This window comes from Oceanibaculum sp. (genome assembly GCF_022449305.1).
Taxonomy (GTDB): Bacteria; Pseudomonadota; Alphaproteobacteria; order Oceanibaculales; family Oceanibaculaceae; genus Oceanibaculum; species Oceanibaculum indicum.
Genome location: NZ_JAKUSO010000006.1, coordinates 1 through 56,549 on the forward strand (window position 1 = coordinate 1; position 56,549 = coordinate 56,549).

50 protein-coding genes and 1 riboswitch (1 of these 51 running past the window's edge) are annotated in these 56,549 nt (G+C 65.8%); of the genes, 25 read left to right on the top strand and 25 right to left on the bottom strand.

The genetic code is table 11. From position 1 onward, the window contains the following. Positions 1-14: 14 nt before the first annotated feature. Together MK313_RS03635 and MK313_RS03640 are read right to left on the bottom strand one after the other, a co-directional pair. Complete coding sequence (locus tag MK313_RS03635; RefSeq protein WP_287780152.1) at positions 15-893, bottom strand: pyridoxal phosphate-dependent aminotransferase; 879 nt, start codon at positions 891-893, stop codon at positions 15-17. A 76-nt stretch (positions 894-969) separates the two neighbouring features. Beyond that, the gene (locus tag MK313_RS03640) at positions 970-1,797 is read right to left on the bottom strand and encodes a chorismate mutase (RefSeq protein WP_287780153.1); all 828 of its coding nucleotides are present in this window, start codon (positions 1,795-1,797) and stop codon (positions 970-972) included. Positions 1,798-1,959: 162 nt separating this feature from the next. Between MK313_RS03640 and metX the strand changes: the two genes are divergently transcribed. From metX to MK313_RS03670, 6 genes are all read left to right on the top strand, one after another. Beyond that, entirely contained in the window at positions 1,960-3,153 is a 1,194-nt protein-coding gene (gene metX, locus MK313_RS03645; RefSeq protein ID WP_287780154.1) for a homoserine O-acetyltransferase MetX, read from the top strand. Next, the gene (gene metW, locus MK313_RS03650) at positions 3,153-3,785 is read left to right on the top strand and encodes a methionine biosynthesis protein MetW (RefSeq protein WP_287780202.1); all 633 of its coding nucleotides are present in this window, start codon (positions 3,153-3,155) and stop codon (positions 3,783-3,785) included. The genes metX and metW overlap by 1 nt, the downstream gene beginning before the upstream one ends. A gap of 78 nt (positions 3,786-3,863) precedes the next feature. Further along, positions 3,864-5,360, top strand: coding sequence for a M10 family metallopeptidase (locus tag MK313_RS03655; RefSeq protein WP_287780155.1), 1,497 nt, complete (start codon positions 3,864-3,866; stop codon positions 5,358-5,360). 240 nt (positions 5,361-5,600) lie between these two features. Further along, positions 5,601-6,584, top strand: coding sequence for a thioredoxin-disulfide reductase (gene trxB / locus MK313_RS03660; RefSeq protein WP_008942829.1), 984 nt, complete (start codon positions 5,601-5,603; stop codon positions 6,582-6,584). Between the two features lie 87 nt (positions 6,585-6,671). Then, positions 6,672-7,565: a LysR family transcriptional regulator gene (locus MK313_RS03665; protein ID WP_008942828.1), complete on the top strand. Its 894-nt coding sequence runs from the start codon at positions 6,672-6,674 to the stop codon at positions 7,563-7,565. 369 nt (positions 7,566-7,934) lie between these two features. Beyond that, positions 7,935-8,513, top strand: coding sequence for a HEPN domain-containing protein (locus MK313_RS03670; protein WP_287780156.1), 579 nt, complete (start codon positions 7,935-7,937; stop codon positions 8,511-8,513). 212 nt (positions 8,514-8,725) lie between these two features. Here the strand turns inward: MK313_RS03670 and MK313_RS03675 are convergent, their stop codons facing one another. Then, a complete protein-coding gene (locus MK313_RS03675; protein ID WP_287780157.1) occupies positions 8,726-9,991 on the bottom strand; it encodes an amidohydrolase/deacetylase family metallohydrolase in 1,266 nt (421 codons plus the stop codon). Between the two features lie 250 nt (positions 9,992-10,241). Here MK313_RS03675 and MK313_RS03680 point away from each other — a divergent pair, with 250 nt between their 5' ends. Genes MK313_RS03680 through MK313_RS03700 form a run of 5 tightly spaced genes read left to right on the top strand, consistent with a single transcriptional unit; the run spans position 10,242 to position 16,289 of the window. Next, a complete protein-coding gene (locus tag MK313_RS03680; RefSeq protein ID WP_287780158.1) occupies positions 10,242-12,608 on the top strand; it encodes a xanthine dehydrogenase family protein molybdopterin-binding subunit in 2,367 nt (788 codons plus the stop codon). Beyond that, positions 12,605-13,408 (top strand): FAD binding domain-containing protein, encoded by an 804-nt coding sequence (locus MK313_RS03685; protein ID WP_008942824.1) that lies wholly within the window; start codon positions 12,605-12,607, stop codon positions 13,406-13,408. The genes MK313_RS03680 and MK313_RS03685 overlap by 4 nt, the downstream gene beginning before the upstream one ends. Before the next feature lies 1 nt (position 13,409). After that, positions 13,410-14,543: a xanthine dehydrogenase family Fe-S subunit gene (locus tag MK313_RS03690; RefSeq protein ID WP_008942823.1), complete on the top strand. Its 1,134-nt coding sequence runs from the start codon at positions 13,410-13,412 to the stop codon at positions 14,541-14,543. A gap of 48 nt (positions 14,544-14,591) precedes the next feature. Next, positions 14,592-15,128 carry a MarR family winged helix-turn-helix transcriptional regulator gene (locus MK313_RS03695; protein WP_008942822.1) on the top strand — a complete coding sequence of 179 codons (537 nt, stop codon included), beginning with the start codon at positions 14,592-14,594 and terminating at the stop codon, positions 15,126-15,128. A 24-nt stretch (positions 15,129-15,152) separates the two neighbouring features. After that, a complete protein-coding gene (locus MK313_RS03700; protein ID WP_287780159.1) occupies positions 15,153-16,289 on the top strand; it encodes a DUF1116 domain-containing protein in 1,137 nt (378 codons plus the stop codon). A gap of 11 nt (positions 16,290-16,300) precedes the next feature. On the opposite strand, the gene MK313_RS03705 is transcribed toward MK313_RS03700, so the two are convergent. After that, positions 16,301-16,636 carry a Rieske (2Fe-2S) protein gene (locus tag MK313_RS03705; protein WP_008942820.1) on the bottom strand — a complete coding sequence of 112 codons (336 nt, stop codon included), beginning with the start codon at positions 16,634-16,636 and terminating at the stop codon, positions 16,301-16,303. 29 nt (positions 16,637-16,665) lie between these two features. On the opposite strand from MK313_RS03705, the gene MK313_RS03710 reads away from it, so the two are divergent. Further along, the gene (locus MK313_RS03710; protein WP_008942819.1) at positions 16,666-17,400 is read left to right on the top strand and encodes a phosphoribosyltransferase; all 735 of its coding nucleotides are present in this window, start codon (positions 16,666-16,668) and stop codon (positions 17,398-17,400) included. Between the two features lie 7 nt (positions 17,401-17,407). On the opposite strand, the gene MK313_RS03715 is transcribed toward MK313_RS03710, so the two are convergent. From MK313_RS03715 to MK313_RS03745, 7 genes are all read right to left on the bottom strand, one after another. Next, positions 17,408-18,235, bottom strand: coding sequence for a phytanoyl-CoA dioxygenase family protein (locus MK313_RS03715; protein ID WP_287780160.1), 828 nt, complete (start codon positions 18,233-18,235; stop codon positions 17,408-17,410). Positions 18,236-18,255: 20 nt separating this feature from the next. Further along, complete coding sequence (locus tag MK313_RS03720) at positions 18,256-19,377, bottom strand: amino acid ABC transporter substrate-binding protein (RefSeq protein ID WP_244922187.1); 1,122 nt, start codon at positions 19,375-19,377, stop codon at positions 18,256-18,258. Positions 19,378-19,671: 294 nt separating this feature from the next. After that, positions 19,672-20,388, bottom strand: coding sequence for an ABC transporter ATP-binding protein (locus MK313_RS03725; RefSeq protein ID WP_287780161.1), 717 nt, complete (start codon positions 20,386-20,388; stop codon positions 19,672-19,674). After that, complete coding sequence (locus MK313_RS03730) at positions 20,381-21,151, bottom strand: ABC transporter ATP-binding protein (RefSeq protein ID WP_287780162.1); 771 nt, start codon at positions 21,149-21,151, stop codon at positions 20,381-20,383. The genes MK313_RS03725 and MK313_RS03730 overlap by 8 nt, the downstream gene beginning before the upstream one ends. Beyond that, positions 21,148-22,113: a branched-chain amino acid ABC transporter permease gene (locus MK313_RS03735; RefSeq protein WP_121216839.1), complete on the bottom strand. Its 966-nt coding sequence runs from the start codon at positions 22,111-22,113 to the stop codon at positions 21,148-21,150. Before MK313_RS03735 ends, MK313_RS03730 begins: the two co-directional genes overlap by 4 nt. Then, positions 22,110-22,961 (bottom strand): branched-chain amino acid ABC transporter permease, encoded by an 852-nt coding sequence (locus MK313_RS03740; protein WP_040706158.1) that lies wholly within the window; start codon positions 22,959-22,961, stop codon positions 22,110-22,112. Before MK313_RS03740 ends, MK313_RS03735 begins: the two co-directional genes overlap by 4 nt. Positions 22,962-23,051: 90 nt before the next feature. After that, the gene (locus tag MK313_RS03745; RefSeq protein WP_287780163.1) at positions 23,052-24,266 is read right to left on the bottom strand and encodes an amino acid ABC transporter substrate-binding protein; all 1,215 of its coding nucleotides are present in this window, start codon (positions 24,264-24,266) and stop codon (positions 23,052-23,054) included. A 434-nt stretch (positions 24,267-24,700) separates the two neighbouring features. Between MK313_RS03745 and MK313_RS03750 the strand changes: the two genes are divergently transcribed. The 3 genes from MK313_RS03750 (at position 24,701) to MK313_RS03760 (ending at position 28,408) form a co-directional block, all read left to right on the top strand. Beyond that, entirely contained in the window at positions 24,701-25,678 is a 978-nt protein-coding gene (locus tag MK313_RS03750) for a TAXI family TRAP transporter solute-binding subunit (protein WP_287780164.1), read from the top strand. A gap of 92 nt (positions 25,679-25,770) precedes the next feature. Next, on the top strand, positions 25,771-26,160 hold the full coding sequence (locus tag MK313_RS03755) for a DUF1850 domain-containing protein (RefSeq protein WP_287780165.1): 390 nt from the start codon (positions 25,771-25,773) through the stop codon (positions 26,158-26,160). A gap of 22 nt (positions 26,161-26,182) precedes the next feature. After that, the gene (locus MK313_RS03760; RefSeq protein WP_287780166.1) at positions 26,183-28,408 is read left to right on the top strand and encodes a TRAP transporter permease; all 2,226 of its coding nucleotides are present in this window, start codon (positions 26,183-26,185) and stop codon (positions 28,406-28,408) included. Here the strand turns inward: MK313_RS03760 and MK313_RS03765 are convergent. Further along, complete coding sequence (locus tag MK313_RS03765) at positions 28,405-29,592, bottom strand: NAD(P)/FAD-dependent oxidoreductase (protein WP_287780167.1); 1,188 nt, start codon at positions 29,590-29,592, stop codon at positions 28,405-28,407. The two genes, MK313_RS03760 and MK313_RS03765, sit on opposite strands and share 4 nt — an antisense overlap. Beyond that, positions 29,589-30,425, bottom strand: a complete 837-nt coding sequence (hutG, locus tag MK313_RS03770) for an N-formylglutamate deformylase (RefSeq protein WP_287780168.1) — start codon at positions 30,423-30,425, stop codon at positions 29,589-29,591. Before hutG ends, MK313_RS03765 begins: the two co-directional genes overlap by 4 nt. A gap of 145 nt (positions 30,426-30,570) precedes the next feature. On the opposite strand from hutG, the gene MK313_RS03775 reads away from it, so the two are divergent. Then, positions 30,571-31,929 carry a formimidoylglutamate deiminase gene (locus tag MK313_RS03775; RefSeq protein WP_287780169.1) on the top strand — a complete coding sequence of 453 codons (1,359 nt, stop codon included), beginning with the start codon at positions 30,571-30,573 and terminating at the stop codon, positions 31,927-31,929. Positions 31,930-31,999: 70 nt separating this feature from the next. On the opposite strand, the gene MK313_RS03780 is transcribed toward MK313_RS03775, so the two are convergent. After that, entirely contained in the window at positions 32,000-33,628 is a 1,629-nt protein-coding gene (locus tag MK313_RS03780; protein ID WP_183077824.1) for a Calx-beta domain-containing protein, read from the bottom strand. Between the two features lie 140 nt (positions 33,629-33,768). Then, complete coding sequence (locus tag MK313_RS03785; RefSeq protein WP_287780170.1) at positions 33,769-34,977, bottom strand: MFS transporter; 1,209 nt, start codon at positions 34,975-34,977, stop codon at positions 33,769-33,771. 325 nt (positions 34,978-35,302) lie between these two features. On the opposite strand from MK313_RS03785, the gene MK313_RS03790 reads away from it, so the two are divergent. Then, positions 35,303-36,046 carry an AraC family transcriptional regulator gene (locus MK313_RS03790; protein ID WP_287780171.1) on the top strand — a complete coding sequence of 248 codons (744 nt, stop codon included), beginning with the start codon at positions 35,303-35,305 and terminating at the stop codon, positions 36,044-36,046. Between the two features lie 83 nt (positions 36,047-36,129). Then, positions 36,130-36,930 carry an enoyl-CoA hydratase gene (locus MK313_RS03795; RefSeq protein ID WP_287780172.1) on the top strand — a complete coding sequence of 267 codons (801 nt, stop codon included), beginning with the start codon at positions 36,130-36,132 and terminating at the stop codon, positions 36,928-36,930. Between the two features lie 154 nt (positions 36,931-37,084). Here MK313_RS03795 and MK313_RS03800 read toward each other — a convergent pair whose 3' ends face one another. From MK313_RS03800 to MK313_RS03815, 4 genes are all read right to left on the bottom strand, one after another. Beyond that, positions 37,085-37,873, bottom strand: a complete 789-nt coding sequence (locus MK313_RS03800) for a MetQ/NlpA family ABC transporter substrate-binding protein (protein ID WP_287780173.1) — start codon at positions 37,871-37,873, stop codon at positions 37,085-37,087. Positions 37,874-37,905: 32 nt separating this feature from the next. Further along, positions 37,906-38,571 (bottom strand): methionine ABC transporter permease, encoded by a 666-nt coding sequence (locus tag MK313_RS03805; protein ID WP_287780174.1) that lies wholly within the window; start codon positions 38,569-38,571, stop codon positions 37,906-37,908. After that, the gene (locus MK313_RS03810; protein WP_287780175.1) at positions 38,540-39,601 is read right to left on the bottom strand and encodes a methionine ABC transporter ATP-binding protein; all 1,062 of its coding nucleotides are present in this window, start codon (positions 39,599-39,601) and stop codon (positions 38,540-38,542) included. Before MK313_RS03810 ends, MK313_RS03805 begins: the two co-directional genes overlap by 32 nt. Before the next feature lie 234 nt (positions 39,602-39,835). Next, a riboswitch (SAM riboswitch) is annotated at positions 39,836-39,910 on the bottom strand. Positions 39,911-40,156: 246 nt separating this feature from the next. Then, entirely contained in the window at positions 40,157-40,879 is a 723-nt protein-coding gene (locus MK313_RS03815; RefSeq protein ID WP_287780176.1) for an SDR family oxidoreductase, read from the bottom strand. A 174-nt stretch (positions 40,880-41,053) separates the two neighbouring features. Here MK313_RS03815 and MK313_RS03820 point away from each other — a divergent pair, with 174 nt between their 5' ends. From MK313_RS03820 to MK313_RS03830, 3 genes are all read left to right on the top strand, one after another. Beyond that, positions 41,054-42,550 carry a M81 family metallopeptidase gene (locus tag MK313_RS03820; protein WP_287780177.1) on the top strand — a complete coding sequence of 499 codons (1,497 nt, stop codon included), beginning with the start codon at positions 41,054-41,056 and terminating at the stop codon, positions 42,548-42,550. A 31-nt stretch (positions 42,551-42,581) separates the two neighbouring features. Next, positions 42,582-43,373, top strand: coding sequence for an alpha/beta fold hydrolase (locus MK313_RS03825; RefSeq protein WP_287780178.1), 792 nt, complete (start codon positions 42,582-42,584; stop codon positions 43,371-43,373). A 122-nt stretch (positions 43,374-43,495) separates the two neighbouring features. Continuing rightward, positions 43,496-44,062 carry a YgdI/YgdR family lipoprotein gene (locus tag MK313_RS03830; protein WP_220660201.1) on the top strand — a complete coding sequence of 189 codons (567 nt, stop codon included), beginning with the start codon at positions 43,496-43,498 and terminating at the stop codon, positions 44,060-44,062. Between the two features lie 11 nt (positions 44,063-44,073). On the opposite strand, the gene MK313_RS03835 is transcribed toward MK313_RS03830, so the two are convergent. The 5 genes from MK313_RS03835 to MK313_RS03855 all read right to left on the bottom strand — a co-directional run bounded on the left by MK313_RS03835 (position 44,074) and on the right by MK313_RS03855 (position 52,239). Further along, positions 44,074-45,243, bottom strand: coding sequence for an osmoprotectant NAGGN system M42 family peptidase (locus MK313_RS03835; RefSeq protein WP_008942795.1), 1,170 nt, complete (start codon positions 45,241-45,243; stop codon positions 44,074-44,076). Between the two features lie 67 nt (positions 45,244-45,310). Continuing rightward, positions 45,311-47,110: an N-acetylglutaminylglutamine synthetase gene (gene ngg, locus MK313_RS03840; RefSeq protein WP_416054107.1), complete on the bottom strand. Its 1,800-nt coding sequence runs from the start codon at positions 47,108-47,110 to the stop codon at positions 45,311-45,313. 38 nt (positions 47,111-47,148) lie between these two features. Next, complete coding sequence (locus tag MK313_RS03845; protein WP_287780180.1) at positions 47,149-48,936, bottom strand: N-acetylglutaminylglutamine amidotransferase; 1,788 nt, start codon at positions 48,934-48,936, stop codon at positions 47,149-47,151. Between the two features lie 489 nt (positions 48,937-49,425). Then, positions 49,426-50,691 carry a tyrosine--tRNA ligase gene (gene tyrS, locus MK313_RS03850; RefSeq protein ID WP_287780181.1) on the bottom strand — a complete coding sequence of 422 codons (1,266 nt, stop codon included), beginning with the start codon at positions 50,689-50,691 and terminating at the stop codon, positions 49,426-49,428. Between the two features lie 225 nt (positions 50,692-50,916). Next, positions 50,917-52,239, bottom strand: a complete 1,323-nt coding sequence (locus MK313_RS03855) for an NAD(P)/FAD-dependent oxidoreductase (protein ID WP_202802334.1) — start codon at positions 52,237-52,239, stop codon at positions 50,917-50,919. A 56-nt stretch (positions 52,240-52,295) separates the two neighbouring features. Here MK313_RS03855 and MK313_RS03860 point away from each other — a divergent pair, with 56 nt between their 5' ends. Continuing rightward, positions 52,296-53,384: an anhydro-N-acetylmuramic acid kinase gene (locus MK313_RS03860; RefSeq protein WP_287780182.1), complete on the top strand. Its 1,089-nt coding sequence runs from the start codon at positions 52,296-52,298 to the stop codon at positions 53,382-53,384. Positions 53,385-53,390: 6 nt separating this feature from the next. Here the strand turns inward: MK313_RS03860 and MK313_RS03865 are convergent, their stop codons facing one another. Continuing rightward, a complete protein-coding gene (locus MK313_RS03865; protein ID WP_008942789.1) occupies positions 53,391-54,041 on the bottom strand; it encodes an alpha/beta hydrolase in 651 nt (216 codons plus the stop codon). 213 nt (positions 54,042-54,254) lie between these two features. On the opposite strand from MK313_RS03865, the gene cysE reads away from it, so the two are divergent. The 3 genes in view from cysE to MK313_RS03880 are tightly spaced (at most 12 nt apart) and all read left to right on the top strand, a layout consistent with a single transcriptional unit that may run on beyond the window. Further along, on the top strand, positions 54,255-54,968 hold the full coding sequence (gene cysE / locus MK313_RS03870; protein ID WP_121219088.1) for a serine O-acetyltransferase: 714 nt from the start codon (positions 54,255-54,257) through the stop codon (positions 54,966-54,968). 12 nt (positions 54,969-54,980) lie between these two features. Next, a complete protein-coding gene (locus MK313_RS03875) occupies positions 54,981-55,454 on the top strand; it encodes an Rrf2 family transcriptional regulator (RefSeq protein WP_121216882.1) in 474 nt (157 codons plus the stop codon). Between the two features lie 8 nt (positions 55,455-55,462). After that, a protein-coding gene (locus MK313_RS03880) for a cysteine desulfurase family protein (RefSeq protein ID WP_287780183.1) crosses the window boundary here: on the top strand, positions 55,463-56,549 show its 5' portion. Its footprint extends 29 nt past the window's final position; only the first 1,087 of its 1,116 coding nucleotides appear in the window; its start codon is at positions 55,463-55,465; the stop codon falls past the right edge of the window.

Below are 56,549 nucleotides of genomic sequence, written 5' to 3' on the forward strand. Positions count from 1 at the left end.
GCGACCGTCGGCACTCATTCGATCCCCAGCTTGGCAAAGGCATCGAGCGTCCAGGGCACCATCTTCTCGTTATGCGCGCGGGCCTTCTCCTGGAAGGCCGTGTCCTCCAGCGCCGCGATGCCGGCGGCCTGCGCCGCCAGGTTCACGTTGAAGGGGCCGCGCACCCGGTTGAGGATGTCGATCAGATAGGCCGAGCCATAGCACCAGCCGAGCCGCAGGCCGGCCAGCGCATAAAGCTTGGAGAAGGTACGCAGCATGATGACGTTCTGCGCGCCTTCCACAATGTCGATGCCGGCGGAATAATCGTTCTTGCTGACGAACTCGGCATAGGCCGCGTCCAGCACCAGCACGATGTTCTCCGGCAGCCTTGCGTGCAGGCTGCGGATTTCCTCGATTGAGTTATAGCTGCCGGTCGGGTTGTTCGGGTTCGCCAGGAACACGATCCTCGTGCGCTCCGTCACCTTTTCCAGGATCGCGTCGATATCGACCTTGAAGTCCTTCTCCGGCGCCATCACCGGGGTTGCCCCCAGCGACTGGGTGGTGATCGGGAACATGCGGAAGCCGTACTGGGTGTAGATCACCTCGTCGCCAACACCGGCGAAGGCCTTCACGATGACCTCGATCAGCTCGTCCGAGCCATTGCCGCAGATGACGCGCGCCTCATCGAGGCCGTGCTTCTTCGCGATGGCATGGGCGAGGGTGCCGGAACCGCCCTCGGGATATCGGTGCAGGTTTCCCGCCATCGCCTTATAGGCCTCGACAGCCTTCGGGCTGGGGCCGAGCGCGCCTTCGTTCGCCGACAGCTTGATGACGCGCTGCTGCGTCGTCTTGCCGTGCGTGGCGACGTAGGGCTTCAGGGTAAGGACACCGGGACGCGGCTGAGGCAGCGACATGGGACACCTGATGGTTGCTGGTTGAGGTAACGAACGGGACGTAAGGAAAGAAAATCTCTAGGCGCGAAGGTGCGTATCAGCCCCTATAGGGCGCCGCGTAGCAGCCGAGATGGTAATATCGATGGAGGGAGGCAGGCAGGGAAAGGCTGGCGTCAGGCGAGAGGAAGCGGTCGATCTCGACCAGTCGCCATCGCCCGTCCTGCGTATTGGCGGCGGCCAGCACACGGCCTTCGCCGCCAAGGGCGGCCAGAAGCGCGCCCTCATCCGCATCGCCCAGCACGGCCAGCAGCGTGCAATCGTCGCCGGTCTCCTCCGCGTCCAGGCGGGCCAGGGCAAAGGCATCGCCGCCCTGCGAATCGCGGCGGTTCGGCGTGTCGAACAGCGGCAGCCGGGCGACCGCGCGGAGGCCGTCCTGCTTCGTGAGAGCCAGCCACCAGGGCGACGCCTCACCCTCCCGCGGCGCCGGAACCACGGCAACCGACAGATCGCCGGCGGCTAGGGCACCGACCAGCGCCTCCGTGCTGTCCTGCTCGCTCATGGCGATGTAGCTGCCGAAATGGTCGCGCGCCAGGTTCCACAGCTCGCCCGCCTTGTCGGCGAAGATACCGACCGAGAAGCTGCCCTGCAGCGCCAGCGAAGCACCCATGATCTCTTGCCAGACACGCACCAGTGCCGCATCCGGGCAGCTGCCATTATGCCGGCTGACCAGCGCCCGCAGCAGCTGCGCCTGCCGGCCCGGCCGCCAGTTGTTGGCGCTCTGCTGGCTGCGCTTCAGCGCCGCGACACGGCCCGTCACCTCGAACCGGCGCATCAGCAGCGTGTGCATCTCGCGGTCGAGCGCATCGATCTCGCGGCGCAGCGATTCCAGCTCGTTCTGGTCGATGGTCGGGGCGGTGACGGTCATTATAACTCGCGGGGCGACTCACAGGGTGATAGGGCTGCTTGCGACAAGCGGCTAGATTTAGTCCGCAGCTTACCCAAAATCAAAGAAAACATTGACAGAGAGTGCCGGCGGTCCGTAGCAATCGGCACTTTTGTTTCGCAAGGCTCGCGGGTGCAGCGGATCATGGCCAACGCCACCAATGCCGAAACTTCCCCTGATACGCTGGCCGGTCCGGTCAGCGCCGAGGGCCGCGCCTTGCCGGGGCACAGCTTCGTCATCGGTCCTGACGCACCGCTGAAGCTGGAGTGCGGCGTCGATCTCGCCCCCGTCACCATCGCCTACCAGAGCTATGGCACGCTGAACGCCGACCGGTCCAACGCGGTGTTGGTCTGCCATGCGCTGACCGGGGACCAGTTCTGTGCCGAGCCGCATCCGGTGACCGGCAAGGAAGGCTGGTGGACCAGCATGATCGGGCCGGGCAAGCCGCTCGACCCCGCGCGCCATTTCATCATCTGCTCCAACGTGCTGGGCGGTTGCATGGGTTCGACCGGCCCGGCCTCCATCGATCCGGCGACCGGCAAGGCCTATGGCCTGACCCTGCCGGTCATCACCGTGGGCGACATGGTGCGCGCGCAGGCCCGGCTGATCGACCATCTGGGCATCGATACGCTGTTCTGCGTCATCGGCGGCTCGATGGGCGCGATGCAGGTGCTGGAATGGACGTCGAGCTATTCGGAGCGGGTGTTCTGCGCCATCCCGATTGCCGGTGCGGCGCGTCATTCGGCGCAGAATATCGCCTTCCACGAGGTCGGCCGGCAGGCGATCATCGCCGACCCCGACTGGCGCGGCGGCGACTATACCAGCCATCAGGTGAAGCCGGTCCGTGGGCTGGCGGTGGCGCGCATGGCGGCGCACATCACCTACCTGTCGGAACCGGCGCTGCACCGCAAGTTCGGCCGCAATCTGCAGGACCGGCAGGCCATCACCTACGGCTTCGATGCCGATTTCCAGGTGGAGAGTTATCTGCGCTACCAGGGCTCCAGCTTCGTGGACCGGTTCGACGCCAACTCCTACCTCTACCTGACCCGGGCGATGGATTATTTCGATCTCGCCTATGAGCATGGCGGCGTGCTGGGCAACGCCTTCAAGAACACGAAGACACGCTTCTGCATCGTCTCCTTCACCTCCGACTGGCTGTTCCCGACGGCGGAGAGCCGCGCCGTGGTGCACGCGCTGAACGCGGTGGCCGCCAATGTCAGCTTCTGCGAAATCGAGAGCGACAAGGGCCATGACGCCTTCCTGCTGGACGAGCCCGAGATGTTCGCCGTGCTGGGCGGCTTCCTGAAGGGCTGCGCCGAGCATAGAGGTTTAGCATGATGCAGGCGCCCGCCCGGACCGCGCCCCTGCGCGTCGATCTGCAACTTATCGCCGACATGGTGGTGCCGCACAGCCGCGTGCTGGATATCGGCTGCGGCGATGGAGATCTGCTGGATTTCCTGTGGCGCGAGAAGCAGGTGGATGGTCGCGGCATCGAGATCAGCCAGGCCGGCGTGAATGCCTGCGTGACGCGCGGCCTGTCGGTGATCCAGGGCAATGCCGATACTGACCTTGCTGACTATCCGGCCGGCATCTTCGACTATGCGATCCTCAGCCAGACGCTGCAGGCGACCTACAATCCCCGGCATGTGCTGTCGGAGCTGGTGCGCATCGGCAAGCATGCCATCGTCTCCTTCCCGAATTTCGGGCACTGGCGGGTGCGCCGCCACCTGCTGACGCATGGCCGCATGCCGGTGACCGGTGCGCTGTCGCATGCCTGGTTCGACACGCCGAACATCCATCTGTGCACCATCGGCGATTTCGTTGAGCTGTGCGGGGACCTCGGCATCCGCATCGAACGCGGGCTGGCGCTCGATATCGGCGGCCGTCCGCTGCCCGGCATCTCCGGCACCGGCTGGCGCGCCAACCTGTTCGGCGAGCAGGGGCTTTTCCTGCTCAGCAAGGAAGGCTGAGGGCTTCTTCCCTATCGTTACGATTCCCGGCTTGGTGTATAGGCTTATTCAGGGATTCGTTTTCTCAGGGGGGCGATCATGCCGGCACCAAGCGAAGGCACAACAAGCGCGACAGTTGCGTTCAGCGACGATTACCGCATAAACAGCCTGCTCGAAGGGCCGGTCTGGGGCAGCGGCACAAGCACCGGCACGATCACCATCAGCTACTCCTTTCCGTTTTCGAACCAGGCGGCCTATTGGTCAACCAGTACCAATGGGGGCTACGGGCCTGCCACCGGGGCTGACTCGCCTTGGGATGCCGAATTCGCGGAGCTGAACGACCAGCAGAAAGCCGCCGTGCGTGACGCGCTGGAATTGTGGGGCAATGTTGCCAACATCGCGTTCGTAGAGGTCACCGAGACCACCAGCAATGTCGGCACGCTGCGCTTCGCCTTTACCAGCTACGAAATGGAAAACTCGGCCGCCTACGCCTACCTGCCGAGTGATGCGCCGATTGGCGGTGATGTCTGGATCAGTTCCAACGATGTGACGAGCACCGAATGGTCGCCGGGCAGCTTCAATTTCCAGACGCTGGTGCATGAGATCGGCCATGCGCTGGGGCTGAAGCATCCCTTCGACGATAGTGGCAGCGGCACGGTGCTGGCGGCGGGGGAGGATTATTACGGCAATAGCGTAATGTCCTACAGTGCCTGGAATGGCGATCAGAGCAGCCAGATCGATTTCGAAGCCACGACGCCGATGTATTACGACATTCTGGCGATCCAGTATCTCTACGGCGCGAACACGTCGTTCAATGCTGGCGCCACGACCTACAGCTATGCGGCGGGTCAGAATTATTACGAAACCATCTGGGATGGCGGCGGGACGGATACCATCGTCTTCACCGGGACCAGTGCGGCGGTCATCGATCTGCGCGCCGGTGCATGGAGCGAACTTGGCAGCCCACTGACAATTTATACCGGGGAGGGCGATCAGCTTTCCCAGCGTGAAACCGTTCGGATCGCGGAAGGCGTTCTGATCGAAAACGCGACCGGCGGCAGCGGCAACGACACCATCACCGGCAATGATGCCGGCAATGTCATCATCGGCGGGGCGGGCAGCGATTCCATCGTCGCCGGGCTGGGCAGCGACTATATCGACGTGACCGGCGGCGGGAACAATTACGTGAATGGCGGCAACCAGGGCGACACCATCCTGGGCGGTGCCGGCAATGACGAGCTGCGCGCCGGCAAGGGCCTCGATTCCATCGATGGCGGGGCCGGCAACGACACGATCTATGCCGGTCTTGGCACCGACACCATGATCGGCGGCAGCGGCTCGGACGTGTTCGTCGTGCGCGGCTTTGATTCACGCTATCCCGGCGCCAACCTACGTCCGCGCATCGAGGATTTCGAGGACGGGATCGACCGCATCGCCGTGCAGAATGTGACGCTGGCTGAGGTCGAGACAGCGCTGGCCGGCCAGCAGGCAATCGACGGCGGGGTGCAGTTCACGATTACCGGTGCGACCGTCACCGTGCTGGGCGTCTCGGCACTCGACACAGGCGATTTCCTGGCAGGCAACCTGTTCGTGTGATTACTGTTTCTGTGAAGCGATCCTTGCCTTTCTGTCACCCCCGGGCTTGACCCGGGGGTCCAGGGGCGGCGCTTTGCCTGAAGTGTTTCAGTCCGTGGCTCTGGATTGCCGGGTCAAGCCCGGCAATGACATATCTGTAAGCGAGCGGCACTGATTCCTGGTCGGAACATACCCCCGCCTTGTTGTCTCCTGCGGCCAGTCCGCCTATGTTGGGGGTAATCCCCCATCAAGGTTGCGAACATGCCCACGGAAAAGCACACGAAGCTCCTCATCATCGGGTCCGGCCCGGCCGGATACACCGCTGCCATCTATGCCGCGCGCGCCAATATCAGCCCGATCATGGTGCAGGGGCTGCAGCCGGGCGGGCAGCTGACCATCACCACGGATGTGGAGAATTATCCGGGTTTCGCTGACGTCATCCAGGGCCCCTGGCTGATGGAGCAGATGGAGGCGCAGGCGCGCCATGTCGGCACCGAGATCATCTTCGACATCATCACCGATGTGGATTTCAGCCGCCGGCCATTCCGCGCCACGGCGGATTCCGGCGATGTCTATTTCGCCGAGACGCTGGTGATCGCGACCGGCGCGCAGGCGCGCTGGCTGGGGCTTGAGTCGGAGAAGAAGTTCCAGGGCGGCGGCGTGTCCGCCTGTGCCACCTGCGACGGCTTCTTCTTCCGCGGCAAGGAGGTCGCCATCGTCGGCGGCGGCAATACGGCGGTGGAGGAGGCGATCTACCTCACCAACCATGCCAGCAAGGTGACGCTGATCCATCGCCGCGATTCCTTGCGCGCCGAGAAGATCATGCAGGACCGGCTGTTCCGCAATCCCAAGGTCGAGGTGATCTGGAACCACACGGTGGAGGAGGTGCTGGGCACCGAGAATCCGAACCAGGTGACCGGCCTGCGCCTGAAGAGCACGGTGGACGGGACCGAACGCACGCTTTCCGCCGACGGCTTCTTCGTCGCCATCGGCCATGATCCGGCGACCAGCCTGTTCAAGGGCAAGCTGGACATGGATTCTGAAGGCTATATCATCACCCGGCCTGATTCGACGGCAACCAGCATTCCCGGCGTGTTCGCGGCGGGCGATGTGAAGGACAAGGTGTTCCGCCAGGCCGTGACAGCGGCCGGGATGGGATGCATGGCGGCGCTGGAGGCGGAACGCTTCCTGGCGGCCCATGAAGACGGTTCCGTCGAACCGGCAGCCACCGTGGCCGCGCAATAGCCAAAAGCGCGCGCGGCCATCCCGCCAACCCCTTGGGGCGCAACGGATTCTGTTGCGTTCCTGTAATCAGGTCGTCATCATCCGATTATGGATTGGGATAAACTGCGCGTCTTCCACGCGGTAGCGGAAGCCGGCAGCTTCACGCATGCCGGAGAAACACTGAATTTGAGCCAGTCGGCCGTCAGCCGCCAGATCAGCGGGCTGGAGGAGCGGCTGCGCGTGCCGCTGTTCCACCGCCATGCGCGCGGCCTGATCCTGACCGAGCAGGGCGAGATCCTCTACCGCACCACGCGGGAGATCTTCTCCAAGCTGGCGATGACCGAGGCGATGCTGGCGGAGGGGCGGGAGAAGCCCAAGGGCCCGCTGAAGATCACCACCACGGTGGCCTTCGGCTCGACCTGGCTGACGCCGAACATCAAGAGCTTCATCGACGCCTATCCGGAAATCGCCGTCACCCTGCTGGTGGACGATAACGAGCTGGACCTTTCGATGCGCGAGGCCGATGTGGCGATCCGCATGGCGCCGCCGCGCCAGCCGGACCTGATCCAGCGGCACCTGATGAACATCCATTTCCACCTCTACGCCGCCCCGGCCTATCTGGAGCAGTTCGGTGAGCCGAAAACGGCGGCGGAGCTGGGCAAGCACCGGCTGATCATCTATGGCGAGCGCAGCCAGCTGCCCTTCCCGGATGCCAACTGGCTGCTGCATCTGACGCGGCGCGAGAGCGGCGTGGCAACCCTGCCGGCGCTGACGGTGAACAATTACTACGCGATCTACCGCGCCTGCCTGACCGGCATCGGCATCGCAGCATTGCCGGACTACATGGTGCGCGACGATACCGAGCTGAAGCAGGTGCTGCCGGAGGTCGAGGGGCCGCAGGTGCCGGCCTATTTCGTCTATCCGGAGGAGCTGCGCAATTCCAAGCGCATCACCGTGCTGCGCGAATTCCTGCTGCAGAACGTCGCCAACCAGCAATTCTAACATCGCGGAAAGTCGCAAAAGGGCGGGAACGGAACGCCGATCCCGCCGTTTTCCTTTTCAGATGCCGGTGACGCGGTATCGCCTGCCTCAGGTTTGGAAGCATTTCGTATTAATGTTTTTGCAACACTTAAGGCAGGGTCATGCGTGCATTGCATGACGGGAGTGACAATTTATGCATGGAATTTCGGCACCCGAGAGCATAAATCTTAGTCACTTCGATGTTGCGTTGCAGCATCAGGGTTCTCCGGAACCCGCGTCTCCCAGACGTGAAGCCTCCCTGTTCAACTTGCCGGCAATCTCCTGATTGCCGGCATTTTTTTTGTCTGATCGTCAGGTTGCGGGCCAAATGGCGGCAGCATGCTATGCTTGGTGATCGATGACTATCGGGCCGATTATGCAGGGGCAGGCAGCATGAAGAAAAGATGCCCGCACAATGACGGTTATAAGCCGGAGAAACTGCCACAGGGGATTTCTGCCAACCGCCATAGAACTTCAGCGCTTGCCTATGCAGATGCGGCTAAAAAGCTATTCGACTCTGAAGAAAACAACCTTCGGCAGCCCGCATATTTTGCTATTTCGCATGCAGTCGAATTATTCCTGAAGGCTTATTTGCTCGCAAAAGGCATTGAAGCAAATGTCTTGGCGACTAAGATGCGGCATTGTCTTGAGTGTCTATGGGTTGAAGCAAAGGAAAATGGCCTGATTGTTCCTGGCTACGATATGCCAGTGCTAATGCATCATCTAAATGAATACAGCATAATATTTCGTTATCCAGATATACAGATATTAGAGGCGTTAAGCTCTAAGGACTTGATGGAATTGGTTGCCGTTTTGGATAGGGCGACAAAATCAGCTATTTTCAAGGCCTACTTAAAAGAACTTGGGCCAAATAAACCCTATGGAATCACTTTCTTTTCTCATGGGGGCCGAGAAGGTAGCGAGCCATAGGATTTATAATAGTGATTGAGGTCAAATTCCGATCTTTCCCTTGTCATTGCCGGGCTTGACCCGGCAATCCAGGGGCGGCGCTTTGCTTGTATCGTTTCGGCCTGTGGCCCCTGGACCCCCGGGTCAAGCCCGGGGGTGACAAAAGCATTGGTTGGTTGACGTCAAAATTGAATGGCGGCGGATCTGCCAAGACCGGCCTTGGCGCCTTCCTCTCACGCCGCAATCGCGTCCGGCACGAAGAAGGAATCGGCGTCGAAGCGCGTGCCGGCGCGCAGGCAGAAGATTGGGCGCAGCAGCTTCTCGCTCACCACTTCCTCGCCGGTATTGTCGGACAGGCGGAAGCGGCCGGTCTCCATCTTCAGCACGCTGATATCGGCCTCGCGGCCCGGCTGCAGCGTGCCCAGGCTGTCCTCCATGCGCAGCATCGTCGCCGGATTGGCCGTCACCATCGCCACCACCTGTTCGAGCGACAGGCCCAGATGCAGCAGTTCCGTCATGGCGATGGTCAGGTTGAAGGGGGCGACGCCGAAGAACGGGTTGCTGGTGCGGTCGCTATCCTCGTTCGAGTTCGGTACCTGCACGTTATAGCCATGCATGTCCGCACCCAGCGTGAAGGGCACCACGCCGGCCTCCAGCACCTTGCGCGCGGCGGCGAAGCTGAAATGCGAGCCATGGCCGACATCGACGCGCACGCCGCAATTATTTACCGCCTCCAGCAGAATCGGATGCACCTCGCCGCTCTCCGAGACGAAGCCGCCCGGATGCCGCGTGAAGGGGTGGGCCAGGATGTCACCCGGCTGCATGATCGGCACCAGCTCGCGGATCAGCTCGTCCGGGTCAGGGATGGGGGCTGAGTCAGCGGTCGGCCAGAGCTGGCCCAGATGGATGTAGAGCGGCAGGTCCAGCCGGCTGGAAATCTGCTTGCCCAGCTTGATGACCTCGATGCCCCAGCGCGACTGGCCGCCGATTTCGGCATGCGCCTTGATGCCCTTCACCAGGTCCGGGTTCTGCTGTGCTACCCGCACCGTATGCTCGACATTCACGCCGTTCGGGCCATAGAGATCGGGGTAGAGATGGCCTTCCAGCCCACCCACCAGATAGGCGGAGATGAAGCACAGCACACGGCTGGCCGCCGGCTCCGACACATAATGGCGGAAGCCGCCGATGGTCATGCAGCTGGGGCCGCCCTGGTCGATCAGCGTGGTCACGCCGGAGCGCACGCCGACCATGTCCGGGTTCAGGCCGAACTTGCCGGTGACATGCTGATAGACATGGGCGTGGGTGTCGATCATGCCGGGCAGCACCAGCAGGCCGGCGGCGTTGATCTTCTCCTTCGCGCGGGCCTGCGACAGGTCAGGGGCGATGGCGGCGATCTTGCCGCCCTGCACGGCAATGTCGAAGCGGCCGTTGCGGCCGGCGGCGGGGTCGATCACCGTGCCGTTCAGGATCAGCGTGTCGTACACCGGCTGCTCGCTCATCGAAATCTCCTCGCTGGCTGCGGGCGAAGGCACGGGGGGCAGGCCTTTCTGATGGCCCGGTCAGCCGGCGCTTCGGAAAAAAGTTGTAATACGGATCGTTGTACTTAAACTCTTTCTCAAAAGCTGTGCTAGCAGTCCTGTGCTGTCAAGGCGAAACAGCGCGTAAAAAAAGTGTTAGGGACAGGGATGCGGCAACTGCCGCGCCAGGCCGGATGGATCGATTCTGGATTGGGGCCGAAAGGGGGCCGCGATGGGGACGGAGTCCGGGAAGAGCGGGATCGGAAAAGGCATCGGCGCGCGGCTGCCGCGGCGCGAGGATGACCGTTTCCTGCGCGGGCGTGGGCGCTATGTCGGCGACATGAAGCTGCCCGGCATGCTGGAAATGGCCTTCCTGCGCAGCCCGCTGGCGCATGCCCGCATCCGCCGCATCGACAAGCCTGAAGACGGCGCCCAGCACATCTATACCGTTGCCGATCTGATCGGCGTGAAGGGCATGCGCGCCGATTCCGGCCTGCCCGGTTTCCGGGGATCGGTGCAGCCGATCCTGGCGGAGGGCAAGGTACGCCATGTCGGCGAGCCGATTGCCGCCTGCCTGGCCGAGACGCGCGCGCTGGCCGAGGATCTGGCGGAGCTGGTCGAGGTGGATTTCGAGGAGCTTCCGGCGGTCCACGACATGACCAGGGCGTGCGATGCCGACGCGCCGCTGCTGCACGAGCACTGGGACCGCAATGCCTTCCTTGAATCCGCCGTCGATATCGGCTTCGAGGCAGCGGTGAAGGATGCCGCCGCCGTGGTCACGCGGCGCTACCGCACCGCGCGGCAATGCATGGCGCCGCTGGAAGGGCGCGGCGTGCTGGCGGTCTGGGACCGCAATCTGGAGATGCTGACGCTGCATTCGGCGACGCAGATGCCGCATGTGGTGCGCACCGGCCTCGCCGAATGTCTGGGCCTCGATCAGGGGCAGGTGCGCATCGTCGCCCCCGATGTCGGTGGCGGCTTCGGCTACAAGGGGATCCTGCTGGCGGAGGAGGTGTGCGCCGGCTATCTGGCGATGAAACTGGACCGGCCGATCCGCTGGCTGGAGGACCGCCGCGAACATCTGACCGGCAATGCCAATTGCCGCGAACATTCCTACGAGATCACCGGATATGCCGCCGCCGATGGCGAGCTGCTGGCGGTCGATTGCAAGGCTATCGTCGATTCCGGCGCCTATTCGATCTATCCCTTCTCGGCCTGCCTGGAGGCGGCGCAGGTGCCCAGCATCCTGCCCGGCCCCTACCAGATGCGCGGCTTCCGCTGCACCACCATGGCGGCGGCGACCAACAAGCCGCCGATTCTGCCGTTCCGCGGCGTGGCGCGCACCGGCGTGTGCTTCGCGCTGGAACTCACGCTGGATGGCCTTGCGCGCGAGCTGGGCATCAGCCAGGAGGAGATCCGGCGGCGCAATCTGGTACGGCCGGACCAGATGCCCTTCACCAACATCACCAACAAATATTTCGACAGCGGCGACTATCCCGAAGCGCTGCGCCGCGCGGTGGAGGCCATCGACATTCCCGCCGTGCGCAAGCGCCAGGCAGAGGCCGCCGGCAACACGCGCATCGGCCTCGGCTTCGCGCTGTTCTGCGAGCAGGGGGCGCATGGCACCTCGGTCTATCATGGCTGGGGCATTCCGATGGTGCCGGGCTTCGAGCAGGCGACGGCGCGCCTCACCCCCGATGGCGGGCTGGAGCTGCGCGTCGGCGTGCACAGCCACGGGCAGGGGCTGGAAACCACGCTGGCGCAGATCGCCCATGACGAGATCGGAGTCGATCCGGCGAAGGTGAAGGTCGTACATGGCGATACCGCCTACACGCCCTATTCGACCGGCACCTGGGGGTCGCGCTGTGCCGTCATGGCCGGCGGCGCCACCGGCACCGCCTGCGCCGCGCTGGGCGAGCGAATGCGCAAGATCGCCGCGCACCTGATGCAGGCAAAGCCGGAGGATGTGGTGCTGGCGGACGGATTCGCGCGCGCCGGGTCAAGCCAGATTTCCATTGAGGAGGTGGCGGCGACCTGGTACCGCAAGCCGCAATTGCTGCCCGACGATGTCGATCCGCGCGGGCTGGAGGCGACGGAGGGCTACAAGACGGTGCGCGACACCGGCACCTTCTCCTATGCCTGCCACGCCGTGGTGGTCAGCGTCGACCTTTCGCTCGGCCATATCCAGCTGCTGGATTATGTGATCGTCGAGGATGCCGGCACCATGCTGAACCCGATGATCGTGGACGGCCAGGTCTATGGCGGCACGGTCCAGGGCATCGGCACCGCCTTGTTCGAAGAGATGCCGTTCGACGCGGCCGGCCAGCCGCTGGCCTCCACCCTGGCGGATTACCATTTGCCGGTGGCGGCCGACATCCCGCCGATTCGCATCCTGCATATGGAAACCCCGTCGCCGATCAGCCGCTTCGGCCAGAAGGGCATCGGCGAGAGCGGCGCCATCGGCCCGCCAGCGGCCATTGCGAACGCCGTGAATGACGCGCTGGCCCCGCTGGGTGCTGCCGTGAACGAAATTCCGCTGACGCCGGAGCGTGTGCTGCGCGCGCTGGCCGAGGCGCAGCCGAAGATGGCCGCCGAATGAAGCCCGCCCGGTTCGACTACCTGTCCGCCGCCGACCTCGCCGGCACGCTCTCGCTGCTGGCGGAAGGCGCCAAGCCGATGGCCGGCAACCAGTCGCTGGGGCCGATGCTGAATCTGCGGCTCGCCCGTCCGGGCCATCTGGCCGATATCGCCCTGCTGCCGGAGCTGCGCGCGGTTGAGGAGACGCCAGAAGCCGTCGTGCTGGGCGCGGCGATCACTCATGCCGAGATCGAGGATGGCGAGGTGCCGGACCCGAGCGGCGGCTGGCTTCGCGCGGCGGCGGCGAATATCGCCCACCGCGCGGTGCGCAATCGCGGCACCATCGGCGGCAGCCTCGCTCATGCCGACCCCGCCGCCGACTGGCCCATCGTGCTGACCGGGCTGGGCGCCAGCGTTCGTCTGGCTGGCCCGGCAGGAACGCGCGAGATGCCGATGGCGGATTTCCTGACCGGGCCGTTCTCGACCGCGCTGAAACCCGACGAGCTGCTGACTGCGATCATCCTGCCGCGCCCGTCGAAGGGGGCACGGTGGGGCTACTGGAAATTCTGCCGCCAGGTCGGGGAATTCGCCAAGGCCAGTGCGGCCGTACTGATCGACCAGGACGGGCTGGGCCTGCGCTGCGCCGTCGGCGCGCTGGGCCGCCAGCCATTGTTGCTGGACGATCCGGCGGCGCTGATCGAGGGGCGGACGAGTCCGATGGAAGCATTGGCCAAGGCACTGCCGGACCGCGCGCCAGCGGAACTGACGCTGCATGCCACGGCGCTGACCCGCGCGCTTGCCCAGGCGAAAGGCGAGAAGTGAGATGAGCCTGCAAGAAATCACCCTGACGCTGAATGGCGAGACGGTCACGAAACCAGCGGAGCCGCGCACCCATCTCGCCGATTTCCTGCGCGAAGAGCATCTGCTGACCGGCACCCATCTGGGCTGCGAGCAGGGCGTGTGCGGCGCCTGCACGCTCTATGTCGATGGAAGGCCGGTGCGGTCCTGCATTACCTTCGCCACATCCTGCGATGGCGCTGATGTGCGCAGCATCGAAGGGTTCGAGGCCGATCCGCTGATGGCGCGGCTGCGGGCAGCCTTCACGGCGCACCACGCGCTGCAATGCGGCTATTGCACGCCGGGCATGCTGGCCACCGCCTACGATATCGTGCGCCGCCTGCCCAATGCCGACGAGACTCGCATCCGCCAGGAATTGTCCGGGAATATCTGCCGCTGCACCGGCTATGCCGGCATCGTCGAGGCGATCCGCGACGTGCTGGCCAATGATCCGCCGCAGGCTGCGCTCCAGCCTTTGGCGCGCCAGCGCCGCACTGCGACGGGTAGCGCGGTCGCCCCGACAACGGCCCCGTCCGATGAAGCTGCTGCCGATCTTCCACCGCTGGACGAGGCGGCGCTGGCCGATGGGGTGGAATTGTCACGCGAGATCGCGCTGGACGCCCCTGCCGGCAATGTCTGGGCGGTTATGAGCGATATTCCCGCCGTGGTCGCCTGCATTCCCGGTGCTTCGCTGGATGGAGCTGTGGAGGACGGCATCGTGCGCGGCCGCTGTGTGGTCGCGCTGGGGCCGATGCGGGCCAGCTTCGCCGGCACGGCAAAGGTGACGCTGGACGCGGCGGCGCAGGCCGGCACCGTGGCCGGCAGCGGCCGTGACCGGCTCAGCCGCTCCAGCCTGGACGGGGTGCTGCGTTTCGCGCTGACAGCGGAGGGGGAAGCCGCCGCCCGCCTGAAGCTCTCCATGCGCTACCGGTTGAAAGGGCCGCTGGCGCAGTTCGGTAGGCCGGCGCTGGTGGCGGAAATCGCCGACCGCATCCTGTCTGAGGTGGCGGCCAACATCGCCGCGCGCGCCAGCGGACAGGCCGCGCCAGAGGAGTCAAAGCCGCTGAACGGGCTGGCGCTTTTGGTCGCGGCGGTGAAACGCCTCTTGCGGCTGGGCTGATCCGTGACCGATGGTGTGGGCCCGATCACCCATAGGGCAGGAAGCAACATGACTGTCGCCAAGACAGCGCGGACGGAGGAGTCCGCCACCCCGACCGATATTCAGCAGCCCGGCTGGCGCGGTGGCGCGCTGCAGCGCCGCCCCGGATTCCTGATCCGCCGGCTGCACCAGATTCACACCGCGCTGTTCCTGCAGGAATGCGGCGAGGAGAAGATCACCCCGATCATGTATTCGGTGCTCTCCGCTCTGTCGCAGACCGGCCCGGTGGATCAGACCACGTTGGCGAAGGCGGTGGCCATCGATAAGACCAACATGGCCGACATCCTGGAACGGCTGCGCAAGCGCGGGCTGATCCGCCGCCGCACCTCGACCAAGGACCGGCGCGTGCGGCTGACCGGCCTGACCGACGAGGGCAGGGCGCTTCTCGACCGCATCGACGACAAGGCCGAACGCGCGCATCAGCGCACGCTGGAGGATCTGCCGCCGGCGGAGCAGGCGCAGCTTGTCGATCTGATGACGCGGCTGGTTGAGGCCAAGGATTCCGCCACCGAGCCCACCGGTGACGGAGACGCCGCCACCGACTGATCCACCCCAACCCAAGAGGCAGATGTGACCGGTTCGTCCCCAGCTACCCAGGAATCCCATGCAAGGCTTCTGGCCGTCGAACCGGTGCTGTCCCGCATCGCCCCCTTGCGCGATCTGGTCTCCGACCTGCCGCCGGCGACGCTGTTCCATGCCGGCCCGCCCTTCACACCCGGCAGGAAGCTGCCGGCACCGGTCCTGAACAGCGTGCTGGCCGCGATCCAGCATGAAGGCTGGGCGGATACGACGAAGGAAGCACAGGCGGCGCTGGAGTCTGGCGCGATCAGCCTGGCGCCGGCGCAGGATATCGGCCTCGTTACGCCGCTGGCCTTTGTCGTTGGCCCGTCCATGTACTGCCTCGCCGTTACGGACGCGGCCAACCCGAAGACGATGCGCCTGTCGCCGCTGAATGACGGGCCACTGCCGGACTGCCTGCGCTTCGGCACCGGGCGGGCCGCCGGCCTTGATCTGTTGCGGGGTCTGACCGGCGGCATCGGTGCCGACCTTGCCGTCAACCTGAAGCCATCGCCGCTGCTGCCGGTACTGGCGGCCGGGCTGAAGGGCGGGGATGATCTGCATGGCAGGGTCAGTGCCGCGCAGGAATCGGTGCGCGGCTTCTTTGGGCCGGCGCTCTCAGTGGAGAGCGCGGCCTATCTGGTGAAGGCCAACCAGTTCGTGCTGAACGTGATCATGGCGGCGACTGCGCTGATGATCGGCGCGGGCGCTGGCGTGCCGGGCAGCAGCATGGTGGTGGCCAGCGGCGGCAATGGCATCGACCATGGCTACAAGCTGGCCTCGGAACCGGAGCGCTGGATCATCCGGCCGGCAAACCGCCCCATCGGCCCGAAGATGCAGGAAAGTGCGGAGGCGCTGCCCGCCATCGGCGACAGCGCGGTGATCGATGCCGCCGGCTTCGGCGCCGCCTGCCTGCGTTTCGCGCCCGATCTCGCCGGGCTGAAGGGCCATGTGGACGATGCCTATTTCACCGAGGCCGCGCATGATGCCTTCATCGGCCCGCACCCGGCGCTACCCTTCCCGGGGCTGAAGCTGGGGCTGGACCTTGCCCGGTCGCGCGCCTGCCTCGGCATCATGCTCGGCATGGTCGGGGCCAGCGGGACGGAGGGGCTGGTCGGGCGCGGCGTGGCACCCTGGCCAGCCGGCTAGGGGCCGGTAGGCTAGCTGAGCGGCACCAGCGGATCGGGCAGCAGGACCACCCCCTCATGCAGTTTCGTCGCATAGCGCTTCAGCGGCGGCAATTTCCAGCCGGAACCGCAGACCCCGTCGCTGAGCCGAAAGCGCGCGCGGTGATGCGGGCATTCGATCCAGCCCTTGACGATCTGCCCTTGCGCCAGCCGGGCGAACTGGTGCGGGCAGGAGCCCTGCAGTGCCAGCACCTCGCCGCCCTCGCGCAGCAGCAGCACGAGCTGCCGGGCGATCAGCACATCCTTCGCCACGCCATCCTCCAGCGCCTCCAGCCGCGCCGCAACCTGCCAGCCTGCCGGCACTTGCATCGACTTTTCACCTCTTCCGGAAAACCATCATGAGCATCCCGCCCGAGCAGGACGATTACGTCAAGCCGACCACCGGTTTCTGGCAGGAAATCCTGCCAGCAGATGATCCGGCAGGGCAGGTGGTTGCGCCTTACCGCTATGGCTATCCGGCGCTATTGCCGGATGGGCGCATCTTGGTGCTGCCGCTGCGCCGGCTGCCGGATGGCGGCCGGGCCGTTGCCTCACTGATCGCCAATCAGGCCAGCTTCGCGGTGACCGAGGTGCTGGCCGGCCACATGGCGGACAAGGCGCGCGCCATCGGGGCTGATCTGGTCATCGGTGTGCCGACGCTGGGGCTGGTCTTCGCACCCACCGTGGCGCGGCTTCTGGGCCACCCCAATTTCGTGCCGCTCGGCTATTCGCGGAAATTCTGGTACCGCGACGAATTGTCGGAGCCGGTGCATTCGATCACCAGCCCCGGCGGCCGCAAATCCGTCTTCATCGACCCCAACATGCTGCCGCGCCTGAAGGGCCGGCGGGTCGCGGTGGTGGATGATGCGGTGTCCAGCGGCACCACGCTGCTGTCGGTACTGTCGCTGCTGGAACGGCTGGACTGCACGATTGCCGGGATTGTTGTGGCGATGAAGCAGGGCGTGGCCTGGCGCGCCCGTCTGAACGAGCGCGACCCGGCCCTTGCCGGCATGGTGCACAGTGCCTTTTCCGCCCCGGTGTTCGAGCGGGTGGAGGGCGGCTGGGCGCCCATCCCCGGCACGCTGGCAGAGTAGGCCTAGCCTAGACCCGGCCGGCCTTGGCGGCCTGCTGGATGTCCTTGCTCTGATAGCGGCTCCACATATCGGTGAGGAACTGCAGCGAGCGCGGATCGAGGTCGATGCGCGGCACCGGATCGTCGTCCCAGTGATTATGGCGGTCCTCGCCGCGCACCTTCAGCGCCGTGCGCCGGCCCAGGGTCGAGGCGACATGCGCGCCGATATAGAAGAAGGCGAGCCCGATCCGGCGGTCGCCGGTGAAATTGCCCAGGCTGCCATGGGCGGTGCGCACATGGTGGATGGAGAATTCGCCGGGCTCCAGCTCCAGATAGGCAGCCTTGTCGTCGTCCAGCCCGTGGATGGTCTGGCCGCGCGCAAGCAGGTTCTGCGGATCGTAGGGCTCTTCATGCTCATTCTGGGGGCCGAGATGGGAGCCGGGCAGCACGCGCAGGCAGCCATTCGCCTTGTTGCTGGGCGTGAAGGCCAGCCAGACCGTTACCGAATCGTTCGGTTCCAGCCCGTAATAGGCGGAATCCTGATGCCAGGACACGAACTTGCTGCTCTTCGCCGCCTTCGCGAACATGGAGGAGCCGAACAGCAATATGTCCGGCCCCAGCAGGGATTCCACCGCATCCAGGATCAGCGGGTGGCGTGCGAGATCGGTCATCCAGGGCGATACCAGATGCGCCTTGATCTTCATGCGGACATTGCAGTCCTCGCCGAGCGCTTCCTCAAAGGCCTCGATGCGGGCGCGGCAGTCCGCAGCGTGGGCCGCGGAGATGGCGCGCTTCTTCACGAAATACCCCTGAGTATTGAAATGCTCGACTTCGGCTTCGGTCAGTTTGCCGGACATGATCGTTTCCTTTCCGGCGCTCAGTTCAGCTTCATCTTGGCTGAGGCGATGTCGGCGGGGGCAAGAACCACCGGCTTGCCATCCTGGATCTGGATGATCGGCAGGTTGCGGTTATCGTTCAGCCCGTCGGCGCGGAACTTTATCGGCCCGTAGAAGGTCTTGATGTCGATCTCGCTGAGCGCCTTGCGCACGGCCTCGCGGTCCAGCGTGCCGGCCTTCTCGATGGCTTTCTGCAGCACGATCAGCGCAGCGGCGGAGGAGGCATGGACATAGTCGGGCTCCTGCCCGGAGGCCTTGACCACGGCGTCGTAGAAGGCCTTGGTCGAACCGAACACATCATCGCCTTCATAGACGGCGGAATAGTGCCACCAGGAGGCACTGGTCACATTCTCCGCCAGCGGGCCCAGCGTCTCGGCATATTCCTTGTAGGCGGGGCCGGTGATCATGGTCACGATCGGCGCCTTCACGCCCAGATCGTTCATCTGCTTGGTTACCAGGATCAAATCGGCGGTGTAGCCGGTGACGTAGATCCAGTCGGGCGCGGCCGACTTCATGCTGGTCAGCGCCGTGGCATGGTCCATGGTGCCGACGGGATACAGCTCGTTATAGGCGACTTTCAGCCCGGCCTTCTCCGCCCCCTTGGCCATCAGGCTGGCCATGATCTTCGGGAACACGTCATCGCGGCCCAGGATGGCGATGCTCTTCAGGTCCGGCTTGGTCTGCTTGAACAGCGACAGCATGCCGTCGATCAGCCCGCTGGACGGGGCGAGCGTGCCGAACAGGTATTTGAAGCCCTGGTCGTGCACCGGCTCGGACGAGGCGACGGCGATAATCGGCACGCCATAGCGCTCGGCGACGGCGGCGGTGATCTTGGTGTGGCCCGACCCGAAGGGTGCCGTCAGGAAATCCACCTTGTCGTCGGTGATCAGCTTCTCGGCGAGCTGCCCGGCGCGCTTGCCGTCGGTCTGGTAGTCATAGGTCACGAGTTCGACCGGCAGCTTCTTGCCGCCGACCTGGATGCCGCCGGCGGCATTCACGCGCTCCAGCCACAGATCGTAGGCCAGCTTCTGCTTGCTGCCCTCGGCGGCCAGCGCGCCGGTCAGCGCCAGCGGCGATCCGATGCGGATGGTGTCCGCGGCCATGGCAGCACCGGCAAGCGCAACGGTCAGGGCGCCTGTCAGGGCAAGAGTGCGGAAGAGGGCGGCGCCCCTGCGGATCGGGTGTGCTGCGCGTGCGTGCATCGTGCGTGCCTTTCTCCAGAGTGGCCGCGGAATCGCGGTAGGGAGAAATCAGCAATATGCATGCCAAATTATTCAATTAGAGAATATGTAGTAATTACAACAGTTATATGCGCCATGACATTATTTTCAGCGCATCTGGAGCAGGCTGGCCGCCGCGAAAATCGGCAGCGGCCGCCCAGGAAAAGGGCAGGCGCTTCACATGCCCATATAGGCTTCGCGGATCTTCGGGTTCTCGCCCAGTTCTGCCGTGGTGCCGGCCATCGAGACCCTGCCGGTTTCGATGACGAAGGCGTGGCGGGCGATCTCGAAGGCGGTCAGCACGTCCTGCTCGACCAGCAGGATGGTGAGGCCGGTACGGTTGATCTCGATCAGCGCCTCGCCCAGCTTCTCGACCAGCCGGGGGGCGAGGCCGAGCGACAGCTCGTCGATCATCAGCAGCTTCGGGCGCGACAGCAATCCCCGGCCGATGGCGCACATCTGCTGCTCACCACCGGACAGGGTGGTGGCGTCCTGCTTGCGGCGCTCCTTCAGGATCGGGAACATGTCATAGACGAAGTTTAGGTCCGACTCGATCTCCGGCCGGTCGCGCCGCAGATAGGCGCCGAGCAGAAGATTGTCCTGCACGGTCAGCCCCTTGAACAGGCGCCTGCCCTCCGGCACATGGGCAACGCCGCGCGTCAGGATGCCGTCGGGGGCGAGGCCGCCGATCTCCTCCCCGTCCAGCTTGATGCTGCCGCCGCGCGGCTTCAGCAGGCCCGAGATGGTGCGCAGCAGGGTGGTCTTGCCGGCGCCGTTGGAGCCCACGATGCAGGTGATGCCGCCGCGTTCGACAGCGCCCGAGATGTCCCACAGCACCTGCACGTCGCCATAGCCGGACTGCAGCTTGTCGATGGTCAGGAAGGCGTCAGCCATTGCTTGCCCCTTCGGCGATCGGTGTTGCGAAGCGCGCGGCGAACTTGGCGCCCAGATAGGCCTCCACCACACGCGGATCATTGACGACAGCCTGCGGATCGCCCTGTGCGATCAGTTCGCCATGATGCAGCACCAGGATACGCTGGGAGATCGACAGCACCACCTTCATCAGATGCTCGATCAGGATGATGGTGATGCCGCGTGCGGCGATCTTGCGGATCAGCTCCAGCGCGCCGTCGATCTCCGCCGCGTTCAGCCCGGCATTCACCTCGTCCAGCAGCAGCACCTTGGGTTTCATGGCCAGGCTCTTGGCCAGTTCCAGCCGCTTGCGGTTGGGCAGGCTCAGCAGCGCCGCCGGCTGCTCCGCGACATGATCCAGCCCGACAAAGGCCAGCTCGTCGCGGGCGGCCTGCATCGCCTCCGCCATGCCGCCGCGCCCGCCGCCGAACAGCGACCCGGCGGCGACATTCTCCAGAACGCTCATCTCCGGAAAGGGCTGGACGATCTGGAAAGTGCGGGCGAGGCCGCGCCGGGCCGCCTGGAAGGGTTTCTGCCGGCTGACATCGGTGCCGGCGAACACCACCTTGCCGGAGGTCAGCGGATGCACCCCGGTGATCAGGTTCACCAGCGTTGTCTTGCCGGCACCGTTCGGGCCGATCAGCCCGACGATCTCGCCTTCCTGCAAGGTGAAGGAGACATCGTTCACGGCATGGATGCCGCCAAAGGCCTTGGAGACATTCTCCAGACGCAGGATCTCGGTCATGCCGCCCCTCCCTGCTTGGCCGGGATGCCGATGCGGCGCAGCAGCTTGCGGTAGTCCAGCTTCAGGAAGCCGCCCGGCAGGAAGAAGATCAGGAACACGATGATGCCGCCCAGGATGGCACGGTTCCATTCCAGGAAGTTCGCCCAGAAGAACTCCTCCAGCAGCACGAACAGGCCGGCCCCGACGACCGGGCCGAACACAGTGCCGGCGCCACCCAGCAGCACCATCACCGGCACCTTCACGGTGAGCAGGATGGAGAAGCTGTCGGTCGGGTCGATATAGCCGACCCAGGAGGCGTAGATCGCCCCCACCGTGCCGCAGAACAGGGCGGACAGCGCATAGCCCATGATCTTGTAGCGCGTGGTGTCGATGCCCACCATGTCGGCAGCATCCTCATTCTGGTTGATGCAGCGCAGTCCGAAGCCCAGCCGCGCGCGGTCCACCAGCACGGTCGCCACGAAGGCGGCCAGCATGACCGCCAGCATGACGTACAGCACGGTGGCCGCCACCCGGTCCGGCCCGCCGGAGAGCAGCGGCACGTTCAGCCCGTCGCCGCCGCCGGTCAGGCTGCCCCAGGAGGAGATGACGAGGCGCACCACCTCGACCACCGCGATGGAGCCGATGGCGAAGTAATGGCCCTTCAGGCGCAGGATGATCGCGCCCAGCGCCACGGCGAAGGCGGTGACGAAGATCGTTGCCAGCGTCCAGGCCAGCACCAGCGGCACGCCGTTGCGCTGCGCCAGCGCGCCGACATAGCAGCCCAGCCCGAAGAAGGCGGCGGTGGAAAAGGAGGGATAGCCGGCAAAGCCGCCGATGAAGTTCCAGGACAGCGCCATCGCCGAGTACATCGCCACCGTGATGGCGATGCGCACGGTGTAGTTGTCGGCGAACAGCGGCGTGGCCGCCAGCAGCACGATCCAGGCCGCCAGCAGAGCGTAGCGCAAGCGAGAGCCGGTCATCATTCGTACCCCTTCACGCCGACCAGGCCGGTCGGGCGGACGATCAGCAGCACCAGCATGATCACGAAGCCCAGCGTGATGGCGTGCTGCGGGCCGATCAGATAGCCGGCGAAGCTCTCGATGATGCCGAGCGCGATGCCGCCGACCAGCGCGCCGGGCACGCTGCCCAGCCCGCCGATGACGCAGATCACGAAGGCCTTGCCGAGGAAGGCGCCGGTCAGGTTCGTTGTCACCGGGAACACCATGGCGAAGACCGCGCCGGCGGCGCCGGCCATCAGCGCGCCGATGCCGAAGGTGATGGCGTAGATGCGGTTCACCTGGATGCCCATCAGTGCGGCGGCCTGGCGGTCCATGCGCACGGCGACGATGGCGCGGCCGATGCGCGAGCCGCGCATGACGAGATACAGGATGCCGGTCAGCACGAAGGCCAGCGCCATGCCCAGCAGCCGGTCCATCGGCATGACCACGCCCAGCACCTCGGCGCTGCCCAGATCCAGCGTCACGCGGCGCGGCGTGGCGGTGAAGAACACCGTCATCAGGTTATAGAGGATCATGTCGAGGCCGAAGGTCAGCGTCAGCGTCGTCAGCACCGGCGCCGTCACCACCTTGTTGATGAACAGGTACTGCAGCGCGAAACCCACGCCATAGAGGATGAGGGCGACGACGGGCAGCGCCAGCACCGGGTCGATCTTCAGGTGGAACCAGGCGAAGAAGGTCAGATAGCCGCCCAGGATGATGAAGGAGCCGTGCAGCATGTTGATAACATTCAGCACGCCCCAGACCAGCGAGAAGCCGACGGCGATGCAGGCGTAGAGCGCCCCCAGCACGATGCCGTTGACGAGTATTTGCATGAAATCCACGGCCGGGTTCCCTTTTTGCGGCGCCGGACGGACAAGGAGGGAACCGGGGGAGAGCCTCCCCCGGTCAGGACGAAAGATCGCTTACTTCACTGCGATCATGTCGGCATTGGCGATGCCAGCCGGGTACAGGACCTTGATGTCCGTGCCCTGCACCTGGATCACCGGCATCTCGCGGCCCTGGTTCATGCCGTTGGCGCCGAACTTGATCGGGCCGTAGAAGGTCAGCATGTCGGTCGCGGCCAGCGCGTCGCGCACCTTCGCCTTGTCGGTGGAGCCGGCCTTCTGCACCGCGTTCACCAGCACGTCGGCGGCCGCCGCGCAGGAGGCGTGGACATAGTCCGGGTCGGTCTTGAAGGCGGCGGTGAAGTCCTTGTAGAAGCCCGCCGTGGTGTCCCACACGCCGGTGGCGCCGGTATAGGCGGTGGCATGGTGCCACCAGGTCGAGCTGGTGACGCCGTTGGCGAGATCGCCCAGGCCCTCGGTGAACTCACGGTAGGCCGGGCCGGTGACCATGGTGATGATCGGCGCCTCGATGCCCAGATCCTTCATCTGCTTGCGGCCCAGGATCAGGTCCTGGGTGTAGCCGGTCATGTAGATCCAGTCCGGCGAGGCGGCCTTGATCGCCGACATGGCGGCGGAATGGTCCATCGTGCCGACGGCATAGAGCTCGTTATAGACGACCTTCAAGCCGGCGGATTCGGCGGACTTCGCCATCGCGGTCGCCATCGATTTCGGGAACACGTCGTCGCGGCCATAGACGGCGATCTTCGCGGTGGAAGGCATCTTCTGCTTGAACAGGGCGGCCATCGCCTCGGTCATGCCGCTGTTCGGCGCCAGCGTGCCGAACAGGTACTTGAAGCCCTGGTCATAGACCGATTCCGAAGAGGCGACGCAGGCCAGCAGCGGCACCTGATAGCGTTCCGCCACGGCGGCGACGATCTTGGTATGGCCGGAGCCGAACGGCGCCATCAGCACATCCACCTTGTCGTCGGTCACCAGCTTCTCGGCCAGCTGGCCGGCGCGCTTGCCGTCGGTCTGGTAGTCGTACTTCACCAGCTCGACCTTCATGGTCTTGCCGCCGACCTTGATGCCGCCGGCCGCGTTGACCTTGTCGAGCCAGAGCTGCCAGACGCCTTCCTGCTTCTTGCCCTCATCGGCCAGGCCGCCGGTCAGCGCCAGCGGCGCGCCGATGCGCAGCACGTCGGCCGCATATGCGGCGGAAGGAAGGCTGGCGGTCGAGACGAGAGCGACGGCTGCCGCCGCGACGAAGGCTGTGTCCTTGAATTTCCCAAACATGTTGCGACCCCTAGCGTTTGCCATGGTTGTTGCGGTCGGCCGCACGCCAGGGCGCTGCTTTGCCCGGCAGGGTGGGGGACGCCCTGTCCGTCCCGTGCCTGTCCGGCGCTTGCCCTGGCATAGCCGAATATGAATCACCGCAAGCCTCATGCCAAAAGCAGTAACCCCAATAGTTTCAATAGCAACTAATTGTCCGGGACGGCGGGATGGCAGGCGGAATTGTCTAATGTTTAGTCGTTTGATGATGGCGAATGGCGCGAAATCGTGCAGCCGTGCCGTGCCGCGGTCCGGCCTGCTTTCCTGCATACATTCGTACACCGCGCTTCGCCGCTGGCGTCCTGAAAGGCGAGCGGCTAGGATCGCGCCAGGACGGTCCGCAACGCCAGCCTGGGCGGCGTTTGCCGCGTCCTTAGTCTTGAACAGGGGATGTTTCCATGAAACTGAAATTCGCATCGCTGGCCCTCGCCGCCGGCCTCATCGGCGGTCTCGCACTTTCCAGCCAGGCTGACGCGCAGCAGCGCGTCTTTTTCGGCATCGCGACCGGCGGCACCGGCGGCACCTATTACCCGCTGGGCGGCATGCTGGCCCAGGTGCTGTCGAACAATACCGTCATCGACGGCAAGAAGCTGGCCGCGACTGCCGAGACCGGCAACGCCTCGGTCGCCAACGCCAAGCTGCTGGGCCGTGGCGAGATCGAGAGCGCCTTCATCGCCGCCGACATTCTGGATGCCGCCTACAAGGGCGAGAACCAGTTCAAGGACGGCGCGGTGAAGAACATCCGGGCGCTGGGTGCGCTCTATCCGGAAACCGTGCAGCTCATCGTGCGCGCCGATTCCGGTGTGAAGAAGTTCGCTGACCTGAAGGGCAAGTCGGTGTCCTCCGGCTCGCCGGGCTCGGGCCAGTGGCAGCTGCTGGGCGACCTGCTGGAAGTGCACGGCATGAAGCGCGAGGATGTGAAGGAAGATTTCTCCTCCTTCGCGCAGTCGGTGGACAAGATCAAGGACGGCAACCTCGTCGCCAGCCTGATCACCGCCGGCACGCCGACCTCCTCGGTGCTGGACCTCGCCAATGGCCATCCGATCAGCGTCGTGCCGCTGGCCGGCCCGGAGGTCGAGGCGCTGAAGAAGAAGCAGCCCTATTACGCCTCCGTCACCCTGGCGGCGGACACCTACAAGGGCCAGACCGCGACGGTCGAGACGCTGGCGGTGATGGCGATCTGGGCCAGCCATGCCGATGTGTCGGACGAGGTTGCCTACGCCGTGGTGAAGGCCGCCTACGAGAACACCGAGACGCTGGCCAAGGTGCACACCCAGGGCAAGAACATCACCCTGGCGACGGCGCTGCAGTCGGTTTCCATCCCGCTGCATCCGGGCGCGGAGAAGTTCTACCGCGAAAAGGGCGTACTGAAATAAGCCGGCCCGTTACCACAGGCAGGGCGGCTTCGGCCGCCCTGTTTCTGCTTGTGCTTGCCGGTTGTGCCAGAACGCCGGACGGGAGTGCCTGCGTGCCGCGCATCGGCATCCAGGGCCATCCGGACGGCACGAAGCTGGCGGAGATGGCGGCCGGCCCTGATGGCGGCTTCGCGCTGCGCTACATCCATTCGGTTGCGCTGACCCCGGTGGTTAGCCGCTACCGGCTGGAAGACGGGCACATCGTGCAGATCGCGGAGGAATTCGACCAGCATGGTTTCGGCCTGCCCTACGGCGCCGACCGGCCGGGCGAAAGGTTGGAGTTGCGCGACGGGCGCTTCGTGTTGCATATGCACCGCGCAATGGGGCCGCTCTATGTCCGGGTCAGTGCGCCCTATGGCAACCGGCTGGATGGGACGGAAAGCCTGGATCTGACGCAGTGGGGTGCGCGCCGGCTGGAACTGGTGCCGCTGCCCTGCCGATAAGGTTTTGACGAGGGGAAACAAGGTGACGGATCGCGAGACGCACGCGCAGCCGGAAGAGGCGCTGTCAAAAGACCAGATCGACCGGCTGGTCGAGGAGTACGATCCGGAATCGAATTTCCGCCAGCTGATCGGCGGGGCGGCCATCATCGTCACCGTGATGGGCGTGCTGCTGTCGCTGTTCCATGTCTATACGGCGGGCTTCGGCCTGCTGAACGAGATTGCCCACCGGTCCATCCATCTCGCCTTCGTGCTGGCGCTGATCTATCTGGTGTTCCCCGAGCAGCGGCGTGCCCGCCCGGCGGTGGAATGGCCGGTCAGCCTGGGGTTCGTCGCCTTCTACCTCTACCTTGCCTATGACATGGCGCGCGCGCTGGAAGGCCGGGGCGAGGGCGAGGGGACGTGGATCTTCGTGCTGCTGATCGCAGGCGTGTCCTTCCTGACGCTGCCCTTCAAATTCCTGGGAACGGAGCGCAACCGCATCGCCTGGCGCGACTGGATCATGGCCGCCGTCGCCGCCTCGGTGTCGCTGTATTTCGTCGTCTTCTTCGAGGACATCTTCATCAACCGGGTCGGCGATCCGATCGGCCGGGACTACATGATGGGCGTTCTGGCCATCATCATGGTGGTGGAGGCGACGCGCCGCACCATGGGCCTGTCGCTGCCGATCATCGGCGTTGCCTGCCTGCTCTACGGCATGCTGGGGCCGTATCTGCCGGGCGTGCTGGGGCATCGCGGCTACAGCATCCTGCGCATCGTCAACCACATCTATATCGGCACCGAGGGCATCTACGGTATCGCGGTTGGCGTGGTGGCGACCTATGTGTTCCACTTCGTGCTGTTCGGCGTGCTGATGCAGCTGACCGGCCTCGGCCAGCTGTTCATGAACCTCGCCACCATCGTTGCCGGGCGCTATTCCGGCGGTGCCGCCAAGGTCTCGGTGGTCTCCTCTGGCCTGTTTGGCATGATCTCCGGCTCGTCCATCGCCAACACGGTGACAACCGGTGCGCTGACCATCCCGCTGATGAAGCGCAGCGGCTTCTCGCCGCGTTTTGCGGGCGGCGTCGAGGCCTCGGCCTCCTGCGGCGGGCAGATCACGCCGCCGATCATGGGGGCGTCGGCCTTCGTCATGGCCGAGATGCTGGGCGTGCCCTACAACCACCTGATCCTGATAGCCATCTTCCCGGCGATCTTCCACTATTTCGCCATGCTGCTGATGGTGCATCTGGAGGCCAAGCGCCTCGGCCTGTCCGGCATGGACCGCCGCCACATCCCGATCTTCCTGGAGGTGATGGCCCGGTCCTGGCACCTGCTGATCCCGCTGCTGGCGATGGTGACGCTGCTGCTGATGCAGTACACGCCGTTCCTGGCGGCGTTCTGGGGCATCATCCTCACCATCCTGTGCGGCTACCTGCCGCTGATCCTCAGGCCGCTGGGCTTCAAGTCGCTGGACCCGTCCTCGGCGCTGAAGCCGCGCCAGCTGGTCGAAGGGTTCGAGCTGGGGGCGAAATACGCGCTGGGCATTGGCGCGGCCTGTGCCTGCGTCGGCTTCATCCTCGGCATCGCCACCCTGTCGGGCATCGGCTTCAAATTCTCCGGCGCCGTGCTGCAGCTTGCCTCCTCGGCGGCGGAGACGGTGCTGGCCTTCGACTTCACCGGCTGGATCGGCCAGCAGGGCGTGACGCTGTTCTTCGCGCTGGTGTTCATCGCCATCGCCTGCATCCTGATGGGCGCCGGTATCCCGACGACGCCGACCTATATCATTCTGGCGTCCATCGCTGCGCCGGCGCTGCACGATCTGGGCGTGCCGCTGCTGGTGACGCATTTCTTCGTGTTCTATTACGGCGTTCTGGCCGATGTGACGCCGCCGGTGGCGCTGGCCGCCTATGCCGGGGCCGGCATTGCCGGGTCGGAGCCGATGCGCACCGGCACCACCGCCTTCCGGCTGTCGATGGGCAAGGCGCTGGTGCCCTTCATGTTCGTCTATGCGCCCAGCATGCTGCTGGTGGATTTCACCTGGCTGGAATTCGCTCAGGCGATGCTGAGCGGCCTCTTGTCTGTGCTGTGCCTGTCGGTCGCCTATATCGGCCATTTCCGCGCCGCCGTGTCGGGCTGGACGAAGCTGGCGCTCAGCGTTGCCGGGCTGCTGCTGATCTTCAACGATCTGCGCGGCATCCTGGTCGGCGCCGCCATCGCCGCCCTGGCGCTGGGCGGTAACTGGCTGGCGGCGCGGCGTCTTTCGTCAGCTTAGGACACGGCCCCCGCGCCATAGGTGCCACGCAGCGGCTGACCCTCGGCGAAGCGGGTGAAGCGATAGGGCTGCAGCGGCTGGTCGGCCGGCAGGCCCAGCGCCGCCTGCGCCAGCAGTCGGCCGATCATCGGCGACAGCTTGAAGCCATGGCCGGACAAGCCGAAGGCGACGTTCAGCCCCTCGATGCCGGGCAGCGGCCCTAGCACCGGGTTCCAGTCCGGCGTGGTGTCATAGAGGCCGGACCAGGAGGTCACGAACCGCGCCTCCTCGAATTTCGGCATGCGGTGGGCCAGCGCCTCGCCCTGCTCGACGATCCAATCCAGCGGGATATCGGCATCCACGGTTTCCGGCGAGTCGGTCTCCACGCCTTCGTCGCCTGTGCCGACCAGGATCTGGCTGCCGGAGGTGGAGCGGGTATAGAGCAGGCTGGGCGAGGCCAGATCCTTCAGGATCGGGAAGCGCGGCGTATAGGGCTCATCCACCTCGAAGGCCAGCACGTCATGCCGTGTGATGCTCATCGGCAGTGTGACGCCAGTCCAGCGCGTGAGGTCATGGCTCCACACATTCATCGCCGCCACCACAGCGCCGGCCTGCACATCGCCCTCGGAGGTCTTCAGCCCGGTGACCCGGTTGCCGTCCATCAGCAGCCCTTCGACCGAGACACCCTGGCGGATATCGGCACCGGCGCGCTTGGCGGCGCGGGCGAACCAGCTGGCCGTCAGGTAGGGGTCGGCAAAGCCCGCGCCCGGCTCATAGCCGATGGCGTCGATGTCATCCAGGTTCAGCCAGGGATGCAATTCCAGCGCCTCGGCCTTGTCGATCAGCCGCGCCTCGATACCGATACCGGCCTGATGCGCGATGGCGCCACGCACCGCCTGCGACGACTCCCCCTCGGGCGCCACGATCATATAGCCGCAGCGGATGAAGCCGGCGGAGGCCTCTTCATCGCCGATCATCTCGCCGAAGCCCTCGAACATCTCCAGCGAGGCCTTGGCCAGCGCCATATTCGCCGGTACGGAATAATGCGCGCGCAGCAAGCCGCTGGACTGCGCCGTGGTGCCGGTGGCGATCTGCTGGCGCTCGAACAGCGCGACACGCCCCGCGCCCAGACGGGTCAGGTGGAAGGCAACGGCAGTGCCGATGGCGCCGCCACCAATCACCGCGACATCGTAGCTCTTGCTCATCGTGCGGCCTTCTTCTTCTCGGCGTTGGCGAAATCCAGGCACTCTTCCATGATCGCGGTCAGCACCGTGCGGATCGGCGCGGCATAGGCGGGGTCATAGGGTGTCGGCCAGTTATCCTCACTGACCGGCCCCAGAGGCTCTTCCATGTAGCCACGGCAGCCGAGTTCCATCTGCACCGCATGCACGCCGTCCGCCGGCTTGCCATAGTGGCGGGTGATATAGCCGCCCTTGAAGCGGCCGTTCAGCACGGCGGGGAAGTCGCTTTGCGCGCACTGCGCGCGCACCGCCTCGGCCAGTTCCGGGGCGCAGGAGGCGCCGGAATTGGTGCCGATGTTGAACACCGGCAGCGTGTCCTCGAACAGGCGCGGAATCACCGAGCGGATGGAATGGCAGTCATACAGCACCACGGCCGGGTGGCTTTCCCGCAGCCGCGCGATCTCCGCCGCCAGCGCATCGTGATAGGGCTGGAAATAGGTCGTGCGGCGCGCCGCGATCTCCGCCTCGTCCGGCTCCTCGCCATCCTTGTAGAGCGGCTCGCCATCGAAGCTGGTGAGCGGGCACAGGCCGGTGGTCGCCTGGCCGGGGTAGAGCGATACGCCGGACGGGTCGCGATTCACATCGATGATGGTGCGCGAGATGCCGGTACGCACCAGGGTGGCGCCCATATCGGCCGCGAAATCGTACAGCTTCTCGATCCACCAGTCGGCATCCTTGCGCGCCAGCCAGGGTGAGACCAGCCGGTTCTCGAACGCCGCCGGAATATCCGTGCCGGTATGCGGGAAGCTCAGCACGAGGGGCGCATCGCCCCGGCGGATGGTCAGCCAGTCGGTCATCGGTATTCTCTGTGGGTCGCGGGCATGGGGACGCCTTGGAAGGCCGGAGGTCGATTGTGCGAAGATGAAGCCCCGCCTGCGGATTATGTCTAGACATAATTTTCGCAGCCGAGGAATGATGCGCGCGAATTACGGAGTAGGCACGATGCGCCGGCTGATTTTCGACCATGCCCTGCTGCCCGATGGCTGGGCCGACCGGGTCGCCCTCACGATTGTCGATGGCTGGATCGAGAAGATCGAGCCGGATGCCACGGGCGATGGCGAGCGCATCGCCGGCATTGCCCTGCCCGGCATGCCGGACCTGCACAGCCACGCCTTCCAGCGTGGCATGGCAGGGCTGGCGGAGACGCGCGGCCCGGCCTCGGATTCCTTCTGGACCTGGCGGCAGGTCATGTACCGCTTCCTGGACCGGCTGACGCCGGAGATGGTGGAGGCGATCAGCGCCTATGCGATGATGCAGATGGTCGAGGGCGGCTTTACCGCGCTGGCCGAATTCCATTACCTGCATCACGGCCCGGACGGGCAGCCCTATGCCGACCGGGCGGAGCTGTCGGCCCGCATCGCGGCGGCGGCGCAGGCCAGCGGCATCGGCCTGACCCTGCTGCCGGTGTTCTATGCCCATAGCGGCTTTGGCGGGTTGCCGCCGACCGAGGGGCAGCGCCGCTTCGTGAACGATCTCGATGGCTTCGCGCACCTGCTGGAAGGGGCCGGGAAGGCGCTTGCCACCCTGCCGGATGCGAAGCTGGGCCTCGCGCCGCACAGCCTGCGCGCAGCAACGCCGGAGGAGATCACCGCACTGGCCGGGATGGTCCCGGACGGGCCGGTCCATATCCACATAGCCGAGCAGATGCAGGAGGTCGAGTCCTGCCTCGCCTGGTCAGGCCGCCGGCCGGTTGAATGGCTGCTGGAGAACCAGAAGGTGGACAGGCGCTGGTGCCTGGTGCATGCGACGCACCTGCTGCCGGCGGAAACCACCGCAATGGCCGCATCCGGCGCCATCGCCGGGCTGTGTCCGCTGACCGAGGCCAATCTGGGCGACGGCATCTTCGACGGGGTGAATTACCTGGCGCAGGGCGGGCGTTACGGTATCGGCAGCGATTCCAACATCGAGCTGGATGCGCCCGGCGAACTGAAGATGCTGGAATACAGCCAGCGCCTGCGCGACCGGGGCCGCAACCTGATGGTGCGCGGGCAGGAAGGGGCGTCCACCGGTCGCGCCCTTTACGACGCGGCGCTGGAGGGCGGGGCGCAGGCGCTGGGCCGCCGGATCGGCGCGCTGGCAGCCGGCCACCGCGCCGATATCGTGGTGCTGGATGCCGGTCATCCCGATATCGCGCTGGCGCGCGGCGACCGCTGGCTGGACGCCTATATCTTCGTCGCCGGCAAGGCGGCCATCGACAGGGTCATCGTCGGCGGCGAGCTGCTGGTGACGGGCGGCCGGCACCGCGCCCGCGCCGCGCTGGCCGCCCGGTACCGTACGGCCCTGGCCGGTCTGCGGGCCTGACCAAGTCGCTCCCTCAAGGTCTGAAATCCGGCCGACGTCGAGCGCCGGCCGGATTCCCGGACCTCGAACCTCAGAAGCCGAGATCGCTGGCCGCCACCACATCCGCCGAGGACAGGGTGGACAGGCCGATCAGCGTCACCGTCGCGCCGGAGATCGACAGCTCGACATTGCCTGACACGGTCTGCTGCTGGGCGAGTGCTGCGCTGATCTCCGCCTGGGTCACGCCCTGGATCGCCAGCACGTCGACGCCGGCCACGAAATCCATGATGGTCGGCTCCAGTATGGCGCCGGGGAAGCGCGCGTCGAAGCCGCGCACCACGAACACATCGGCCCCGTCGCCGCCGATCATGGTGTCGCGGCCGAGGCCGGAGAACATGGTGTCGTTGCCGGTGCCGCCGACGATGGAATCCAGCCCCTTGCCGGCGCGCAGCTCGTCATTGTCGAGGCCGCCCAGGATGGTGTCGCCCTGGTTGCCGCCATTGATGTATTTGTCGCCGGTGGTGCCGCTGGCGTCGATGTAATCCTTGCCGAGGCCGGCGACGATGGAGTCGTTGCCATTGCCGGACGTGATGGTGTCCGCGCCGTCGCCGCCCAGCAGCGTGTCCGCGCCGGCGGTGCCGGTCAGGGTCAGGCCGTTGGGATCGGCGCTGTCGTTGTCGGTGACGGTGACGCTGCCGAAGATGCCGTTGCTGGCGGAGAGCTGCCCGCCGCTGACGCCGGTGATCTGGACGTAGAAATTTTCGCTGCCTTCCGCGATCGCGTCGTCGGTGATGGCGATGGCGACCTGCTTCGAGGTCTCGTTGGCCAGGAAGGTGACGCTGCCTTCCGAGACCGCGGTGAAATCCCCGCTGTCGGTCGCAGTGCCCGACACGGTGCGGTAGGTGACCGTCACATTGTGGCTTTGCGCGGAGTCGAGCTGGAATTCCACCAGCGCGTTGCCGCCCTCGGTTGCGAAGGCGTCGCGCACGGTGGCCGTGCCGGTCGGCGTGTCGCCATTCTCGCTCATGCTCAGCAGATAGCTGCCGGCATCGTTGAAGCCGAAATAGGTTTCGGCGGACAGGTAGTAGGTGCCGCCGGCGCTGGGGGTGAAGCTGAGATTGGCCCCGGTCCAGGCGCTGGCGTCCCAGCTGGTGTCGCTGGTGATGTCGTTGCCGCTGGAATCGTAGAGCTTCAGCGAGCCGCCGGCGGTCGCGCCGACCGGCGAGTTCACCGGCGTCATGCTCCAGCTATAGCTGGCTCCGGCGGTCAGTTGCACGGCGAACCAGTCGGCGTCCGGGCTGGTGTTGGTGCCGTTGATGACGCCGGCCGCGGTGCCGCCCGCCGCCAGCGTCGCCGTGGTGGCGGTGGATGCGCCGGCCTCGTCCGCCAGATCGGTGGCCGCGACCCCGTCCACCGTGATCGAGTAGCTGCCGCTGCCGGATACGGCGACGAAATAGCCGGAGGATGGGTGCAAGGCGGTATGGGAAATACTGCTGCCCGAGGTGGCGAGGGTCGAGCTGTCGCTTATCAGGCTGATCGAGGCATTGGCCCCGGAAACAGTAATGTTGTATGTCTCGCCGGAGGCCATCGGCAGTCGAATCCAGTCCACATCGCTGCTGCCGGACAAGGTTCCCGAGACGGTGTAGCCCTTCAGCAGATAGCCCAGACTATCGGCGCTGGCATTATCTCCCCAGTCGGTGGTTTCGTTGATTCCCGCCATTCTGCCCTCCATTTTATGGCTATTAGAGGATGCCTTCCGGTTATTTCCGGAAAGGTGGGAAATTCTATCGCACTGGATATCGGTGGATCAAATTAAAGCGCCGTGACCGGCGGATGAAATTCCGCCGAAAGAACGCCCGGTTACTCCGCGGCGGCGGGGGCGGCGGCCTTTTCCGACGCACCCGTCGGCATCAGGGCTGCGGCCAGCGTGATGATCGCCGCCAGCACGGCCAGTACCAGCATCAGCGTGGCAAAGCCGCCACCGCCCTGGTGCAGCCCGGCGATCATCGGCACGGCGGCGGCGCTGACGCCCAGCGACAGCACATATTTCGCCGCATACATGCGCGAGCGCCACTCCGCCGCCCCATAGCGCGCGACGATGGCGTCATTGATCGGGATCGCGCCGAACACCAGCAACATCATGCCGATGGCGGCCGCGACCATCAGCGTGCCCTCCGCATTGGCGGCGATGAGGAACAGCGGCACCTGCAGCACGATGACGCCGACATAGATCAGCTTCAGCGGGTAGCGGTCGATCAGATGGCCGACGACGATCTGCGCGCAGGCGGCGATGACATAGATCGCGGTGACCAGCGCGCCGATCTGCGTGGTGGTGCCGGCGAATTCCGCTGTGCGCTCGGCGATCAGCTTCGGCAGGCCGACCGTGGTGGCGTGGAAGATGATGCCGCCGCACAGGGTGGCGACGATCACCACGCCGAACAGCAGCTTCATCTGCGAGGGCGTCAGCGCGATATGCGCGCGCGCCGGCTTCTTTGCCGCCCCCTTCGCGGCCTGCCGGCGGGCGAAGACCATATAGGCGATGCCGGTGGCGATGGAGACCAGGCCCGGCAGGATGAACACCGCGCGCCAGCCCCACTGGTCGGCCAGCGCGCCTGCCGTGATACCGGCGGCGGCGACACCGAGATTGCCCCACACGCCATTGATGCCCAGCGCCTTGCCCAGCTTCTCCGCATCCGCGGCGACCATGGCGATGCCGACCGGGTGATAGATCGCGGCGAACAAGCCTATCAGTGTCAGCCCGGCCGCCAGTTCCAGCGGCGAGCGGGCGAAGCCGGTCAGGATCGAGGCCATGCCGATGCCGATGAAGAATACCGACATCATGCCGGTCTTGCTCCAGCGGTCGCCCAGCCAGCCGGCGGGGATCGAGGCTGCGCCGAAGGCGACGAAGCCGAACACGGAGAGCGACAGCACATCGGCGTAGGAGCCGCCGAACACCGGGTCGGCCGCCATCGCCAGCACCGCCGTCGGGAACAGCAGCATGAACAGATGGTCGTAGAAATGGCCGACATTCAGGAACAGGAAGCCGGTCCGGTCGCGATGCACGCTCATGGGTGTCCTCGTTCGCCTTTCAGTGCCGTATGGGGGCGGGGTGGTTGCAGTGTCGAATTCTCTGCTAACCGTCACCCCCGCACTTGTTGCGGGGGTCCAGGGTTCAGCCCACACGGGCGATGCCGAAGCTAGCTGAAGCCTGGATTCCCGGGACAAGCCCGGGAATGACGGTTAGAGCAGGAAATTGATTACGCGTTCCTATCCATCCTCATCTCATCTCGACTCTAGGCCGCGCCGGTGCGACCATCTTGCGATGGTTAGCCAAGAGATATCGCAAACCAGTCAAAACTACCGTCCGAGCCTGGAGGTTAAGGGGCTGGAGGATGTGCCGCGCCCGGTGGTGCCACTGGCCATCGATTTCCCAGACGGGCACATCATCCCGCCGCATGTGCACCGGCGCGCGCAGCTGATCTATGCCGCGCGCGGGGTGATGACGGTCTCGGTGCCAGCGGCGGGCGGCGGTCTCTGGGTGATTCCGCCGCAGCGTGCGCTGTGGATGCCCGGCGGTATCGCCCATTCCATCCGCATGACCGGCGCCGTCGAGATGCGCACGCTCTATCTGAGCGGCGCGGCGGCATCCCGCCTGCCGCCGGATTGCCGTGTGGTCGCCGTGCCGCCGCTTCTGCGCGAGCTGATCCTGCGGGCGATGGATATCCCGCCGTTCTATGAGGAACAGGGGCCGGATGGGCGGCTGATGGCGGTGGTGCTGGACCAGCTGCATGTGCTGCCCATCATGCCGCTGCACCTGCCGATGCCGGCGGACAAGAGGCTGGCCGCGATCTGCCGGGCGCTGCTAGCCGACCTTGCCGACAACCGCGCACTGGAGGAGTGGGGCCGGCAGGCCGGCGCCAGCGTCAGCACGCTGGCCCGGCTGTTCCGGCGCGAGACCGGCATGGGCTTCGCCGCCTGGCGGCAGCAGGCGCGCCTCGTGCGAGCACTGGAGTTGTTGGCCGCCGGCCATCCGGTCACGCAGGTCGCACTCGACCTCGGCTATGACAGTGTCAGCGCCTTCATCGCCATGTTCCGCCGCGCCTTCGGCGTGCCGCCCTCGCGCTATTTCCGGGAGTGAGCGGGACAGGTCTGCGTCCCGCCCCCTTGACCGCGCCGCCGCGCTGGCCGAGACATCATCGGAACAGAAACCAGGGGGAAACAATGGCCGACCAGCCGAGCTACATCCATGTGCGCTATGACGATCACGGGGCGAAGGGCCGCGTTGCGCGCGTGACCATCGCCAATGCGCGCAAGCTGAACACCATGAGCACGCCGCTGATGGAGGAGTTCACCGCCATTTTCGCCGAGCTGGCGCGTGACGACAGCCTGCTGGCGGTGGTGCTGACCGGTGAGGGCGAGAAGGCCTTTGTCGGCGGGGCGAACATCGATGAGATGGCCGGGCTGGACGAGCACAAGGCGCGCGCCTTCATCACCCGCGTGCATGGCTGCTGCAACGCCGTGCGGCAGGTGCCGGTGCCGGTGATCGCGCGGATCAACGGCTATACGCTGGGCGCGGGGCTGGAGCTGGCGGCGGCTTGCGATCTGCGCATCGCCGTGGACAGTGCCGTGTTCGGCATGCCGGAGGTGAAGCTGGGCATCCCGTCGGTGGTGGAGGCCGCCTTGCTGCCCGGACTGATCGGCTGGGGCCGCACCCGCCAGATCCTGCTGCTGGGCGAGAATTTCAGCGCCGCCAAGGCGGAGAAATGGGGCTTCGTCGAGAAGCTGGTGCCTGCCGCCGATCTCGATGCGACGGTCGATGAATGGCTGGCGAGCCTAGTGGAGTGCGGGCCGGTGTCGATCCGGCTGCAGAAGAAGCTGATCCGTGACTGGGAGGACCTGCCGCTGCGCGCCGCTGTGGCCGCCGGCATCGACAGCTTCGCCACCGCCTGGAAGGGCGAGGAGCCGCGCCGCATGATGGATGATTTCCTGAAAGCGCGCGAGGAAAGCCGCAAGGCGAAGTAGGGGGCTGGTTGCTTCGCCTTTGTCATTGCCGGGCTTGACCCGGCAATCCAGGGGCCATGTTCTGTAACGCTACAGGCAAGGCACCGCCCCTGGACCCCCGGGTCAAGCCCGGGGGTGACAGGTCGAAGAGGGTGACAGGTTGGAGAGGTAAGCCTTACCAGCTGGTGACGACCGCGCCCTTGAAGCGGGTCTGGATGAACTCCTTCACCGGCTGGGTGTGGTAGGCCTTCAGCAGGGCGGCGACCCAGGGCTTGTCCTTGTCCTGCTCGCGCACGGCGATGATGTTGGTGTAGGGCGACTCGGCAGTCTCCCGCGCGATGGCGTCATTCACCGGGTCGAGGCCGGCCTCGACGGCGTAGTTGGTGTTCACCGCCGCCGCCGTGACGTCATCCAGCGAGCGCGGCAGCTGCGCCGCGTCCAGCTCGATCAGGCGCAGCTTCTTCGGGTTCTCCGCGATGTCCAGCAGGGTCGGCTTCAGGCCGACACCATCGCGCAGCTTGATGACGCCTTTGGCCTGCAGCAGCAGCAGCGAGCGGCCGCCATTGGTCGGGTCGTTCTGGATCGCCACGGTCGCGCCTTCCGGCAGTTCGTCGAAGGACTTCACCTTCTTCGAATAGAAGCCCATCGGGAACACCACGGTCTGGCCGACCGAGACCAGCTTGAAGCCGCGATCCTTCACCTGATTGTCCAGATAGGGCAGGTGCTGGAAGGAATTGGCCTCGATATCGCCGGACGCCAGCGCGGTGTTCGGCACGACATAGTCGGTGAACTCGATGATCTTGATGTCGAGCCCGTCCTGTGCCGCGACCTTCTTCACCTGCTCCAGGATTTCGGCGTGCGGGCCGGCGGAGACGCCGACGCGGATGGTCTCTGCGGAGGCTGCCGTGGCCAGGCCGGCGGTCAGCAGCAGGGCGGCGAGGCCGCCGAGGATACGCTTGTTCATGAGGGATACTCCTTTGGTTTTGAATGGAAAAATCAGGCGGTGCGCAGGCGCTTGTTCACCCGCCGGGCGAGGCGTTCGCCCAGCGACTGGATGCCCTGCACAAGCACGATGAGGAGGAGGACGACGGCGGCCATCACTTCTGGCATGAAGCGCTGGTAGCCATAGCGGATGCCGAGATCGCCCAGCCCGCCGCCGCCGACCGCGCCGACCATGGCCGAGTAGCCAATCAGGCTGACGAGGGCGAGGGTGAGGCCCAGCAGGATGCCCGGCAGGGCTTCTGGCACCAGCACCTTGGCGATGATCTGCAAGGGGGTGGCGCCCATCGCCTCCGCCGCCTCGACCAGTCCGCGATCCACCTCGCGGATTGCCGTCTCGACGATGCGCGCGATGAAGGGCACGGCGGCCACGGTCAGCGGCACGATGGCCGCGCTGGTGCCGATGGAGGTGCCGGCGACCAGCCGCGTGAACGGGATGATCGCCACCACCAGGATGATGAAGGGCGTCGAGCGGGTGGCATTCACCAGCACCCCGCCGATGCGGTTGAACAGCGGCGCGGCCAGCAGCTCCCCCCGGCCGGAGGTCGCCAGCCAGATTCCGAGCGGCAGGCCCAGCGCCGTGCCGATGGCCCCGGACAGGGCGACCATGTAGAGCGTGTCGAGCGTGGCTTCAGCCAGCAGCAAGAAGAGCTGGTGCGACATGGCCCAGGACCTCCACGGAAAGTTGATGGGACTGGAAAAAGGCGAGCGCGGTGCCCAGCGTCTCGCCATTGGGCAGGGAGACCACCAGCGTGCCGAAGGGCCGGCCCTGGATATGGTCGATACGGCCCGACAGGATGTTGGCGTCGATGTCGTGATGTCGGGCCAGCCGGCTGAGGATCGGTTGGTCCGCGCTGTCGCCGGTGAAGCGGATCAGCAGCACCGCCTCGCCGCCCGGCTGCGCATCGGCCTGCAGCTGGTTGGCCAGGGCCGGCGGCAGGTCAATGCCGGTCACCATGCCGATGAAGGAGCGCGTGGTCGGGTGCTGCGGCCGGGTAAACACCTCGAACACGCTGCCCTGCTCGATCACCCTGCCGGCCTCCAGCACCGCCACCTTGTGGCAGATTTCCTTGATGACATGCATCTCGTGGGTGATGAGGACGACCGTCAGCCCCAGCTTGCGGTTGATCTCGGCGATCAGCCGCAGCACGTCGCGCGTGGTCTCCGGGTCCAGCGCGCTGGTCGCCTCGTCGCACAGCAGCACCTTCGGCTCGGTCGCCAGCGCGCGGGCGATGCCGACGCGCTGCTTCTGCCCGCCGGACAGCTCGGCGGGGTAGCGGTCGCGCTTGTCGGTCAGGCCGACCAGTTCCAGCAGCGGCTCGACCCTGGCTTTGATCTCTGCTTTCGACAGGCCGGCCAGTTCCAGCGGCAGCGCCACATTGTCGAACACGCTGCGCGAGGACAGCAGGTTGAAATGCTGGAAGATCATGCCGATGCCCCGGCGTTCCCGGCGCAGGGCGGCACCGGACAGGGCGGATATCTCCACACCGTCCACCAGCACGCGGCCGGAGGTGGGGGCCTCAAGCCGGTTGATGACGCGGATCAGTGTCGATTTGCCGGCACCCGACCGGCCGATGATGCCGTAGATCTCACCGGCCTCGATGGTCAGGCTGACCTCGTTCAGGGCGGTAACAGCAGGTCCGCCGCGCTTGGGCGGCGGGTAATGTTTGGAGACCTGATCGAGTTGGATCATGTCCTGGGACTCCTGACGTAAGGATGACGGAATGTCCCCGCTGGCGGGCGGGTTCAGTCGTTCTGGAAAAGGGAAAAGGGCCGGGCGCTCTTACGGGAGAGGGCCGGGCTAGGCCGGCTGTCAGGTTCGACAGCGGCAGCGGCGCATTCGGCGGGTGACGCCGGTCAGCGACGGAAATTCAGGCAATAAAAAAAGCGCACACATGGCTCACTCCATCAACAGACGGGAAAACCACGAATACGCTCCGTGGCGCTTTAGCGTTTGTTGACGCGGCGCAAGCTGCTCCCTCAAATCACCGCGAGACAGGTCTCCCTGTCTGCTGGTGAAGATAGGGATGGCGGTTTTTCCGTCAAGCGGAAATGTGCGCAGGAGGGGGCTGAATTTTTTGCAACGCACAATGGGGGGTGAACTATCTCCGCGGAAGAACCGCTTTCTCTTTCGTCATGGTCGGACTTGATCCGACCATCCATTGACCGAGCGAACCGCACTGACCGCTGGACCCTCGGGTCAAGCCCGAGGGTGACGAGAAAGAAGAGGGGAGAGGGGAAGTGCCCCCTACATCACCACCTGGCCGACGGTCAGGCCGCCGCAGACATTCAGCACCTGGCCGGTGACGAAGCCGGCCCCGTCGGACATGAAATAGGCGCAGGCTGCCGCCACTTCCGAGGGCTGGCCGATGCGGCCGACCGGCACGGTGGCGATCAGCGCCTCGGCCTGCGGGCTGCCGGGCGGGTTGGCGTCGCGGAACAGCTCGGTTTCGATGGGGCCGGGGGCGACGCAGTTCACGGTGATGCCGTCGCGCGCCAGCTCCAGCGCCCAGCTCCGCGTGAAGCCGACCACGGCGGCCTTGGTGGCGCCGTAGATGCCGCGCCCTTCCTTGCCCAGCGCGGCGCGGCTGCCGATGTTCACGATGCGCCCGCGCCGCTTTGTCTTCATCGCCGGCAGCACGGCCTGGCTGCATTGCAGCAGCGCGCGCATGTTCACCGCGATCATCTGCTCGAAGGCCGGCAGGCTGGCATGCTCCAGCCGCTCCACGGTGATGAGGCCGGCATTGTTCACCAGATTATCGACCTGATAGGTCTTCGAGATCTCCGCCAGCGCGCGGGCGGTGTCGGCGGCATCCGACAAATCACCGGTCACATAGTCGCCGGGAAAGCCCTCCTTCGGCGCGCTGCGCGACAGGCCGATCACGTGATGGCCGCGCGCCGCCATGTCCTTCGCGAGCGCCAGGCCGATGCCCCGGCTTGCGCCGGTGATGAGGGTGATGGGTTTCGACATTGCTTCCTCCCTGTTCCGCCCCGAGGGTGTGCCTGTAGGCGTGAAAAATTGCCGTCACTTAGTTGTAAAGTTTGCTGACGACTTTGTTTTCTGTCGGTAGCATGATGCCCGCAAGCGCCGGGCCGGCGTCAAGGCGCAAAGGCCGGTATAGAAACATCAAATCCAGGGATCGCCATGTCCAAGCGTGTGCTCATTGCCCAGATCATGCACGAGACGAACACTTTCAGCCTGTTGCCGACGGATGAGGGGGCCTATCGCCGCCGCTATCTGGGCATCGGCGACGAGATTGTCGGGCAGTTCCGCGGCACCCGCACGGAGCTTGGCGGCTTCATCGACGCCGCCGAGCGCTTCGGCTGGACCACGGTGAACGCGGTCGCCGCCAACGCTACCCCCTCGGGCAAGGTAACGGCGGACTGCTGGGCGATGCTGAAGGGCGCCGTGCTGGACGCGCTGGACAAGCAGGGACCGGTGGACGGCATCTGCCTCGCCCTGCATGGCGCGATGGTGACGGAAACGGAGGACGATGCGGAAGGCGCGCTGCTGGAAGCGCTGCGCCGCCGGCTTGGCCCGCGCGTGCCGATCGCCATCACGCTGGATTTGCACGCCAATGTCAGCGACGCGATGGCGGAGAATGCCAATGCCATCATCGCCTATCGCACCTATCCGCATATCGACCAGTTCGAGCGCGCGGTGCAGGCCGCCGACCTGGTGAATGAGATGATGGAGGGCCGGCTGGAGCTCGGCTGTATCGTCGGCCGCCCGCCCTCGCTGGATGGCTGCGACCATGGCCGCACCAGCGCCGGCGTCGGGCCGATGGTCGATCTGCTGGCAATGGCGGCGGAATATGAGAAGGAGACCGGCATCCACGCCATCTCCATCCATGCCGGCTTCCAGTGGTCGGACATCCACATGGCCGGCCCGTCCGTGTCGATCAGCCATAATCCCGCGGTGACGCGGCGCGCGAAGGATATCCTGGATACGCTGATCCGCGAGATCTGGGACACGCGCGACAAACAGACCGTGCATTACCAGACGCTGGACGTCGCGGTGGCCGAGGCGTTGAAGGGCGAGGACGGCACCGGCAAGCCGCTGGTCATCGCCGACCCGACGGACAATCCGGGCGGCGGCGGCTATGGCGACACGACGAACCTGCTGCGCGCGCTGCTTGATGCCGGGGTGAAGAATGCCTGCTTCTGCCCGATCACCGATCCGGCGGCGGTGCAGGCCGGCCAGAAGGCCGGTGTTGGCGCCAGCATCACGGTCGAACTGGGCGGCCATACCGATCCGGCCTTCGGTGCGCCGATCAAGTGCACCGGCGTGGTAAAGCATCTGGGCGATGGCCGCTTTGTGCATGACGGGCCGATGTGGAAGGGCGTGGTCATGCAGATGGGCCCGACCATGGTGCTGGAGGTTGGCGGCATCGAGATCGTCGTTACCACCAACCGTCAGCAGACCACCGACCATCAGGCCTTCCTGACCAACGGCATCGACCCGCTCAAGAAGAGCGTCATCGTGGTAAAGAGCGCGCATCATTTCCGTGCCGCCTTCGAGCCGATCTCCCGTAAGGTCATCGCGGTTGATTCCGGCTCGCTGTGCTCGCACGACTGGTCGCGCTTCGACTTCAAGAAGCTGCGGCGGCCGATCTGGCCGCTCGACGAAGTGGTTTTCTAAGTCCCGACCCGGCACGACAAGAGGAACAGAAATGGCCGAACTGACGCTCTCCAACGGCGCCAAGCTCTATTACGAGGTGCATGGCGATGGGCCGCCGCTGGTGCTGGCTGCCGGCCTGTCGGGCAGCGCCACCTTCTGGAACGTCCATGTGCCGGAACTGTCGAAGCGCTACAAAGTCGTGCTGCACGATCATCGCGGCACCGGGCGCAGCAGCCTGGACCGGATCGAGTATTCGGTGCCGCAGATGGCCGATGACGTGCTGGCGCTGATGGACCATCTCGGCATCGACAAGGCGCATTATGCCGGCCATTCGACGGGCGGGGCGATGGGCCAGCATATTGCGCTGGAACATCCGGAACGCATCGACCGGCTGGTGCTGAGCGCCACCTGGGCCGGCTTCGATGGCTATTTCCAGCAGCTGTTCCGGGTGCGCACGGAAATCCTCGACAGCATGGGGCCGGGCGCCTATCTGCGCGCCAACATCCTGTTCATGCTGCCCAGCGACCATCTGCGCGACAATCCGGATGCCGGGCTGATCACCGACGAGGCGGCGGCGAAGCAGGTGCCGGTGCCGGAGATCGTGAAGTCGCGCATTGCCGCCATCATGGCGCATGACAGGCGCAAGGATGTGCCGACGATCCAGCACAGGACGCTGGTGTTCGGCGCGCGCGACGACATGGTGACGCCGGCCTATCTGAGCGAGGAGCTGGGCCGCCTGATCCCCAACGCCGAGACGGTCATCCTGCCGCATGGTGGGCATTTCTACCCGGCCGTCCATCCGGAGCGCTTCCGCGAGGTGCTGACCGGCTTCCTGGAAAGCTGACGCGACGGAAATCTCCCGCTGCCGCGTACAAGGGAAAAGGCATCGCCCTTGGAATGCCTTAGTTGCCGCCTACATTGTGTGTTAAGAACGGCTCGCAGCATTTGTCTACCGGGAGAGCAAGCATGAGCGCTGGCACATTTCTTTCTGCCGCCGGCACCACAGACACCGCGAAGAAGCTGGCGCTGCCCAAGCTGGCAATGGTTGCCGGGCTGGCGCTGCTGGTCGCCGCCTGCGCGCAGCCGACGCCCTACAAGCCGCGGCTGGACAGCTCGACGGGCTTTTCCGAGCAGCAGATCGAGGGCAACCGGTTCCGCGTGACCTTCTATGGCAATGACGTGACGCCCCGCGAGACGGTGGAGAATTACCTGCTCTACCGCGCCGCCGAACTGACGCTGCAGCGCGATGGCGACCATTTCGTCCTGGTCGAGAAGGATATCGAGCGCATCACCGATTATCACGGCAATGCCGGCTGGCCCGGCGGCTACAGCGTCTATGGCAGCCGCTGGCCCGGCAGCTATGGCTATGGCATGGGCTGGAGCACCAACAGCTACGCGCAGAACCGGTACCGCGCCTATGCCGATATCCTGATCTTCAAGGGGCGGACACCGAAGGACGATCCGAAATCCTACGATGCCCGCACTGTGATCGAACAGCTGGGGCCGACGGTCCGATACCCGCAGCCGCGCTGACCCTCACGCCATCAGTCGTCGTCCGACCTGCCGGCGCCGAAGGCGTGCGGCAGCAGGTTGGGGTCGATATCGGCGCCCTGGGTTTCCGGGAAGCCCTCGACGCCGCCAAGCCGCGTCGAATCGCGCTTCGCTGTCGCCGGGCTCTGCATGTAGAGCGTGATCAGCTCCGCCAGATTCTCCAGCGCGCTTTCATGCACCCGCTCATAGCCGTGCGAGGCGTCGATGCCGAAGGTCAGCAGCGCGGTGCGGATGTCATTGCCGGCCTCCACCGCCGAGGCGCCGTCGCAGCGGTAATAGCGGAACACGTCGCGCTGGTGCGGGATGCGATGATCCTTCGCCAGCCCGATCAGCTTGTGCGTCAGGTGATAGTCGAACGGGCCGGTCTGGTCCTTCATCGCGATGGTCACGCCGGTTTCGCGCGAATTCTGGCCCGGCGCGGTAGTGCCATTGTCGATGCTGACCAGCTCCGCCACGTCGCCATGCAGCACGGCGGAGGCACCCGATCCCACCTCCTCGGAGATGGTGAACAGCAGATGGCAGTCCATCGGCAGCTCCATCTCCGCTTCCTTCACCGCCTTGGCGGCGGCCAGCATGACGGCAGCACCCGCCTTGTTGTCGAGATGGCGCGAGACGATGTAGCCGGTCTCCAGGAATTCCGGCTGAGGATCGATGGCGACATAGTCGCCGATATTCACACCTAGCTTCTCTAGGTCAGCGCGACTTTCCGCCTGCGCGTCGATGCGCAGCTCGACATGGTCCCAGCCGACCGGCTGGGTATCGATCTCGCGGTTGAAGGTATGGCCGGAAGCCTTCAGCGGCAGGATGGTGCCGCGATAGGCGCTGTCGTCGGTGAATAGGGTGACGCGCGCGCCCTCAGCGAAACGGGCCGACCAGTGGCCGATCATCACCAGCTCCAGCCGGCCGTTCGGCTTCAGGTTCTTCACCATGGCGCCCAACGTGTCGAGATGGCTGACCACGGCGCGGTCGGGGCTGTATTGCCGGCCCGGCAGGTCGGCGCGGATGGCGCCGCGCCGGGTCAGCTCATAGGCGATGCCGAGCCGCTCCAGTTCGCGGCTGACGAACAGCACGACCTGATCGGTGAAGCCGCTCGGGCTGGGGATGCACAGCAGCTCGCTGAGTACCCCCTTTAGATAGGCCATGTCGATGGTCGGCTTGTGCATGATATCCCCTGTGGTTTCGGTTCCCTGGTTTTGGGTTTGCGACGGTTCTCCGTCTTTCCTGTTCCCGTTAGCGCATGTCCTTCGGCGGCCAGCGGTCGATGGCGGTCTGCGGGAACAAAAGGTCGATGAAGCGTTCCGCCGTCGGCTGCGGCTCGTGATTGGCAAGGCCGGGCCGTTCGTTCGCCTCGATGATCGCATAATCGGGCCGGGCCGCGCTGGGGACGATGAAATCCAGCCCGACCACCGGAATGTCGATGGCCCGCGCCGCCTTCACCGCCGCATCGACCAGCGCCGGATGCAGCTGGTCGGTCACATCATGGATGGTACCGCCAGTGTGCAGATTGGCGGTCTTGCGCACCAGCAGCGTCTCGTTCTCCGGCAGGATGCTGTCCAGCTCATAGCCGCCCATGGCGACGCAGCGCTCGGTCTCCACATCCATCGGAATGCGGCTTTCCCCGCCGGTCGCGGCGGCGCGGCGGCGGATCAGCTTCTCGATCAGCTGCTCCACCGTATGATGGCCGGTACCGGTGATCGAGGGCGGCCGGCGCACAGCGGCGGCCACCAGCTTGAAGCCGATGACGATCAGTCGCAGATCCTCGCCCTGTACCAGCTCCTCGATCAGCACCGTGTCACAGGTGCGGCGCGCCGTCTCGATGGCGGTCTTCAACTCCTCGACACCGCGCACATCGACGCTGATGCCGCGCCCCTGTTCGCCGCGCGCGGGCTTCACCACCACCGATTTGTATTCCTTCAGGAAGGCGATGTCGGCCTTGGTATCGCCGGCGGTGCGCTGGGCCGGCACGCGCAGCCCTTCCTTCTCCATCAGGCGGCGGGTCACCGCCTTGTCGTCGCAGCGGCTCATGGCGACGGCGGTGGTCAGCTCCGACAGGCTCTCGCGGCAGGTGATGGACCGCCCGCCATGGGTCAGCTTGAAGAAGCCGCCCTCGGCGTCCAGCACCTCGACGCCGATGCCGCGCCGCCGTGCCTCGTTCACCAGCAGCATGGCGTAGGGGTTCAGATTCTCCTCGACCGGCGGGCCGGCGAACAGCTTCTCGTTGATCGTGTTCTTGGTCTTCACCGCGAACACCGGCACGCGCTGGAAGCCCAGCTTCTCGTACAGGCCGATGGCCTGGTCATTATCGTGCATCACCGACAGGTCCATATAGGCCCGCCCGCGCGCCGCGAAATGCTCCGCCAGATGGCGCACCATCGCCTCGCCGATGCCGGGATAGGGCGCCTGCGGATCGACCGCCAGGCTCCACAGGCTGCTGCCGTTCTCCGGGTCCCTGAAGGCATTCACATGGTCGATGCCGGTGACCGCGGCCAGCACCTTGCCGGTCGCCAAATCTTCGGCCACCAGGAAGGTCAGGTGCTTCTTCATCCGGTTGGTCCAGAAGAAGGCCGGATCGACCTGCACCATGCCGCGCCCGGCATAGATGTCGTTCACCGCCTGGGCATCGGCGATGGTGCGCAAGCGGCGCACGGCGAAGCCCTTGGGGCGGCGGCGTGCCGGCCGATAGGCTGACATCTGAAGCCGGTAGGTGTGCGAGGGGTCGAGGAACAGCGCCTGCGGCGCCTTCGCCAGCAGGACATGCGGTTCATGCACATAGAAGGCGATGTCGCGGCGGCCCGCCGGTTCCTCGCGCAGCAGCTCCACCAGCCTGTCGCCATCGGTGAAGGTGTGGGCGAAGATCAGCCGGCCCCAGCCGCAATCGATGGCGGCGTCACGCGGCCAGTCCTCGCCCTTGATGCGGTCGCCCTGGCGCGTGGCCTCGCGCAGGCTGACGGCGGTGTGGCGCTGCAGCCGCTCGTTGCCGCCGCGCTGACGGCGGGGCGGGGCGGGGCGGGGATTGGTCCTGGCGGTCATGATGGTCATTCCTCTTGTCCTCCCTCGCGGAAGCGGGCTTACGCCTGGTTCTGCTGCAGCCAGAGTTCCAGCAGCGCGCACTGCCACAGCTTGGAGCCACGCAGCGGCGTCAGATGCGCGTCTGGGTCCTTCAGCAAGGTCTCGACATAGTCCGGGTTGAACAGCTTGCGGTCGCGCGCGGCCTGCGAGGTCAGCGCGTCGCGCACCATCTCCAGGAACGGCCCGCGCAGATATTTCAGCGCCGGCACCGGGAAATAGCCCTTCGGCCGGTCGATCACCTCCTTCGGGATGACCTTGCGGGCGGCTTCCTTCAGCACATACTTGCCGTCGCCTTCCACCTTCATCTCCGGCGGAATGCGGGCGGCCAGCTCCACCAGCTCATGGTCCAGGAAGGGCACGCGCGCCTCCAGACCCCAGGCCATGGTCATGTTGTCGACGCGCTTCACCGGGTCATCGACCAGCATGATGGTGGTGTCGAGGCGCAGCGCCTTGTCCACCGCCGTATCGGCGCCGGCCATGCCGAAATGCTCGGCGATGAAGGCGCGGCTGTGGTCGCCATCGACGAAGCGCGGATCGACCGCCTTGCCGAATTCCGCATGGGTACGGTCGCAGAAGACGCGGGCGTAATCCTCCACCGCCGCGTTGCTGTTCATCAGCGGCGGGTACCAGTGATAGCCGGCGAACACCTCGTCGGCGCCCTGGCCGCTCTGCACCACCTTCACATGCTTCGCCACCTCCTGGGACAGAAGATAGAAGCCGATGGCGTCGTGGCTGACCATCGGTTCCGCCATGGCGGCGATGCAGTTCTGCAGCTCCGGCAGAGCGCGGCTGGAATCGACGAACAGCTGGTGATGGTCGGTGCCGAAATGCTTCGCCACGATGTCGGAATACTGGAACTCGTCGCCGCGCTCCTCGCCGACCGTCTCGAAGCCGATGGAGAAGGTCTTCAGATCCTGCTGCCCCAGATTGGCCAGCAGCCCGACCACCAGGCTGGAATCCAGCCCGCCGGACAGCAGCACGCCGACCGGCACGTCGGCAACCAGCCGGCGCTTCACCGCCGTGGTCAGCGCGTCCAGCGTCTTTTCCTGCCAGTCCTCGAAGCTGAGATTGGCCTCCTCGGCGCGGCGCGTGAAGCTGGGCCGCCAGTAGCAGTGCTGCTTGCGCGCACCATCCGGCTCGATGATCATCAGCGTCGCCGGCGGCAGCTTGCGCACGCCCTTCAGGATGGTGTAGGGCGCCGGCACGACGGCGTGGAAGCTCATGTAATGATGCAGCGCCACCGGGTCGATGTCGGTATCGACCGGCTCGCCCGCTGCACGCCCGGCCGCCAGCAGCGCCGGCAGGGAGGAAGCGAAGCGGAAGCTGCCCGGCGTCTCGGCATAATAGAGCGGCTTGATGCCCAGCCGGTCGCGCGCCAGCGTCACGCGGCCGCTGTCGCGTTCGGTAACGGCGAAGGCGAACATGCCGTGGAAGCGCGACACGCAGTCCGGCCCCCAGGCGTGGAAGGCCTTCAGCACCACCTCGGTGTCGCCGGTGGAGAAGAAGCGGTAGCCCTTGGCCTCCAGTTCGGCCATCAGCTCCCGGTAATTATAGATGATGCCGTTGAAGACGACCGTGAGGCCAAGGCCGTTATCCACCATCGGCTGCTGTGCGCGCTCGGTGAGGTCGATGATCTTCAGCCGCCGGTGGCCCAGCGCCACCCGTCCTTGCAGGAACAATCCCTCGCCATCCGGCCCGCGCGGGGCCATCCGGTCGGTCATCGCCGCAATCGCGGCGCTGGAAGCGGGGTGATCGTCGAACCGGATTTCACCGGCAATGCCGCACATCTATCTGTTCTCCGTTCTTGGTTTCGTGTCCTTGAAACGGATGACGGGAGGCAAGGTTCGCAAGACCGTCAATATTACAGTCAGTATGCCTTGGCAGAGACAAAATGATAACCGCCGGAACCCGCATTTCTGCGTCCGTCATCGATTTTTCATGGAGTAATGGATTGGTCGATTGTGATCGAAGGGATCGGGCGATGCGGCCCTGTGCTGTGGAGGATTTCACCACGGCGCAGCGCTGCCTGTTACATTACCTAGGTAGGTAATCGCTCAATTCAAGGAAAATATTGAATTTTATCGAATGATTGTAGGAGAGATATTATCTGATCGTCATGGTCGGACTTGATCCGACCATCCAGCGTACGGCGCCGCTACTCTGGACCCTCGGGTCAAGCCCGAGGGTGACGATGGGAGAAAGAGCCCTTTCTGTGCCGGGCAGGTCAAGCCCGATCATGACGAAAGAGAAAGGGGGCGAAAGAAGGGGAGCCTCCCTCACACCGGCTTCAGCAGGGTGTGGCGCTTCTTGCCGGCGGACAGCTTCAGCACGCCATCGGCCAGGTCAGCGGGGGAGAGGGCGGCGTTCTCGTCGGCGATCACCGCATCGTTCAGCCGGGCGCCGCCGCCCTTGATGAGCCGGCGAGCCTCGCCATTAGAGGCCGCAAGGCCGGCAATCCGCAGTGCCTCATAGGCGGGCAGGCCAGCGGCCAGCTGCGCCTGCGGGATTTCCACCGTCGGCAGGCCTTCGGCAGTGGCGCCTTCCTCGAAGGTGCGGCGCGCGGTCTCGGCGGCCTCGTTCGCGGCATCCGCGCCGTGGCAGAGCTTCGTTGCCTCGAAGGCCAGCACCTTCTTCGCCTCGTTGATCTCCGCCCCTTCCAGGGCTTCCAGCCGGGCGATCTCGTCGAGCGGCAGTTCGGTGAACAGGCGCAGGAAGCGGCCGACATCGGCATCCTCGGTGTTGCGCCAGAACTGCCAGAAATCGTAGGGCGACAGCCGGTCGTCATTCAGCCAGACCGCGCCATTGGCGGTCTTGCCCATCTTGGCACCGGACGCCGTGGTGATCAGCGGGCTGGTCAGACCAAACAGGCTGGCATCCTCGACCCGGCGGCCCAGCTCGATGCCGTTCACGATGTTGCCCCACTGGTCGGAGCCGCCCATCTGCAGCTGCACGCCGCCGCGCCGCCACAGCTCCACGAAATCGTAGGCCTGCAGGATCATGTAGTTGAATTCGAGGAAGCTCAGCGACTGCTCGCGGTCCAGGCGGATCTTCACCGACTCGAAGCTCAGCATCCGGTTGATCGAGAAATGCCGGCCGTAATCCCGCAGGAACGGGATGTATTCCAGCTTGTCCAGCCAGTCGGCATTGTTGACCATCACCGCGTCGGTTGGGCCGTCGCCGAAGGTGAGGTACTTGCCGAACACCCGCTTGATGCCGTCGAGGTTGCGCTGGATGTCCTCGTCGGACAGCAGCTTGCGCGCCTCGTCGCGGAAGGAGGGATCGCCGATCTTGGAGGTGCCGCCGCCCATCAGCACGACCGGCTTGTGGCCGGTCTTCTGCAGCTGGCGCAGCATCATGATCTGCACCAGCGAGCCGACATGCAGGCTGTCCGCCGTGGCGTCGAAGCCGATATAGGCCGGCACCGGCTTACCCTGTGCCATCACGCCGTCCAGCGCCTCGATGTCGGTGCACTGGTGCATATAGCCGCGCCCGACGATGGTGCGCAGGAAATCGGACTTCGGGGTCGCGGTAGGGCTGGTCATGGCGCCACTCGGCAAATCAGGGGTTTCTGTCGGACGCGGGATGTAGCACAGGCTTGCGCACCGCGACAATCGGGGAGGCAGTGGTGGGTCACCAAACGATACTGCAAAGCTGTCATTGCCGGGCTTGACCCGGCAATCCAGGGCCACAAGCCGAAACGCCTCAGGCAAAGCGCCGCCCCTGGATGCCCGGATCAGGTCCGGGCATGACACAGTAAGGGCTAAACCCTACCGCTTCATCAGGTCGCGGAGCTGCCAGTACCAATAGACGGTCTGCGCGGCCAGCGGTCCGACGGGGCCGCCAGCGAAGCTGAGGCCGAAGGGGCGGAACAGCTTCCAGCTCTCGTCGCCCTGCGCGATGGCCTTGGCGACCGTCTCGCCGCCGGCCGTGGTGGAGCACATGCCATGCCCGCCGAAGCAGGTATTCACCCACACGCCGGGCTTCAGCTCGCCGATCAGCGGCATCTTGTGCGTGGTGTAGCCCATGGTGCCGGGCCAGGCGACCTCCACCTTCGTGCCGGCCAGCTGCGGATAGACCTTCAGCATGTCGCCCAGCATCAGCCGGTCGAGATTGGCCGGGTTGGTGGCCATGCTGATCCGTCCGCCCCACAGGATGCGGCTGTCGGGCAGGGCGCGGTAGTAGTCCGGCGCAAAGCGGCTGTCGGAGACGGCATGGTTGCCGCGCATCGCGGTCTTCAGCCGGTCGCCCAGCGGTTCGGTCAGCATGACATAGGTGCCGATGGGCAGGATAGAAAAGCGCAAGCGCGGCAGCAGCCAGTGCAGATAGCCGCTGGTGGCGATCACCACCTGCCTGGCCTTCACCGTGCCGCGCGCCGTCTGCACGCGCTTGGTGTCGCCGTCGAGGTCCAGCCGGGTCGCCGGGCTGTCCTCGAAGATCCTGACACCCAGCCCCTCCGACGCCGCCGCCGTGCCGCGCGTGAAGTTCAGCGAATGGAAGTGGAAGCCGTCCGGGTTGTAGATCGCGTCGTAATAGCGCTTCGACAGATAGAGGTCGCGGATTCGGGCGCGTGGCCAGAACTCCATCCTCGTACCGAAATTCTCGTTCATGAAGGCGATGTTGGCCTTCAGCTCCTTCGGCCGGTCGAACCAGGAGATGTTCAGCTTGCCGTCCACCAGCGGGCCGCAGGGCATGTCGTACTGCCCGATCCGGCGGCGGATGACGCCCATCGCCTCCTGCGTCAGGCCATAGAGCGCCTTGGCATTCTCCAGGCCGACGCTCTTCACCAGCGCGGCGGGGCCACGGGAATAGCCGGCCGAGACGAAGCCGCCATTGCGCCCGGAGGCGCCGAAGCCGACCTGCCTGCCTTCCAGCACCACGACGTTGGTGACGCCGCGTTCCGCCAGCCCCAGCGCGGTGGCAAGGCCGGCCATGCCGCCGCCGATGACGCAGACATCCGCCTCCACCTCGCCTTCGAGGGATGGACGGCGGGTCGTGTCAGCCAGGGTGCGGCTGTAATAGCTGTCGATATAGGCATGCGTCATGGCGGCGAGACTAACCGAAGCCGGACCGGTCGGGAAGCCGGCTTGCATCCTGCCCGCCAGCCCCGTTAGATGGGCTGGAGTTTCCGGGGCGGAAGGCAGGGAAGATGAGTGTAAAGACCGCAATCGGGCTGATGAGCGGCACCTCGATGGATGGCATCGATGCCGCGATCCTGACCAGCGACGGGCACCGGATCGAGACGCTGGGGCCGGCCTTCACCGTGCCCTATGACGCCGATTTCCGGGCGCGGCTGCGCGGCGTGATGGGCGCGCCGGAAGGGGCCGATATCGCCGGGGTGGAGCGGGAACTGACCGAGCGCCATGCCGAGGCGGTTGCCCGGCTGCTGGCGGAGGCCGGCATGCAGGCGGCGGAGATCGACGTCGTCGGCTTTCACGGCCAGACCATCCTGCACCAGCCGGCACAGGGCCAGCCCGGCAAGGGGCGGACGCTGCAGATCGGCGATGGCGCGCTGCTGGCGCGGCTGACCGGCATCCCGGTGGTGAATGACTTCCGCAGTGCCGACGTGGCGGCAGGCGGCGAGGGGGCGCCCTTCGCGCCGGCCTATCACGCCGCACTGACGGCGCAGCTTGGCCGGCCGGTGGCGATGCTGAATCTGGGCGGGGTCGGCAATGTGACCTGGATCGGCGGCGAAACCGATCTGCTGGCCTTCGATACCGGGCCGGGCAATGCGCTGATCGATGACTGGGTCCACCGCCATACCGGCGCCACGCATGACGCGGATGGCAGGCTGGCGGCGCGGGGGAAGGCAGACCGGGTGCGCATCGACACGGTGCTGGAAGGGCCCTATTTCCAGCGCCGGTCGCCCAAGTCTCTGGACCGGGACGATTTCTCCGCCAGCCTCGCCGACGGGCTGTCTCTGGAGGATGGTGCGGCAACGCTGACGGCGCTGACAATCGTCTGTGTGGCAAAGGCCGCCGACTGGTTCCCGCAGCCGCCGCTGCGCTGGATCGTCACCGGCGGCGGCCGCCGCAACCCGGTCATCATGGCAGGCCTGCGCGCCGCGCTGGGCGTGCCGGTACAGGCGACAGAGGATCTGGGCTGGGACGGCGACGCGCTGGAGGCGCATGCCTTCGCCTATCTGGCGGTGCGGTCGCTTGCCGGGCTGCCGCTCAGCTTCCCCGGCACCACGGGCGTCCCCCACCCGTTGCCGGGCGGGGTGCTGCATAAACCCTGATTGCTATCAGGCCTCGGTCTTCACCAGCGCCTTGTCGAGGTAATCATCGACATGGCCGATCATCTCCTCGATCTGGCCGGTGAAGAAATGGTTGGCGCCCTCGACCAGCCGGTAGTCGATGGTGATACCGCGCTGGTGTGACAGCTTATCCACCAGCTTCTTCACCGATTCCTGCGGCACGATGTCGTCGGCGGCACCCTGCACCACGAGGCCGGAGGCCGGGCAGGGGGCAAGGAAGGTGAAATCATACATGTTGGCCGGCGGCGCCACCGAGATGAAGCCGCTGATCTCCGGCCGGCGCATCAGCAGCTGCATGCCGATCCAGGCGCCGAAGGAGAAGCCGGCGATCCAGCACTGGCCGGCATTCGGATTGTAGGTCTGTAGCCAGTCCAGCGCCGAGGCGGCGTCCGACAGCTCGCCCTCGCCCCGGTCATAGACGCCCTGCGAGCGGCCGACGCCCCGGAAGTTGAACCGCAGGACCGAAAAGCCGCGCTGCGCGAAATTGTGATACAGCGAATAGACAATCTTGTTGTTCATCGTCCCGCCATGCTGCGGGTGCGGATGCAGCATCAGCGCGATTGGCGCGTTGGGCTGGGTGCCGTGCTGGTAGCGTCCCTCAAGCCGTCCTTCCGGACCGTTGAAAATCACTTCGGGCATGGGCCTTGCGTTCTCCTCATATGCGTGGTGCCCGCATTAGACCGACTCCGAGAGTCGGTCTTGCGCCGCCGTTTCCCGTAAAAGCGGTGCGCAATACTTGATCGGGTAACTGGGACATTCTATATCGACTAAGTGTGCGCTGGCCGGCAGCGCCGGCCGCGTGGCCCGGCGCATCCTTTGGCGGGCCGGGACTATATCATGCTGGGGTGGGCAATGTTCAAGAAACTCGGTGAGGACATCGACGCCATCATGGCGCGCGACCCGGCGGCGAAGTCGCGGCTGGAGGTCATGCTGTGCTATCCGGGCTTTCATGCCCTGCTGTTCTATCGCCTCGGCAATGCCGCCTGGCGGCGCGGCTGGAAGCTGCTGGGCCGCTTCCTGTCGCATCTGGGCCGTGTGCTGACCGGCATCGAGATTCATCCGGGTGCGACCATCGGCCGGCGCTTCTTCGTCGATCACGGCATGGGCGTGGTGATCGGCGAGACGGCGGAGGTCGGCGACGATGTCACCCTCTATCAGGGCGTCACGCTGGGCGGCACCTCGCTGCACAAGGGCAAGCGCCACCCGACGCTGGGCGACGGCGTGATCGTCGGCTCCGGTGCGCAGGTGCTGGGGCCGCTGAATGTCGGCAAGGGCGCGCGTGTCGGCGCCAATGCCGTGGTGCTGAAGGATGTGCCGGAGGGTGTCACCGTGGTCGGCATTCCGGCCCAGGTGGCGATCAGCCGGTCGAAGCAGGAGGATGCGTTCTGCGCCTATGGCACGCCGGCGGGCGACATGCCGGACCCAGTGGCGCGCGCGCTGGACGGGCTGCTGCAGGAAGTGACGGCGCTGAAGGCTCGTGTCGTGGAGCTGGAAGGCAGCCCTCCGACAATGACCAAGCAGGCCAGCAACGGACGGGGCCATGCGGCCTCCCGCGACGGTAATTAGGGAGACGCGCCGATGAAGCTCAGCACCAAGGGACGCTATGCCGTCATGGCGATGGTCGATCTGGCGGCCACCAGCGAGGGCCAGCCGGTGGCACTCGCCGATATCGCGGAACGGCAGGAAATCTCGCTCTCCTATCTGGAACAGCTGTTCGCCAAGCTGCGGCGTGGCGGTCTGGTGCGCAGCGTGCGCGGCCCCGGCGGCGGCTATCTGCTGGCCCGTCCGGCCGGTGAGACGCGGGTGTCCGATGTCATCCTGGCGGTGGATGAACCGATCCGCGCAACACGCTGCGCCCCCGGCTCGCCGGCCGGCTGCAAGGGCAACAAGAGCCGCTGCGCGACCCATGACCTGTGGGAGGAGCTGGGCAACCAGATCCATCTCTATCTCGGCTCCGTCAGCCTGCAGGATGTGGTGACGCGGCAGGTGCGGCCCGCCATCTTCCCGGCTGCGATGGCGGGCAAGCCTGGTATGGGCGCCGCCGCCGAATAGACGAGACCATGGCCATTACCTATCTCGACCATAACGCCACCACACCGGTGCGGCCGGAGGCGATGGAGGCCGTTCTCGACGCACTGCGGGAAGGCGGCAACCCGTCTTCCGTCCATGCCGCCGGGCGCACCGCCCGCAAGCGGCTGGAACAGGCGCGCCGCGATGTGGCAGCGCTGATCGATGCCGATGCCGCCCGCCTTATCTTCACCAGCGGCGGCACGGAGGCGAACGCGCTGGCGCTGCTGGGCAGCGGCCGGCCGCGCATCCTCTATTCCGCCATCGAGCATGATTCGGTGCGTGCCGCGCATCCGCAGGCGGAAGCCGTGCCGGTAACGCCGGAGGGCATTATCGACCTAGACGCGCTGGACAGCATGCTGGCTGCCGACAGCCGGCCTGCCATCCTCTCACTGATGCTAGCGAACAACGAGACCGGCATCCTGCAGCCGGTGGCCGAGGCGCGCGCTATCGCGCACCGCCATGGCGCGCTGGTGCATTGCGATGCCATCCAGGCGGCCGGCAAGCTGCCCGTCGATGTGGCGGCGCTGGATGTCGATCTGCTGAGCATTTCCGCCCACAAGATCGGCGGCCCGCCGGGCGTTGGCGCGCTCTATATCCGCCCCGGCCTGGAGCTTGCCGCGATCCAGCGTGGCGGCGGCCAGGAACGGCGGCTGCGCGGCGGCACGGAGAATCTGCCGGGCATTGCCGGCTTCGGTGCGGCGGCACTGGCGGCGGCAGCGGATATCGAACGCTTGCAGGCGCTGGCCGGCTGGCGCGATGCGCTGGAGGAGGGCGTCATGGCGGCGACGCCGCAGGCTGTGATCGTCGGGCGCGATATGCCGCGCCTGCCGAACACCAGCTGCATCGCGCTGCCCGGCGTGAAGGCGGAGAATATCGTCATGGCGCTGGACCTAGCGGGTGTGGCGGTCAGCGCCGGTTCCGCCTGTTCCTCCGGCAAGGTCACGGCCTCCCATGTGCTGGCGGCGATGGGCCTTCCGCAGGAGGTCGCCGGCGGCGCCATCCGCGTCAGCTTCGGCTGGACCAGCACGGCGGCGGATGGGGAGGCTTTCCTTGCCGCCTGGTCACAGACCGCCCGTC

Coding starts and splice junctions, on each gene's coding strand:
- MK313_RS03815 (WP_287780176.1), bottom strand. CDS start 40,879: ATGTCGAAACCCATCACCCTCATCACCGGCGCAAGCCGGGGCATCGGC.
- metW (WP_287780202.1), top strand. CDS start 3,153: ATGCAGGCGCCCGCCCGGACCGCGCCCCTGCGCGTCGATCTGCAACTT.
- MK313_RS03730 (WP_287780162.1), bottom strand. CDS start 21,151: ATGACCGAGATCCTGCGTCTGGAGAATGTCTCCAAGGCCTTTGGCGGC.
- MK313_RS03855 (WP_202802334.1), bottom strand. CDS start 52,239: ATGCAAGCCGGCTTCCCGACCGGTCCGGCTTCGGTTAGTCTCGCCGCC.
- MK313_RS03655 (WP_287780155.1), top strand. CDS start 3,864: ATGCCGGCACCAAGCGAAGGCACAACAAGCGCGACAGTTGCGTTCAGC.
- MK313_RS03720 (WP_244922187.1), bottom strand. CDS start 19,377: ATGGCCGCGGACACCATCCGCATCGGATCGCCGCTGGCGCTGACCGGC.
- tyrS (WP_287780181.1), bottom strand. CDS start 50,691: ATGACCAGCCCTACCGCGACCCCGAAGTCCGATTTCCTGCGCACCATC.
- MK313_RS03740 (WP_040706158.1), bottom strand. CDS start 22,961: ATGCAAATACTCGTCAACGGCATCGTGCTGGGGGCGCTCTACGCCTGC.
- MK313_RS03825 (WP_287780178.1), top strand. CDS start 42,582: ATGGCCGAACTGACGCTCTCCAACGGCGCCAAGCTCTATTACGAGGTG.
- hutG (WP_287780168.1), bottom strand. CDS start 30,425: ATGACCGACTGGCTGACCATCCGCCGGGGCGATGCGCCCCTCGTGCTG.
- MK313_RS03875 (WP_121216882.1), top strand. CDS start 54,981: ATGAAGCTCAGCACCAAGGGACGCTATGCCGTCATGGCGATGGTCGAT.
- MK313_RS03845 (WP_287780180.1), bottom strand. CDS start 48,936: ATGTGCGGCATTGCCGGTGAAATCCGGTTCGACGATCACCCCGCTTCC.
- MK313_RS03710 (WP_008942819.1), top strand. CDS start 16,666: ATGAGCATCCCGCCCGAGCAGGACGATTACGTCAAGCCGACCACCGGT.
- MK313_RS03835 (WP_008942795.1), bottom strand. CDS start 45,243: ATGCACAAGCCGACCATCGACATGGCCTATCTAAAGGGGGTACTCAGC.
- trxB (WP_008942829.1), top strand. CDS start 5,601: ATGCCCACGGAAAAGCACACGAAGCTCCTCATCATCGGGTCCGGCCCG.
- MK313_RS03865 (WP_008942789.1), bottom strand. CDS start 54,041: ATGCCCGAAGTGATTTTCAACGGTCCGGAAGGACGGCTTGAGGGACGC.
- MK313_RS03745 (WP_287780163.1), bottom strand. CDS start 24,266: ATGTTTGGGAAATTCAAGGACACAGCCTTCGTCGCGGCGGCAGCCGTC.
- MK313_RS03860 (WP_287780182.1), top strand. CDS start 52,296: ATGAGTGTAAAGACCGCAATCGGGCTGATGAGCGGCACCTCGATGGAT.
- MK313_RS03805 (WP_287780174.1), bottom strand. CDS start 38,571: ATGTCGCACCAGCTCTTCTTGCTGCTGGCTGAAGCCACGCTCGACACG.
- MK313_RS03665 (WP_008942828.1), top strand. CDS start 6,672: ATGGATTGGGATAAACTGCGCGTCTTCCACGCGGTAGCGGAAGCCGGC.
- MK313_RS03820 (WP_287780177.1), top strand. CDS start 41,054: ATGTCCAAGCGTGTGCTCATTGCCCAGATCATGCACGAGACGAACACT.
- MK313_RS03640 (WP_287780153.1), bottom strand. CDS start 1,797: ATGACCGTCACCGCCCCGACCATCGACCAGAACGAGCTGGAATCGCTG.
- MK313_RS03785 (WP_287780170.1), bottom strand. CDS start 34,977: ATGAGCGTGCATCGCGACCGGACCGGCTTCCTGTTCCTGAATGTCGGC.
- MK313_RS03635 (WP_287780152.1), bottom strand. CDS start 893: ATGTCGCTGCCTCAGCCGCGTCCCGGTGTCCTTACCCTGAAGCCCTAC.
- MK313_RS03705 (WP_008942820.1), bottom strand. CDS start 16,636: ATGCAAGTGCCGGCAGGCTGGCAGGTTGCGGCGCGGCTGGAGGCGCTG.
- MK313_RS03810 (WP_287780175.1), bottom strand. CDS start 39,601: ATGATCCAACTCGATCAGGTCTCCAAACATTACCCGCCGCCCAAGCGC.
- MK313_RS03780 (WP_183077824.1), bottom strand. CDS start 33,628: ATGGCGGGAATCAACGAAACCACCGACTGGGGAGATAATGCCAGCGCC.
- MK313_RS03765 (WP_287780167.1), bottom strand. CDS start 29,592: ATGAGCAAGAGCTACGATGTCGCGGTGATTGGTGGCGGCGCCATCGGC.
- MK313_RS03800 (WP_287780173.1), bottom strand. CDS start 37,873: ATGAACAAGCGTATCCTCGGCGGCCTCGCCGCCCTGCTGCTGACCGCC.
- MK313_RS03725 (WP_287780161.1), bottom strand. CDS start 20,388: ATGGCTGACGCCTTCCTGACCATCGACAAGCTGCAGTCCGGCTATGGC.
- ngg (WP_416054107.1), bottom strand. CDS start 47,110: ATGACCGCCAGGACCAATCCCCGCCCCGCCCCGCCCCGCCGTCAGCGC.
- MK313_RS03685 (WP_008942824.1), top strand. CDS start 12,605: ATGAAGCCCGCCCGGTTCGACTACCTGTCCGCCGCCGACCTCGCCGGC.
- MK313_RS03680 (WP_287780158.1), top strand. CDS start 10,242: ATGGGGACGGAGTCCGGGAAGAGCGGGATCGGAAAAGGCATCGGCGCG.
- cysE (WP_121219088.1), top strand. CDS start 54,255: ATGTTCAAGAAACTCGGTGAGGACATCGACGCCATCATGGCGCGCGAC.
- MK313_RS03830 (WP_220660201.1), top strand. CDS start 43,496: ATGAGCGCTGGCACATTTCTTTCTGCCGCCGGCACCACAGACACCGCG.
- MK313_RS03675 (WP_287780157.1), bottom strand. CDS start 9,991: ATGAGCGAGCAGCCGGTGTACGACACGCTGATCCTGAACGGCACGGTG.
- MK313_RS03715 (WP_287780160.1), bottom strand. CDS start 18,235: ATGTCCGGCAAACTGACCGAAGCCGAAGTCGAGCATTTCAATACTCAG.
- MK313_RS03735 (WP_121216839.1), bottom strand. CDS start 22,113: ATGATGACCGGCTCTCGCTTGCGCTACGCTCTGCTGGCGGCCTGGATC.
- MK313_RS03750 (WP_287780164.1), top strand. CDS start 24,701: ATGAAACTGAAATTCGCATCGCTGGCCCTCGCCGCCGGCCTCATCGGC.
- MK313_RS03775 (WP_287780169.1), top strand. CDS start 30,571: ATGCGCCGGCTGATTTTCGACCATGCCCTGCTGCCCGATGGCTGGGCC.
- MK313_RS03795 (WP_287780172.1), top strand. CDS start 36,130: ATGGCCGACCAGCCGAGCTACATCCATGTGCGCTATGACGATCACGGG.
- MK313_RS03690 (WP_008942823.1), top strand. CDS start 13,410: ATGAGCCTGCAAGAAATCACCCTGACGCTGAATGGCGAGACGGTCACG.
- metX (WP_287780154.1), top strand. CDS start 1,960: ATGGCCAACGCCACCAATGCCGAAACTTCCCCTGATACGCTGGCCGGT.
- MK313_RS03695 (WP_008942822.1), top strand. CDS start 14,592: ATGACTGTCGCCAAGACAGCGCGGACGGAGGAGTCCGCCACCCCGACC.